The sequence below is a fragment of the Photorhabdus aegyptia genome (genome assembly GCF_000612035.1).
Taxonomy (GTDB): Bacteria; Pseudomonadota; Gammaproteobacteria; order Enterobacterales; family Enterobacteriaceae; genus Photorhabdus; species Photorhabdus akhurstii.
Genome location: NZ_JFGV01000032.1, coordinates 1 through 57,361 on the forward strand (window position 1 = coordinate 1; position 57,361 = coordinate 57,361).

The following is a 57,361-nucleotide window of genomic DNA, read 5'->3' on the forward strand; positions in this document are numbered from 1 at the left end:
GTACCATTTGATTTCAGCAGATTTCAGGGTCTGGCCGGTGGTGACCGCTTTATACAAATAGGGACTTGATGCATCCACCTCTTTGGTGAATACCAATGGGGCATGCACATGGGTCCCTATCAGGCCAATATTGTTGTTTGTCTGGATGTACAACGCATGTTCCTGCACCACAATTTCAGTACTGCCTTCCCTACCCTGCATATCTACAGAGCCTCTAATTGCAACATGCACTCACCGCCCTAACCCCGAAAACAACGTTGACAAATACTGGCCCAGCCCCCACCAGACGCCAGCCAATCCTACTATCATCATACACAGCCGAACTCCAGTGGAGCGCAGCCAAGGGCCACCAAGTCTTGACATGACTAACACAGGTGATGACTGAGCATCGACTAAATGAACAATCTGTTGACTTAAGCGTATGATTAGTTGTTCACGTATATCCTTCTGGCACCCGCCCTGGAATCCCAGTAGCAACACCCGGTGAAAACAGGTCAAGACTGCCTGATCGGGAGTCGATTCATCCAAAACCGTACGTATCCGCTCATACAACTGGCCACCTGCCTCAGCGGTATTAAAAAAATGCTCTTGCAATGATGCTACCCGCCATGCCGCATAACCTTCCTCTGGAGCCCATACCTGTATGATTTCATCCAACAGGGCACACTGAGCGTAGCTGATATGGTTAATCGCAGATTCATCAACACCTGCGTCACGCAGTACCTGTTGAGTCCGCTCTATCTCAGCAACACAGCGTTGCCATACCACCTTCCACTGCTTCTCCACCCGAACACCACGACACAGTTCTACTACCAGCAGATAGCTATCTTGCAACAAGGCATCGATGTCCAGTGGAGACTTTTTAGTTAATGAGTGTGATTGATTCATGTGCTATGCCCTCAATACCGCAAATAGTTCAAGCTGAATATCGCCCAGTACATCGGGCACGTAGAAAGCACAGGTCCCTGTCGCCAGCATGGGCTTAGCTGCCGGATGGGCTAGGTCAAGAGCAAAATACTGGTTTTCCGGTTGCAATGAGCGCGCGACCGGAACATGGCTCAAAGCCACCAAGGGGATACCTGCCAACTCCTGGTTAATCATTTTGATAATTTCATCCGCAGCTCCAGCTTTACACAACAATGGAAACTGAATCTGCAACTGATGCGCTAACATGGAAGAATGAACAGAAAGATAAAAATCCGCTGCCTCACACAAGTGGGCATCATGAAATACCCCAGTCCACTTTTGTTGTTGTGCTGATTTCTTCAATTCAATTGCCACTATTTGCGACGGCAAGCTGATTTCCAGTAATTCACTCAGCAAATCAAACAGCGGCGGAAGAACCGCTGTCAGGTTATCGTGCTGATAGAGAGGAATTTCCCCAGAGTCATGGTCTAGTGAAAAAATCAGCAAGCTGCTTGTCAGCTTGATTGCTTCACGGTAAAACAACTCTGGGTGTACATCTGCGTGCATCAGAAAATTACGGAATACCGGCTCATAACTATTCAGCACATTTAACAACCAGAATGGCAACATATCCGGGCTGGCAAAATCCGCCATCCTTTCGTTACTCTCACGGCGCATCCTCATTAACCTGGCCTGTTTGGCACGCAACTGCGTCAGCAACCGATCGAGCCGCTCTATCAGCCCCGCATTCTCCTTCAGCCGCAATAATGGCGGCACAAACTGCCCGTCGAAGGCCCAGTTTCCCTGAACATCGCGCAACAAACGAGCAACGGGACAAGTGAGATACTGTTCGTTTTCCATGCTGTCAAAACGCAGCGATACCGCATAACGAGCAACTGCCATAGACTCACTGCAATCGCTAAATTCATTCGGATTAAGACAGTTACTGGCATTAGCGTAAGTGTGCGGCAATGCCAGCAAGATCGTGGCCTGTTGCGCATCTGCTGGCAAAACGGTAGCCAATTCCAGCACTGGCGGTAATTGATCCTCCCGATCGGTGTCAATCAGCGATCCATTGATAAAACGCACACACAAATGATTGGCTTTCAATTGTCCCAGGGCCAAAGTATCTTTATCAAAGACTGCTGTTAGTACCCCCCAAAGATGCGCTAGCCCCAAGGGGGCAACGCATTCATGAGTATAGGCTTCCCAACATGCCTGTCGCTGAAACTGTTGGGAAGACAAGATGGCCCCCGTCCCCCATAGCGAACGCTCAATTTTCATGTTACTTATTACTCCTTAGTTTGCAGTCAAGGTATTACGGGGCTAAATTCAACCATCACGTTGTCAAAACTGTTTTTGTGAATAGAAACCTTTTCGCACTCGGTCAGTAGATAACTGTCTTGACTATGACTGTAATTTCTCATCACCAATAATTTCAAAGGAAGCTCGATTTTTTCTGCTCGCCACCAGTATGCAAATCCAATTTAATATTCACCCGATATTTGGTGATCTCGTTTTGAAAACTTCTGGGCCACAATCAGCTCCTCAACAATAGAAAACAATCCAAGGCATGAAATCCATACCATATGAGTTTCAGGAACAAAAAAATGGATTCAGATATTTCAGAGCAGGCAATTAACCGAGCAGTAAATAAGAGAATACCGATAAGCACTGTCGCAATAAATAAACACATTCACTGGACAGTTCATTTCCCAACCAAGGCGATTTTCTAAACAGATTTATATAAAATCAAGACATTTTTTGTTCAATAGCACTTTTTGCACAAGATAGTTCAGACGTAAAAACTGATTTATGACATAAAAAAACACAATATATAAACCTAATCTAAACGACTTTATGTTTTTTATAAAAAAGATTGCGATTTTTTTTGTAAAATGATAGCGAATTATCTTACCTGCTATAATTAAGGTAATTTGGCACGATGTAGCCCTGTTGTATTTCCTAATTTATACTATTTTTCAATTAACTAGATAATAAATAAACAACACTAAGATGTATTGGTAAAAAAGATAATAATTATCAATCAGGTTATGAGAATGAGAATAAATTTAGTTAAGGTAATTTGGCACGATGTAGCCCTGTTGTATTTCCTAATTTATACTATTTTTCAATTAACTAGATAATAAATAAACAACACTAAGATGTATTGGTAAAAAAGATAATAATTATCAATCAGGTTATGAGAATGAGAATAAATTTAGTTAAGTGCGTCATATCCATCATATTATGAGATAACTCTCAACCTTCTTAAGGTTAGTTTTTCTGTGATAATAGTGATAAGCATGAAGATAAAAATTCCTATCCTGTGAGACGAAATAGGGATACTTTTTTAGCTTTGTTTGATGATATTGAAAAAGGGTATTCGGATTTAACTGTTGAGCTGTGACAAGTGTATTTCAATCGGCAAACAGATTATAGTGTTGATGCTTAAGTCCAAGCCTATCATGCAAGAATCAATCTCAAACTATAGTATTAAGGAAAATGTTTGACACAGTAAGACGTTCACGATAGCTTCCAAAGCGAGCATAACAGCTGACAATGACTTCGAATATTAGATTGAGTACTATCTCTGGAATTCTAATCCAGCACATTAATCAACGTTAACTTTGATGGCAAGAGAGCTATAAAAGACAATCAGGATTTATCTAATTTTCGACCAGTGTTGTCTGATAACCGAGTGAGAATAACGCTGAACATAGATGCCCCTTGATACTGATCAGCAGGATACATTTGTCAAAATTATAGAGTGTACAACTGGAAGCGAAGCTGATATTACTGCCCGGAGATGAATTTCCCCAATTTTATAACACAGAGGGCGCTCTCCTCTCAACTTTTCGAACTGTTATATCAGATCTAAATAGCTGCACCAAATAGTAGATCAGTTGAGGGAACTCAATCTGGTTCAAGCAATGCTAACAGTTAAAAAATGAGAAAAAAATCTCCAGTTATAGTGATTGATTTCGTTATATCCATTCTAGGAGAAGTGACGAAGCAAATTACTTGATTACTTCTTTATTACTAAGAGATTGTTTTTTGAAAAAATGTAATTTCGATTGAGTATATATACTGATTTTAACTACAGGAAACATCTTAAATTTTACTTAAATAACTCGTAACATGCTGTAATTATGTGAAAAATCCTTTATTATAGAAATAATAACATGTATAATTTATACTTCTTAATCTAATTATTGTAGTCTGGGTGGGGATCCAGCGCGGAAGGGTGGTCTGGTAATAGAACCACCCTTCCCTATATTCGAATTGCTTCTTTCGGTTGATTTGTATCTTCCACTATCTTAGGCTGTATCTTTACGTTTTTTGGTTGTTTTTTGCCCACAAATAAATACCACCTTCCTTTAATGGTGCATTGACTAAATTTCTGTATATCCACATTTTTATCTACCACCTTATCCACAGAAAATGTGGACAAAACGCGGTCCTTTTTCATTTCGATACCAAACATCCCCACCACTGCCTCTACCTACAAAAACAAAATTGTCTGTATGATGTGATAGGTCCTTGATTTTGCACATACTTTAAAAATCTATATCGAGGGTTAATCATAACTAGAAAAGTTAACAGAATGGAATTTATCTACACCTGCTGGTACCAGTGAGCAGCCAGAATGACCATATTGATGTAATTCTACAATACAATTTTATTAAAGGCCGAAGGTGGTGGCCTCCAGCCTTAGTTACGTTTCCGTCAACTTCTTACGCGAAGAAGGTACGGATCAGTTCCAGAAGCGCGATTAACACTTTCAGAACGATGATTACTTTATCGATAAAAGCACCCATCCGTTTGCTCCATAAATGGAATGGAGCAGAACCCCGATACTTACTCTTACACTGCCTGTCATATCGGTTGTTCTTCATTGTTGGATGAAGTCCGTCCCGCTCCTGCTAGAGCACTGATAACAGCACCACCTGTTTTTTCAGCCAGGACTTTAAAAACTTCCACACCAGCGGCGTAGCAGAACGGTTCAAAGCCAACTCACGCATTATACCCATAACGTAGAGAAATTTGCATTGTTATTGACATAAGCATATTATGTCTACGTTGGATGAAGTCCGTTCTACTCGATGCCAGAGCACCAACTCTGTGCCAGAACGTAAAAAAAAGCCCGATCTCACCTGTCGGGCTTTTTTACGTCTATATATAATATCCTCAAATCAGACTTGCCGAAGGTTTAGCCCACGCATTTAAGCCACAGTCCGGACAAGTAAACTTAGTGTGGTTTCCAGTACCTTTGGTACCGCCAATCGAAAGAGGCGAAAACAGATATGCCGGACCTACAGTCACCGCGCCACATCTCGACTCTACCCTTTTTCTGAAACGCCCCCTATATACTCGCAGCTCAAGCGCTGTTCCTCGTCGGAAGCGGCCGCCATGATAGAAAGCGTTTTGCGCCACTGCACGGACATAGATATTGGCCGGCAGTATGTTGATAGCAAGGCCAAAGTGAGGTCGCTTTTGCTTTCTCTCACTTGCTTGGGTTCGATTTGTTACCACACCTCAAGGCGATAGCCAGCCAAAAACTCTATCATTTTATTACGCATGATGGACGCTCCCGTAAAATGAGTATTTTATTTCATTTTGGTACAATTAACACCATTTGGAACGTCTATCTCATCAGATTAGGTCTGAACTAATACACTTAATGTTACATGATACTGTCATGTACCCGCTTTTTTATCCCCCTTGTTTTGTCCCCTTTTTTACTCTGTCAGCCTCATCTGTATCACTATACTTCAGTAAGCCAGATGCGCTGATATCCTTAAAACCAACCGGAGATTACTATATGTTTGAGTTCGATCAGATCGATCTCGTCCTTATCGTGGCTGGAGTGCTGGTATTTGTTGCGCACTATGTATGGAAGAACTTCTTCAACAATGAAGATAGCCAGCATAAGGAACCACCACCGATCATGTCTCGGCAGTCAGACAAAACGTTCAGTAATGAAGAAAACAAAGAAAACTAATACAAGTAACCTCCACTTATGATAGCCCGGCAGCCAGACGAAGAGAAGAAGAAGCGGGCAAGTATCACCAGTAACAATAAGCCTTGGAGTATATATCCTGAACTTATTTTTTTGACCGCATTTTGTCATTGAAAAAAGCATAGAGAAAAGTGCCTTTGAGTATGATGAGCTCATTCTTACGAGTGGGGACTTATGTTTCGATTTATATTGATCATGATTCTTGCTGGACGTTTACGCCATAACCGGGTTCTCGTCCTCTGTATTGATGTAGTCACAGCTCTGGCTGTATGGGGTACAATTAGTGGCCTGAATAATTGGTATGTACCGGTATGTATTTTCGTAGCAAGTATATTCGTCTTTACCGTGATCGGGTATCGCAACTACTTTTTACCCATCAGACAGCATAAAGTTGAAAGCGTGAGAATATTTCGCGATTCTCCGTTCATCTACCTCACGCTCATGATCAACCAGCAAGGTGAGCAGCATGCCTATTCCCTTCCCGTAAAGACTCCGTTTGGCACGGTCTATCAGTTCTATGCCCTGTATGTCTATATGAAGCTTGCTGATTGTCTGAGCCAATATGCGCGTAACCTCAAACAAAGGAAAGCCCAATGACAAGTATTCCAATACTGTTAGGCCTTCTGGTGATTCTGCTAATCCGTGATAGTTTTAAACGTAGAAAACCTCAGTCGTGGTTAATACTTTCACTGGCCTTCTGTGTGTGTTTACTGGTGAGCAACAACTGGTTCGGTGCAATTTATAGAATTCCGACTGCTTCAATGGAACCTACGCTTCATCCCGGAGATTATATCTCTGGGGTGCGTCTTAATGGTTTGTTGGACGATGGAAAAATACATCGAGGTGACATTGTTGTATTTAAAGCGCCTGTTACCCCCCGCACGCTGTACATCAAACGCGTCATTGGGATTCCCGGTGATGTGATCGAATTTGACGAAAACAAAACTTACAGAGTGAATGGGAAACCGCTCGGTACATTGGTGAAAACAGTCCGGCAGTATTCCATCTATTCAGCTACTAATGATCGGTCAGACGACCCCTATCACTTCATTATTGACAACAAGACCACTTATGTACCGACTAAAGGTTTATGGCAAATACCAAAAGGCTATTACTTCATGGCCGGGGACAACCGTGATCATTCATGGGACTCCCGGTATTGGGAAAATCCACCGGGTACTCCGAAACATCTGAGAGGACTAGTACCTTATGAACGAATTGAAGCTCGTTTTATCACCAATCTCTTCAATTTCCAGCCTCTTATACACTACGACGCAATGGACGGTGCAATGCAAGTAATTCGAAAAAGTGTAGATGAGGTAATCAGTAATGATCATTGATGTTTTCTATCGAACCCAAAATCCTGAAGTTATCACGAAATACAAACAGGCGGTACAGCTTTATAACGACTGGTTTACCACAACACTTACCCTCTGCATGCAGGACGGTTTTGAGAGATTTGTTGGGAGCGACTTCTGTGTACCTCAGTATTTTCTGCGTTCATCGGCCGAGCACATTCAAAAGGTGGGTGGTTTTCGTCAGTTGAGAGATTCAACGCTGGTTATCCCGCCTCATTACATTCCTTTTGTTATACGTACCGACCATGTGCATGGTAATGAGGTTTACCGACAACTGGCTGGCATATCCGCAGAAGCTATTGCTGGATTGGGCATCTCTGGGGATGAATACGGAACTCCTCGGTTTAACGGTTTTGAAAAAGCAGCTTGTATGAATTTGGGTATTTACCAGGAAGTCCTGATTAATGGTGTGCTGGGTGTAAGTCAGATCTGGGCTATCGAAAATGAGCGCGAAAGCCTCTCGTTAATTTGCTCTCTTCCGGTCAGAGGGCGCGGCCCCTACCCGGTATACGACAAACCAGATATTCCCGCTTATTGGAAGCCGCTGAACTCTCTACAGGTTATTGAACAATTCAATATCCACAATGTGCGTCTAAAGAAGAAGCAGTCCTAATGAAATACCTGTTATTGATTACGTTTTTACTGGCAGGAGGATGTGCAGGCAATGATCCGGGAAAGATACAGACGAGTCCTGCATTACAACCGAAGTCAGTACCAACCACACAGCCAGTGCAGAAACAGCCGGATGCGTGGCAGACTTTGGTTGATGTAGGACTTGCTCAAGATTCAGATTACGAAGATGTTTCGTTCATAACCAATAGCAACAGGACCATGATCGTTGCCACAGTAAAAAGTGCTCCATGCAAAATGGTGTTTAAACACGTTTCTACCCACAACGAAGATTTCTGGATGCCACAACAAATCAGCTGTAAAAATCATGATGATATGACCGACTTTATATCAGAAGAAGAGCTATCGGATATTCGTCACCTGGAACGCTAGTGGTAGACTCACTTCAATGAGTTTTTACAACGATTATTTTGGGGGCGAAAAAATATGATTTTCAGACTATTTCTTTACGCTGTATTAGCGGTAACTGTAAGTGTTTATGCTGTTCTATACGAACACCCTTTGGAAGGTATTAGCCGTGTCAACAGTATCGGTTTCGCTAACATGTTAGCCTTGGGGATGACGGCAGGTATCCTTGTCCGTCCGATGTTTTTTTATATCTGGGCTACGTATCTGGCTTTAATTTCGATTTACTTTGCTGCATTGCATCCGCATTCCCCATTCGTAAAAGAGTGCATAGTTTACGGCTTTGCGGCGTTTATAGTTTTAACCATGATTTACGACATTATCTTTAAAAATTGCAAGGGTGTCATTCATCGATCATACCTACGGGCAAACGCAGATTAGTAATCAAACAGGAAATATCTTGTCAAAAAACAGAAACCAAGCTAATGCAAAAAAGACAATACGAATGCGTTTTTTTGTGATTCAGGGATCCGTTCCGATAAGAGGAGAAATGCTTCCTTAAGATTTCTTCCCACAAGACCACAAATATTCCCCTGTTAATAATATATGCTATGCGCCCATCACAGAGGGGATATATGTAGCAACAGCTCCGGTGTACATAAAAACCTTCTAACTTCGCGTTCTTCTAAGGTGCGTTTCAGAAGTTCCGCCGAAGCCCCCCAAAAGTGACAACTCTGAGGACCACTACGCGGCGTTTGATGGCCAACGGAATCGGATAAGTAGTAACCGTTATTGACCACTACCCTCCTAAGAACCATATATGCGAGTTTTCCAGCACACGGCTCAAGCCTTTTTAAGGCATGAATGACCCGACAACTCCTGCTAATGTCCACCGAACAATTCTGAGGAACTCTGGTGGCAAGCACTTAACTGGCTGATTAATCCAAGGGAAAAAAGGTCATAGCCATTTTTTGGGTTGGGTAAAGCTTGAAAGTCCCACTGTAGAAAGCGCGATCCTGAGTTCTAGAGAATGGGCATCCCTTTGTAATTTCTGTCACATTTTGTCCCAATAAATATCCTTTGCATGTCTTAGAATAAATGACATGTTAAATAACAAATCTTGACACCAAACGCCTTGCAATTCACTTTGTCACTTAATCGAGTATATCTAGCTACATGCGGGTGTCGAAAGCAGACAGCTCCCAAGCGACTGTTACAGCGCGATGCACTAACCACTGCCGGCGTAGACTCGGCCTATCTTTATCAAAACTAGGCATCCGGCAGGCATGAGATGGCATTACGATCAGGCGATACGCTGGTCGTTGGAAGCTCGGGCGCAATTTGCGTCACCTGATCAACACCGTACGCGACCTAACCGGGCGAAGCATTGATTTGAAAGTACTGACGGGGCACGGTACCACCATCGACACTAAAACTGATGTTGGCAAGCTGGTCTTAGGCATCTTCACGGCTCTGGCCGAGCTTGATCGCTGAGCGCACAGTGACAAGTCTGGTGTCAGCGCGAATGCGTGGTCGGAAATGCGGTCGACCATTTAAGATAACCGCTGTACACCCATGACGACAGAATTTTCCTCTCTTCTCGAAACTCCACCTATTGATGTATAACTTCAGCAATCGAGAGCAGCCGAAATGATAGAATGTGCAGTCGTCTTCTGAATGACAAAAACTCCCCTCAGAATAGACTGCTATCGAATAATGATACGATCGCATGAAAGTTCTCATATGGAGACAATTGAACCATTCAGAACTTTTGTGATTTTTTATAACGAAATCACTCTATCTACTGACGCAATAGTTGTTTCCCTGTGTGCGATAATAATACGAGTTATATTTAATTCTTTTATCGCCTGATTTACGTAATGTTCGCTTTCTTTATCTAATGCACTAGTAGCTTCATCCATAAATAATATGCCAGGTTTTCTATAAAGTGCTCGTGCGATAAAAATACGTTGTTTTTGCCCACCAGATAACCCTCCACCCAATTCACCTATCAGTGTCTCGTAGCCCATCGGTAAAGTCATAATTGTATCGTGAATGTAACTGGCTTGAGCACATTCTATCATCCATGTTTCATCAACATTCTCCGAAAACCCGCAAATATTTTCACGTATTGAACCTGAAAACAGCTTATCATCTTGCATCACACAACCAATGATTTTACGATAGTTATTAATGCCTAATTGTTGGATATCATTCCCGTCAACAATGACTTTACCTGAGCTAGGTTCGAAAAGACCACACAACACCTTCATTAAAGTAGTTTTTCCTGCTCCTGAAGAACCGATAATTGCTACGCTTTCGCCTGGTGCAATAACCACATTTAGGTTACTGAAAATTGCTTTAGATTGATCATCGTAACGAAAATTAAGGTTTTGCGTCTCCAGTGATATAGAATGTGTAATAGTTTCATAATTATTATCAGGTTTTCTGGGTTCCTGCTCATTGAGGGCGATATCTGCAACTCGCTCGTTGTGCAGACTTATCATACGTAACTGAAGCAAAGAACCAGTCAATGAAGAGACCCTATCAGAAAACTGTCCCCTAAACAAACCGAATGCCACAAACATCCCGGTGGTCATTTGATTGTCAATTACCAAGCTGACCCCTAACCAGAGTATGGCTATTTGATCCAAGGTGGCAATAAACTTATTGGCTCCACCAAAAAAAAGATTCATTTTGGTGACTTTTATCTCTGTATTAATGGCATCAACTTTCAGGTTAAGCCAGTGGCTTTGGCGGCGTTTACTCATTTCCTGTATTTTTACGGTTGGTATTCCGTATAATGTTTCCATGAAGTAGGAGCTTGCTCGTGCGTCACGGATCAATGATTCCTCTGATAACTGGCGATAGTAATCATAAGTAAACAATCGAATGAAGACATAGAGAGCGGTAAACCCCAACACGACCCAAGTTAAATAACCACCGTATAGTAACAGCATAGTAAATAAGCCTATAACCATAATACTGTCCATGATGACACCAACAATACTGGTCGTGAACGTATTTTGGAGTGCATCCAATGAAACAAACCTTGATTGAATGTCCCCGAATTTTCGCCTTTCAAAGTAACTGAGAGGCAATTTTAACAAGTGATTGAACAGACTTGATTGCCATTGCACATTGATTAATGTTGCCATTACTAATGATGACCAGGCACTGATCATACTCACTACAGTACTTAACAGGATAAATAGTATGAGACCTATACAAATAGTCATTAGCAGTCCTTTGTCAGCTGCTGGAATAGCATGATCCATGACTAATTGTGTTCCTATAGGTAGGATAAGATTTATAAACTCAACAATCACTGACAAGAAAAAAATTTTTGTCAAAGTGCCTTTAATACCCTGAACGCTCTGAAGTAAAGTTTTTAATTTAAGCCGATTTTTTATTGTTTCTGCGGAAAACTTACTGTTTGGGTAAACCTCAAGTGCAATACCGGTAAATGACTGAGACATCTCAGTTAGTCCGACAACTCTCCGCCCCTGAGCTGGATCATGAAGTATAAAACGATTCTTTCTTACATTAACTAATACAACAAAATGGTTAAAGTTCCAATGAAGAATACAAGGTGTTTTCAGAGCACTAAGTTCATCTAAATCCAATGATAATGCACGACTCGTCATATCTAATTGTGTAGCTATTTCTGTTATACCTGCTAGTGTGGTGCCGCGTGAAGAAAAGTTAAATTGTTGTCGAAGTGTCATCAAATCGATATTTTTACCATAATACCCCGCTACCATAGCCAAACTGGCTATTCCGCACTCTGATGATTCTGTTTGATGAATAATTGGTACTCTATGGTATAAACCGATATCCAACTTTTTCAAAAGGGATTTCAATGTCATTTTATTCACCCTCGGGTCCCTGTATACTATGTTTCATGTCATAAAAAGGTGATACCATCCATTGGTAAATTTTTCTTTTTTCGAGAAACAAGGTAACCTGTGCTTTCATACCGTTTCTCAGTGGCACGGATTTACCATTATAATAAATTTTCTGTTTTTCAGGTCTTACAACGACTTTATAATAAGGTATAGAAAGTCCTTGCGTATTTTTCGGTGCTCCCTGATAAGTCAACATCTCCTGAGGAGACGCGGGAATTTTAGATATCAACTCAACAGAAGCTGCAAATTGACCAAATTTTTCAGGCGGAAACGCTTCATAACGAACATTAACGTTATCACCAGTGGAAAGATAAGGAATAGCATCGTTAGGTACCCAAATAACCAAATAATAAGCAATTATTTCTTCTGGAATAATCTGCAACAGGCTATCTCCAGCATTTACCATCTGTCCGACTGTAACACTTAAAGAATCTATTCTCCCATCAGATAAAGCCCGAATAATAATTTCCCCACTAACATCAGTATTCAGCAACTCTTTTTGCAAATCATACCGTTGAAGCTCCATCTGATAAATACGATTATCAAATTCAGTGGATTGAGTTTTAATTTCGCTTTCTAATATAGCTATCTGCAATAAATTCTGTTCATTTTGACCACTTAAGCTTAGTAAGCCGTTTTGTTGCTGGTAATAAAGTGATACCTGATTTGTTAGTTGATCTTTATTGACCAGTCCACGAGCCTGATAGCTTCGATAACTTTCCATATTCTCCTTCGCTATTTTTATTCCTTCCTCAGCATGTTTAATAATTTGAGAAGAGCGCTCAAGTGCTCCAATGTATTGTTGTCTTTGTTTTTCTAAGGTTTCTAATGTTGTTTTTTTGTTTTCTTTAATCCTCATAATGATTTTATCAATACGTGCCAACTGGTTTTCAATACTTTTTTTCTGGTTATCGCTAACAATACCACTTGGCGTACTTTTGCTAACATCAATCTGATAAATTGGCTGATTTTTCTTGACTATCATTCCTTCTGTAACAAATTGTTTAACGACAAATCCCTGTACATTAGAGTAGACATTAACCGCTCTGGGTGAGGTGATAACCTCTCCGGTTACATTGACCCTTCGTATATATGAACCAAAGGCAATGAATGCTATAAATGCGATGAGAAAAAAAAGGCTTATCATACTGATTAAACGGGGAGATAACCCTGGAATCAGAATTGCCTTTCCATGCCATTTTGTTTTTCTGCTTTCGATTGCTTGTTGACGAAACAATTATTCCCTCCAGATTACAGTGATTAGGGTGAGATATTGAGAACGTTTTTTGATCTTAAGTTGTGTACAACACAATCTACACATGGATTAAAATTGCTCAATTTAGTCTTATTAAAGTATCAATCAATGATTTATTAAATAGTTCCAAAAGAAGCCTTTCATACTCTCGCCCTGTTAAAGTGATGATTTCCAATTATCTACATTATATTATTGTTCGTTGATTTTAGTAATATATTATCTTTATTTTGTACCACTTTTTTGACCACTTGGCAGGTATATGAAAGTTAATCAACTACTTTTTTCCGATTGTATTTGTATACAACGTAAAAATAACGCGCAAAACGATGTAGCAAAGTTGTGTTGGCAGATAAAGGTTATTCACCAATGTTATCAAATGTTACTTTCGTTTTCTTAAATATTATCAGCGCATTGCAACATATTACGAAAAAACAGCACAAAACTATCTGTTGATGGTGAAATTAGGCTACATTAGTCTCTTTTACAGACTACTAAATAATTAATCCAAGATAATCCCTATTGGTTATATTGGCTGCTTGCTCACTTTTGGATATTATGGTTTATAATCTGAGTGGTTGACAATTATAACAAAACAATGTTAGATATAAAGAATGGAAAAATTAAACAGAGCAGCCATTTAAAATGCAGTTAGCTTATTCTTTTCAATATTTAAAATAAAACATCGGTTGATGTTTTTAATGTAATAATAACTATAGTTATTATTTCCTGGTTATATTAACCACGTTATTTTTTTTGGATTTAAATATATCTTTGAAAAATTAATTTATTATGTAAATCCAAGTAAAAAATAATATTCAATTTCGTGTGTGATTATAATGATTGTTTATTAGACTCTACCTTTCTTGATTTTTTATTTGTCGATATATTTTTTTCGTATACTTTTTTGGCGAAGAATTTAACTTTAATAAAACGATGCTGTTTTCTGGTGTTATGGCTTCAATTTTTATGAAAATTAGGAAGCGATGTGAATAATTATAGGGAGGATGTAACCGTTTTCCGATCTTAAATTACATACAACAAAACCTATGTGCAGATGAAAATCACTCAATTTGGCCTTGTTAATGTATTTATTATATAAATCTTTTGAAAAGAAGTCTTCATGTTCTCGCCCTGAGTGAGTAATAAATCAAAATAATCAAAAAAGAGGTTACTATGAAAGAATTAAATAATGCGGAGTTGCTCGAAGTGTCTGGTGGCGCTGATTTTAGTTATAGTTATAAAGAATTAGCTGAGGCAATGACTACCGGAGGAGTGGGCGGTGGCCTAGCAGGCTCTGTTGCAGGCGGTGTTGGCGCAATTCCTGGCGCTATAGGTGGGGCCGCTATAGGAGGCATGGGCTATCTCGCAGGTCGATTTGTGAATGGGCTATTCAAATAATTGGCCACATTAATTGGTCGTTAACTTGAGTCGGCGCGTTTAACGCGCTGATTTAACTATACAGACCAAACCATCCAACTAAAAAAGTAGGCGGTTGTCAGGGCGAAAGCATGAAGACTTCTTTTCAAAAGATTTGTATAAATAAAGCGCTGATCAATACACTAATATGTGTTGGCCGTCACTTAATCTGACATTGAGCCTTAAAAGGTTGAGAGTTACCGGTTTTGATATGGGTGTCTGATCACACTAGGTAACTCTCATGCTTTATACTAGTCCTAGGTGAGTAAACTTACCCAGTCATCTAGAACCCATTATGGACATTCAGCCCTCCAAAATGACGTTCAATTTATCGGCCTCTATGCGCTCGCAGGGGACTGGTAATGAAATGGATACCTCCCAATATGTCGAATGTATATAAATGACCGCAAAGAGATAGCTTAATGCAAGCACCGGGAAATCTATGGCATTGTTCAGACTGAAAATTACCACCAAGGATTTATTATCACATACAGTTTGTTTATTGAAAAAACGTGGAATTCCGCCAAACATGAAGGCATCAAAGGAAAGATGAGCCTCCTTGATGGCTCTACATTATTAAGGACGCGGAAGTTATACCCGAACCAAATAGTAAACAAAGGATACTGTTCAGATGATATCTGAAGTCAAACCCGATTACCCAATTTGCGACACACCAACAAAAATTGCCCACTCTTTTCAGACTGTCAGGGAACGCAAGAGTTATAACCTTCCTTAAATGTCAGCACAACGGCTGACATTTTTCTTTATATCCCTCAGCCAGAAAATGCCCGCAAAATGCGGCCTTTTTCGGCCTTCAAAATTTCGGTGCCGCTTTAGCAGACGCTATAATCAGCATGTGATTTTGGAAGTGATGGGGGTCATAACACACTGCTGGAGGCTTGAGGCAGTGTTATCACTTCAAAAGTGGTTTTAGTAGTGATCTCTACGGTTCGTCATAAGCCGTGGGTGGGGGCTTCGGCCAAATGATTTTTCAATCAATGAGGTTTTAAATGACGACTGAAAAACGCGAAACGGGTACCGAATACGGGCAGGAAAAATTACGTGAGCGTTCGGCACAGTCAGAAGTAAATACTGACGAAAATAGTGGCAATAAAAAAGTTGCCACAAAAAAAATGCCAGGCATTATTATTGCTGCCATTCTCGCGGGGAGCGTGACTGGTACTATTATGCTGACCGGTGATAAAACACCGAACCAACAGGTAAATGATGCCGTTATTGAGCTCAATAAAGACGGTATCAACGTAGATGACGTACCAGATCTACATAACGAACAAGCAACTCCACTGTCTATTGCAGATGACCTCAATGCATCAGTTAGTACCGATCAAGGCAAAGGAGTACCTGTTGACGAACCTAATTCTGCAAGTGCCAATGAGAATGAGAAAACCGAGGGTAACTTTGAATCTCAACTGGTGGAGCCGGAAGAAAAAACTAACAATGCTAACGTTGATGAAAACTGGCAAATTAAACCTTCTGACACGCCGGTTTCGGCAGATGACGCTAACACAGTTAAACCTGGTTACACCGATGGCAGTGAAGAAGCTATCACTATTAACACGCCTACGCCGGTAACCGATGTAGTACCGTCTAATGAAGTAGTCAAGTCTACAACTCAATCCAAGTCTGAATCTACAGTTTCTACTGGCAGTATAAGACCTTCTGATAACAGCAAAACTGAATCTGGTACCGTGGCCTCCAATAAACCTGCTGGGAGGCTCAACTACGATCTTGCTAAGTTTGGCATTACCGAAGATTCTCAAGCCACAATAAAACTGGATATAAAACCAGCCAATCAGACACCAGAATTGCCATTCCGACGTACCGAATTTCTTCATAAACCACTTTATGGTCAGATGCAGGATATGCTCACTGGCGCAGACCTCAACTACACAGGGAAATCCGTTAAAGTCGAATATAATCAGCAGCAACAAAACACAGTGTATGTTTATTCAACTTTTGCGGCCAAGATCTTCCTACTACCTCTAGGTAGAAACGACAACGTCAATGCCTACCTTTCCGATGAAAACGGCTGGAAACTCTCAATGCTGCCGAACAATATCATTCGTGTTCATCGTGCTGAAAACAAAGGGTCGTGGAGTCAGGCTACTGATCTCTTCATTGTGGCCGGTGACCGCACCTACTCGCTTATTCTTCAAGCCGTAGGCGATCCGGAAAAACGTACTGACATCCTTCGCTTCTTCACTCCGGAAACTGTAATTAAGAAAAAAGACTGATATCTGACGCTGAAAATGGTGTATCCAGTGATACGCCTTTTTTATCGGAGTTACTATGAATAAATCTATCATTGAAGGATTACGACTTATTTCAACGAGTCACTACATAGGTATCCCTTATACAGAATGGTCTGCCCAAAATTCCTATCTGGTTTGTCGAGCTTTAGTTGATGAATGTGTTATCTCCAAGGGTGTACCCCTGATAGGGACACGTCGTGAACTCAAAAAAGAGGCATCTAAGGATGGAGATTATGGCGTATATACGTTAGGTAACACGCAATACGGATGGATTAGTTTGCCCAACGGCACCGTTATTGATCCTTGTGAATTCACACGATGCATTGTTGAGGAAGATGAACCTTACTTTAGTATCCGAGAGAACCAGGGATGTTATATGTGGGGAATTGATCCAACACATTGTTCCCGCAGTGAATTGCCTGAACATCATATTGCTGATGAAATTTTCAATGTGAAACGCGGAGTGATGCGTGAACTGTGCTCCCGTATTCTGGGATATCCCCTTCATGTTGAAGGACTGACGATGGCTGAAGCAGCTTATATTGCATCCCAGCCACTCAGCGTATTTGATAAGCACTCACGACTTATTTATGAACATTTTATGATGCTTGGCCTGAATAAACTTCTTCCCCTGACTCAGGTCAGCAAAGTGCATCCCCTTATTGCCCGGAAGTCATGGCGTTCATTTTTATGTGACACAGACTCTGATGGACTAAAACTCATACTTCAGGGATAAATGAAAAGGCTGCAAGGTTAGCATGGCTTTTAATTTTAGTAGGAAGATTCAATCTCCATTCCCTAGCCTAGCGTGACACCCAGTGTTCCAGATAAACATCTGCAAATTGTGGCATGCTATAAAGCATAATTACGGTTTCACTTGTTGCTCTTGTTCGCCGCTGAACTGTAGTTGAATGACTTGGTTTCCGATCTACCACAATGAATTTATTGTAATGAATTGCGTATTGACCACTCACCCAGAGAAATTTTCGTATTAACGAGAATATCCATCGCAGCATTAGCCACCTTATCGGTGATATCTACCACATTAAGAGTTTTGACAGATACAGTACCAAATCAAGACCGATAGTGACAATATGGCATAAAGCAGTTTTTTCTCAGTTTCATTCAGACCTCTAACTAATCATCGCAATCCTTTTTATTTAATTTATAGAAAAATGGTTAAAATCTGTTATTTTGTTACGATTTTCATATGAAAAAATATTTCAAAAACAAAAAGTTAAATTAAAAAATTACCTTTTTTAAAACACACGGATAAATGTCACCTTTTTAGTACTGTTACCCTCTGTTTTTGCAAGCATTTTCCCATGATTAAATGCCACCAAGTATATATATTTAACTATATCCCCTGATAAAGACAATTAATAGTCAGGCGAAAATAAGAATTAAATTTATATAATTTTACGCTGAAGGATGTTAAAGATGAAAACTCTCTCTCTGCGAAATGTAAAATCTGCAATGGCTGTCAATGCTATTCTGGCTCTGGGTGTGGCGGCTGTTTACGCAAACGGTACTACTCAGACTGGTTTCAGCGACGTTTGGCAGACCATCACTGAATACATGCAGGGTTCTCTGGGGCGTGTGCTGGTTGGCCTTATCGTTATAGTCGGTGTGGCCGCTGCGGTAGTACGTCAGTCTCTTATGGTGTTCGCTGTAGCTGTTGGTGCAGCAATCGGTCTGTATTACTCCCCGTCCATCATCGATGGCATGATGGCTTCCAGCGTTGCGATAACCACTTCTCTACCTGTTGGCATCTAAACCCTATGAGCAGAAAAAACCCGGCGATAGTCGGGTTGCACAGCATTACTCAAACGTTGTGGCCGTCGTGCTTTAACGAATAAAATAGCCTAGGCCATTGCAGATCAGTAAACGGTGTTCTGCAAACAAAACGTCCGTTAGCTACGTAAGTTAAGAAGTTACTTTCCGGTTTCGCAACAACTGATAATTGTTCACGCAAGTCCATCATAAATCAAAATCAGGGTTGCAAATGTAGGGTGTCATGAAAACAACATTACGGGAGTCGGCAATGAAACTTAAAGGCTCAATAAAAACTGGTAATGAATATTACGAATCACTTATTTCTATCGGCCGTTCGACAAATAACAAAAAAGTTTTCAAACTGTTACATATTAACCTCAACCTGCTGAATGTTAAAAAATAAAAAACCCTTTTTTACGGGACAAATAATATTTATTTAAAAATCAACAAGTTAAAATTTTCCGTTAAAAAAGGGTCAAAATTTTTCCCATCCAAGTAGAAAACAGCCTCTGCTTCTATTTCTAGCTATCAAGCGTATTTTTGTTCAGACATTACGCTGCTCTCACTATGTAGTTAAAGGCTATGTTGCGGGGGCGGTTCTCTGAGGCCACAGGAACAACCCTTGACGCGTCGAACCCAAAACCATATTCAGTGTATACAACATCCGGGGTAAAATGACCTACCGATTTTGGCTTGCCATCTGTAGCCACCCCAGACGTTGCACTAGCATAACAAGCCCCTTTTGTTGCCAAATGAAAGCCATTTGTTATAGCCCCAGGAAATGAACCCACAATATTTCTAATGGCATCCCCCTGATGAGTTAAAATTCCACGGTCGCTATCAATACCTCGACCATCATCCCACCCGCGAATAAATTCGCCTCTTAAATCAGGTAATCTGCCGTCAGGATAAGCTTCCGCTAACTTCGGATACTGTAATCTATTAAATGCTGAACCATTACAAGTGAAATAACCGAATGGTGGATGAGGTAACGGCCACGGAATAGGAGAACCAACCGGAATTTCATTGGCTGTTTTTATCCGGTTATCTATCTCTTCTCGGGTATATTCACGTAATGAATTTATTACTTCCTGAACAAGCTTTTGCGTAACCGCCAGTGTGTCGCTATTGCCAACCACATTTGTAAGCTGGACAACGCCTTTTTGAGTTAATGAGGCACTAGGAATGTCTGTTGTAATTTTTTGTTCTAACGCTTTATTTAATTGCGCGGTAAGTTTAGCTATATTTCCATCATCCAGAACATCATTGCCAGATTGTGCTGCAATAAAATCTGCCACGACCGATGATACCGTTGACGCTTGGCGTAATACCTTATTTAACAAATGAGTGGGAACATTATCTGGTGAAAATCCACTCTGTAGACTCTGATTTACCTCATATTTTTCCTGGCTGACTACATTCGCATTATCACTAATAGAAAAAGCCTTAAAATCATTCTTGTAACTCATATATTCCCCTAAATTTAAATAACATTATTTTACAAACCACTCATTAAAATTCAGCATTATATTTCGATAAAATACTCTTATAACTCAGAGAGCTGATTCTTTTTATATAATTTCAAGAGCAAACAACCTAATATTTTCAACCAAAACATACTAAATTCATTTATATTAAACAAACCAAAATCATTCCACTACTTTATTGCTTACTGAAATGTTTTTATACTTCATATCTCAGAATGACACTTTAGTGCTGTAATTACAGTGTCAACAAAATCACGGAATGAATGACCTGTTTATTCAGGTCATTTTTTCATTACCTCGGTTGTTCTGGCCATTCCATCTCGGGAGCCAGCGAAATATTTACTCTATTGAGCATTACCCTGTATTTTTTCCATTCCAACAGAGCGGCTTTCTCCGCTTCGGTAGCGATATCTAAATCAGCAGCATCTTGCAGTAATGCAATGGATTCATTCGCGTGTCGCAACAGAGTTACACGCCGCTGCTCCGCTTGTTCAACCTGATTTGCTTTTAGGGCTACATTATCAGTGATCCATTGTGTGCCATCCCATTTATCAAAATCGGTGGTAGGTTGCTTGAAAGTCAGAGTTTCAGGTAATTCACCCAGTTCAGTAATTCCCTGTTGAGTTAGAGTTAACGTGTCGTAAGCGATTTTTCCGCGATAATCAGGTACTCTTTCCCAACGCTTACCGTCTTCACTGCGACAAACAGCCACATCATCAGAATCGGGAAAGTCTGGTGCATCTAAATAAGAATGTGCTGACAAACTGACGCCCAACATGACATATTCGATATCAGAATTGGTAAATTCTCGTGTAATTTGATTTGTGTGATAAACTTTTATCCAGCCAGGTTGAATTGCTAATCCATTCTCACCTAATACGGCTGTTTCATGTTCTAAAAAGTTTTTTTGTTCTGTCATTATGCTGCATGCCGCTGCTCTCACTATGTAGTTAAATGCTATGTTACGGGGCCTTGATATCCCTATAAATGCGGAATTTGCGATCCAATCTGCCTGAGCTTTATAATATACGGCTTTTACCGAAATATTGTTATTTCGGGGAATATCCCACTGCAATTTTTTGAGCTCATTGCGTGAGGGAGTAATAAGAAAATTACCAGCCTGATCAACATTCTGTACCAAATAAGCCCCTTCCTGCCAAGACAATATTGAACGAGATGGATCCACATTCCGACCACTATCCCAACCACGGATAAATTCGCCCCTTAAATCAGGCAATCTGCCGTCAGGATAAGCTTCTGCTAACTTTGGGTACTGCAATTTATTAAAAAATGCACCGTTACAAACGAGGTAGTTGATAGGTGGATAGGGTAACGGCCACGGAATGGGGGAACCCACAGGTACATTAATTTCTTCACGTAATGAATTTATTATTTCCTGAGCAAGCTTTTGTGTAACCGCCAATGTATCGCTATTACCAATTACATTTGTGAGCTGAACAATACCTTTCTGTGTTAATGAGGCATCTGGAACCTTTGTTGTCATTTTTTGTTCCAACGCGCTATTTAATTGGGCGGTGAGTTTCTCTATATTCCCATCATCCAGAACATCATTACCAGATTGTGTGGCGATAAAATTAGCGACGACAGAAGATATCGTGGACGACTGACGCAATGCCTTATTTAGCATATCTGTGGTAATACCATCTTGTGGAAACCCCGTCTGCAAATTCTGATTTTCTTCATATTTTTCTTGGCTAATTACATTAGCATTATTGCCAATAGAAAAAGCTTTAAAATCATTTTTTTGACTCATGTATTTACTCCTTAAGTAAAATAATGTTTTTTATAATCAACATATTTAATTACTGTAAAAACAATCCGACTGTAATTTATTAAAATTAAAGTCTAGTTCAGAAAGAAGAGCAATACATCATTCCTATTTATTAGGAGACTGACCGTTTTTATATAATTGTAATCAATAAGCAATTAAATATCTTAGAGTCAAAAATATAGCCAAACCATTTATATTTAATATCTAGAAACTATTCTTCACTTATTCCCTCTATCTCCTTCTTCAACTCCTTCTGGTTTAAATTCCAAACTGAATCTTCCGGCATTTGGACACAAACATCTAAACGACAGTGCTCTGAAATGTCACAGGCTCTCTATATTCATAAAACACACATGCATTGTTCTCATCGATACACTTGAGCCTCCAGTTCTGAAAATGGATTAGTAAGTGAGAATGTTGTTTTTTAATCTACCTGTACGGTAGTGCACTGTTATATGTTAACAATAATAAATTGAATATTGAAGAGTAATTATTATAAAAATAAAAACCCTTTCACGGAGTAAATAATATTTACTTAAAAATCCATAAATTGAAATTTACCGTTAAGAAAGGGTCAAAATTTTTTTCATCCAAATAGAAAACAGTCTCTCCTTCTATTTCTGGCTATAAAGAGTATCCTTGTTCAACCATTACGCTGCTTTCACTATGTAGTTAAAGGCTATGTTGCGGGGGCGGTTCTCTGGTGCGACAGGAGCAACCCTTGCCGCGTCGAACCCGAAACCATATGCAGTGTATACAACATCCTGGGTAAAATGGCCCACTGATTTAGGATTACCGTCTGTACCCACGCCCAAAGTTGCACCACCATAAAAAGCCCCTTTTGTTGCCAGATTAAAGTAACCTGTTATTGCCCCAGGAAATGAACCTACAATATTTCTAATGGCATCTCCCTGATAAGTTAAAATTCCACGGCCGCTATCAATACCTCGACCATCATCCCATCCACGAATAAATTCGCCTCTTAAATCAGGTAATCTACCGTCAGGGTAAACTTCCGCTAACTTCGGATACTGTGATTTATTAAAAGCTGAACCATTACAAGTGAAATAACCGAACGGCGGGTGAAATAACGGCCACGGAATAGGAGAACCAACCGGAATTTCATTGACTGTTTTCATCCTGTTATCTATCTCTTCACGGGTATATTCACGTAATGAATTTATTACTTCCTGAACAAGCTTTTGTGTAACCGCCAATGTATCGCTATTACCAACCACATTTGTAAGCTGGACAACACCTTTTTGAGTTAATGAAGCACTGGGAATGCCTGTTGTAATTTTTTGTTCTAACGCTTTATTTAATTGCGCGGTAAGTTTAGCTATATTTCCATCATCCAAAACATCATTGCCAGATTGTGCTGCAATAAAATCCGCTACGACAGATGATACCGTTGACGCTTGACGTAATACCTTATTTAACAAGTGGGTGGGAACATTATCTGGTGAAAACCCAATCTGCAAACTTTGATTTACCTCATATTTTTCTTGGCTGACTACATTCGCATTATCACTAATAGAAAAAGCCTTAAAATCATTCTTGTAACTCATATGCTTTCCTTAAATTAAATAATATTATTTCATAAAAAACATACTGAACTATTGTAAAGATGATTTCTCTCAATTCACGCAAATATCAGTCTAGTTCAGAAAAATAACAATAGAATGCTATTATTACTTATAAGGTTAACTATTTTTATATAATCGGCAGCAATAAGTAGTTCAACATTCTATTTGATGTTCTCCATGCGGAATATTTTTATCTAAAAACAAATAGTTAAACGGTAATGTCCAGAGTTAAAAACCGTATCCAGAAATTTATCCATTAACACTAATTCAGTACCACTATTGACATTTTTAACCACTGATAATTTAAAAATATTTCCAATTTTAATTAAATTACCCAGATATATGTCTCACGACCAAGCCAATAATTCCCCTATCCTTTCTCTTTTTTCTGCGAGATGGTTTGACTGTATTTACATCGTTTGCACCTGACAGTGACTTTTCCCTAGAATTCTCTTCAAAGAGGTTGCGTGGCGAAAACCTGGCAGAAATAGTGTTAAGCATCGAAATTTTATGATGATTTGCCTGCATTTTGACAGCACATATCTACATTTCCCAAATTAATCTATTTGGCTGAATCTGACACTTTTAATATAATCCATATCTGAAAAATGATAAAACTAATCAGTGCAAAATATTAACGGAAAAATAAAATATCACCATACAAAGAAGAGCTAAACCATTTAAAAGCACGCTTACTCAGCGAAATTATCTATTCACACACATCGTTTTCATGGTTCAAAGCAATCCATTGTGCCCTTAAATGTCCAGACCGCAGGTTCTATTTCAGGTGGAGAATTGCCAATTATTTATACAGAAAAAAATAAAGCCAAGAAAATCTCAACTCATATAAATAAAAATCTAAGAAACAAATATTGGCGTGATTTAGGATTAGGGTCCTATATAGGGAAAATTTGCGTATATCTCATTATGTTGGCTTTGTTATTTCTCGCACATGCATTATTGTCGATAACTTTCATGCTTTACAAAATACAACCATTGGCGTTCTTAATGAAGATATTGAAGGAAAAATAAGGATAAGCAATAATGTAAAAATAAGTGTAAATACTTACATTATTTTTCAATCTTATCAATTGACAGAAATTCCTTGCTTTTATAACTTTAAACCACAACTAGAACTTTAAAAATTTAAGCTCCCTGTACGACAGCGCACTCTCAACTAACGAGTAATCTCAGTAGTTAATTTTCTAAGTTGTCTGTGCCGTGAGCATCTTTATTCTCAGGTTATGAGACACTTGAAGAGGATTTTTAGTAGTACATTAACGGTAAAATTTCTTTCAAACCAAGTCAATAAAGATTCCCTCAAATTTCCCCATTATACTCGCCCAATTCGCAGCAAAACGTGGACGAACAGCAAAACACTGTAAACGAACTGTCGACGGCAAAGAGGCACGTTCACGCCTGAGCATCATCAACCATTCTTTAGCTATACCACTTTCAACGGCGCATACTTCAAAAACTAGAACGAGGTGAGTTCACACCTGCCACAATCGCAATATTACGTAACACCAAGGCATCAAGATAATTAAAATAGGGTTAAGAAAAAGACTGCCGTTCGAAGGAGAGAAGAGATCAGACGAACGGGACACATTCCCGTCGCCTGAAGGTCTCAGCCGGTATGCAAGCCGCTAATCCCACAGCGATTGTCAACCAAACACTGACAAAAAGCAAGGGATACGCGTGTTCTGACAAACCACGATTTTCGTTGAATTAATAAAGGTAAAATGAGAATCACTGAGAGAAAGAGAAGTTGAGCGATGATGTTTAAGAAAACCATTACTCAATGAGCCGTTGATGCCAATGGGGATAAATTGTTGGCAAAAATCGGAAATTTCATACCGGTACAATTTCCTTAATTCTTTGACAACAGCTGTATTATCAGTTCCACCTTATTGCGGCATCGCAGTCACTTCAATTACATCATCATGTCCCGATAAAATTTAATATCAGTGATTGCTCAAAAGCCCATCCTATTTAAGCACTCTGTGATTTGTAAGGTATTCACAAGAAAAGGACCGCAAACCGTGGTCTTTTTTACCCCTACAGAGTTGCCTGTGAGGGTATCATTTATCCCTTCCGTTCAAAAAAGGTACTCCCATGCCTGCTACTGATGAACAACAGATTATTATTGACTATAAGGCTATCCCAGGCAGCATGGCTTGCGTACAAGCTTATGCCGGTTCCGGTAAAACCTATACGTTGAAATCCTATGCTGAAGCTCACCCAGAAATGAAAATACTATATCTTGTGTTCAACAAATCTGTCAGGGAAGAAGCTCAGAAAAAATTCCCTAAGAATGTTGACTGCAAAACTTCACACGCACTGGCCGCAGCTAGATTCAAGCATTACAGCCACAAGTCAAAGCTCAACATAGCTGTGAAAGAATATAAGGATCTAATGGGTGAGGAGGATTGGCGAGTCGTGAAGCTGGCAATTAATGGCCTCACCCACTTCATGAACTCCGCAGACAATGAAATTACCATCACCCACGTTATGAAGGATATCAGTGATCCTGATAAAATCCCTTCTTCCCGGATTGATGCCGCATTGCGGGCCGCTCGTCAGGTATGGAAACAGCAAATCGACCCTAAATCCGATGTACCCTGTACCAGCAATACCCTATTAAAGCTCTTTCAGATGTCAAACCCGTCTTTGGATCAAGTCTATGACACGATATTGTTTGACGAAGCTCAGGATGCAAATCCTGTAACACTCGATATTGTCCTGAATAATAAATGCAGCAAAATCTTTGGCGGTGATGTGCACCAGATGATTAACCGCTGGCGTGGGGCAGAAAACGCTTTAGGTATCGTTGAAGAGAAAGGTGCCACAGTAATGCGCCTGACAAAATCGTTCCGATTCGGGCCAATGGTTGCAGCACTGGCGAATATTGTGCTTTCAATGAAAGGTGAGATCTATCCTCTCGTCGGTCTTGGCCCTTTGGATGAAGTGGCGCAGCCCGAGGAAATCGCACAAAATGGATTCCATGCAGTCATATCCCGAACGTACATGGGTGTTATCCAGTCAGCCTATGAAGCAATAATTAGGGGTAAACGGGTCATGTGGAACGGTGGTATTAGCAAATACTACCTTGATGAATTGCTTGACCTTCATGCCATGAAAACCAGTAACTACCAGGCTATTAAAAACCCTCGTGTACTCAGTGATTATGGAAACTGGGTCAACTATCAGAAAATAGCTGAGACGACCAAAGATATCAACATGATGCGGGCCATACGGCTAATAGAAAACTATGCCGATATTCCTAGCATGGTTGACACGATGCGTACAAACGAAGCCCGAACAGAGAAGGATGCGGATCTTATTGTCACCACAGCTCATACATCTAAAGGCATGGAATGGAATAATGTTATTCTGAACAATGACTACCCCAGCATTCTGGAAGCCTTAATAATGAAAAAGCCTAAACAGGCCATTATTGATGAAATGAACCTGCTGTATGTTGCAATAACCCGAACTCAGGAATTAATCAATATTAACGATGTCCTCATGGAGCTATTAGAAGAATACAAGCAACGGAAAGAGCGAAATATTTCAATAGTCTTACTTTAAAAATAAGCCCGGCAATTAGCTGTAATGCCTGTTAGTTAAGCTGACTAGCCTTTCTTTTTATCGGGTATTTTTGTAGTTTACGCCTCACTACTCTAGGATATTTTCTGTCAGGAAGCTTTGCTGGTAATTCAAACATGCTTAATCTTTCCAATAAGTGAGCATAGTGCTTTTTACTACAGAAAGCCTAAATAGCCACTTCAAAAAACGCACCAACCGAAGTCAGTGCGTCACATTGAAGCTCAATCAGGATAGAACTCCTGTGAAAGGATCTGACTTATATTCCAAGCACACTCATCCGGGAACATATCCAGCCATGTTTCGTCGACAGCGGAAGAAACTGCATCAGCCCAAACTTTGGCAAACCAGTCTTTGTCAGCAATTGTGCTTTTCAGGCTAGGTGTATCTTTTATATGCCATACCAGTGCTTTTCTCTGTTCTTTGATAATTCGTTGCCAACTTGGACTACGACACTCAGGCTGGAATTGCCATCTTAGAAGGCGAGATAATAAAATTGCCATACGACTTGCTAGTTCACGTTTTTCACTCCTGCCTACATCCTCAATTTCCTCAGCAATATTAACTACATCGATCTCAGAGAATTTACCTGCACGCAATAATGCTGCTTGTTCATTTGCCCAAGCGACCACATCAGTTTCGTAACGGGTATGACCCATGTTGCCTCCTTTAATAAAAACCAGTTTGTACGGCAATACACATGTGGTTAATTATATAAGATTGCAAGTACAAAAAGCAGGTTATTGCACATCAACTCCGGGTTGAAAAGCTGATATTGGACTTTGGGGGACCATAGATTTTATGCGCATTGCTCCGGCTCTTAACCTTATTTCCTGTTACGGTGCCACACGTAATACATTGACTTTTTATGATAGGGCATCTCCATTGGGGCATTATCCCAGCAATTGCCACGGCGGCTCATACTTTGCGTCATGCGATAACGCCACAGCCTTTGCCGGAATGAATGGCTGGCATATTGGCTACCCTGGTCTGAATGGAACATCACGTTTTGCGGTCTGCCGCGTTGCTCGTATGCCATGTCCAGTGCTTTAACCACTAAATCCGCATCCGGCTTTGCCGATAATGCCCAGCCAACCACTCGACGACAGTATAAATCCAGTACCACAGCCAGATAATGCCAGCCGCCTTCTGCCCAAATATAGGTAATATCACCGCACCAGACACTATCTGGCGCGCTAACGTCAAATTCCCGATTGAGATGATTCGGGATATCTAACCTTTCAGTCCGGGCCGTTTGATAACGGTGTGGGCCAGGCTGCTTACTGATTATCCCGGCTTCTTTCATCAGGCTTCTGACCTTGAAACACCCTATCTGATACCCCAGAGCACGCATCATGCCCAGTAACGTTCTGCTGCCCACTGAGTAGCGGCTTGCTTTAAATAACGCGGTGATTTTACTGCGCTGCTCTAACCGTTCAACATTAATCAGCCTGCTGCAATGCTTGTGTTCGTAATAACTGCTGGCGGCAACATCAAACACATCACAGACTAATTCCACTGCTTCATGCTCTCTTAACGAGTCTATCAACGTGTACGTTCGAGTTCGTCCGACATCAAGAGAGCGGTAGCCTTTTTTAATATCGCTTTCTCCCGCTCTAACCGATTGACTCTGGCCTCCAGCTCTTGAATGCGCTGCTGCTCTGGCGTCAGGGCTTTAGCCTTCGGTGTCACACCGCCTCGTTCTTGCTCAAGTTGCTCAACCCAGCGCCGCAGCACCGATTCCCCCACACCAAGTGACTTAACGGCTTCTGCAAGGCGGTAGCCTTGGTCAAGTACCAGACTGACAGCATCACGCTTAAACTCTGTAGAAAACGTACGACGTTGTCTTGTCATTGAACACCTCTTTTAACTAACGTGGTAATCTTACCATCTAAATGGGTGTCCGGTTTTATTATAAAATTACACGCAATGAAGATAAACATCTAAATCCGGATACCCTTATGATATTTCCTTAATCCGGAACTTATTGCCGCTGTTTCTCTGAATCCGGCACGGTGACATTACGCAAGCGCCGCCTGTCGCTGAAAATGATGGTCTGGTGTATTGTCGGCATGGCGCTGGATCGCAAAAGCTTATTCATCAAATCGTCAACAGTCGGAATCTGTTGCCCAGCAACCATCCGTTCGTTGCACCCAGAACTGTTATATAGGGTCATGCTTATGGGTGCACTAATTTTGCTACTAGCCGATTTGCTGGCAAGGACCATAGCTCCACCAAACTAAGAAATATTAATTAAGTATTGTTATCTTTTTCACTTTCTTTGTTTTTATCTCTTATGCTTTCTACAGTCCATAATCCTCGCTTCTCCCTTTCCTTCTTAATGGTTGATGGAAAGAGAGAATTCAGTTTCCCACGAATATTAATTAAATGTTCTTTATCTTCCGTAATATTTCCAAATCGTTCTTTGATAATTACACAATCATCGATTTCAGAACCAATCCATTTACGATTTTTAATCTCCGCCATTACATAAGTTGTGCCAGAGCCACCAAATGGATCAAAAATCAAGTCCCCTTCTTTGGTCGCCATCTCAATAACTCTATCAAGAACCTTAATACTTAACTCGTTAGCTCCATTTCTTTTCTTGTATTTTTTATGTCGAACTAGAGGAATGTCATACCATACGTCAGTAAGATTAATACCAAGAGGATTCATTTTGCTTTTATATCCCCCATAATCTTTAAGATCACCAAAGCATTTAGGACAAGTTTGGGCAGCTAATCTATCAGGCTCGAATGTATTAGCTTTCTCTCCTTTAATAAAGTATAAAAGAGAATAATGTGAAGGGTATAGGCGTCCTTGGATAGGCATATTGTTTTTCATATCAACAGCTATCCAGTGCTTAAAATTAAGCCTACCATGCAAGAAATTTGCCATCTTGCTATTCCATATAGGTAAGTTCCATAAAAACAGCGATCCCCCAGGTTTTAACATGCGAACACATTCATCCAACCATTGATGGGTCCACTTGATATACTCTTCTTCTTTTAAGTTATCATCCATTTTAGAAGGATAAAGTTTATCAAGATTAAATGGAGGATCAGCAAATATCATATCTACTGTATCATTTTGAATTTCCTTACTAACATCCAAACAATTCCCATGATATAACCTTCCATTATCTGTCTGTAGAGCTAATGTGGTTTTTTTAGCAATACTACTACGCTCTTTGTTTTCTTTAAATGAAAGGCTAAGTTTATCATATAATAATGATGCGTTTCTCTGAATTAATTCAAGAGTATCCATATCCATATCCATATGCCCCATGTTCAACTGAAAATGAAGTTGGGTAATATTATAAACATCGCAAAGAATCATCAAATCATTACCGCTAGGCATAATGTTTCTCTGATTGTAATATTTAAGTCTTTCAACAGGAATAGACGTTTTCTTACTTATTTCATTATAAGTTTTAAAATTAGAATCACCTTTCCCTAAAGTTTTAATAAATTGATCAGAATAACTCATTACGTAACTACTCATTATTAAACCCATACGGTACAAGGAAAATCCATATAAGTACAAAAAAGCGCAGAAATACAGCCAGGCAATTAGCTGGGCTGTAATAGGTACCACTTGTCGTCGTTTGTAATATCTGCTTATTTAGCTGGTGGTGTTTCATTGCTTTCAGAATTGGCTTGACCTTCATTAACCATACCCCGAATGACTCCAACAAACTTGGCAAACGGCTGGGCACCAACGACAGCTACTTCTTTGCCAGTCAAGTTGTCTCGGACAATTGTGGTCGGCGTACCAGTCACATCACTTTCTGCCCCCAAATCCATATCTGCCTTGATACGCTTAATGATCACCTTATCAGTCAGACAGGCATCATATTTGGCTTTATCGACCTGAAACAGGGCGACCATCTGCTCAGCACCAACGAACCCTTTACCGTTGGTTTCAGTATTCGTAAACCAGTAGTTGGTTGCAGCCCAGAAGCCCTGTGCCCCTTTCTGCTGGCCGATACATTCAGCAATAAGTGCCCCTTTAGTTGACATCGGCTCATGGAACGACAGCGGGAAATGACGCCATTCCCAGTTAATAGCGCCGTTATTTGCTGTATCAACCAGGTATTTCGGTGTCTGGTGGAAACGCTGGCAGAAAGGACACTCCAGATCTTCATAGTTGATCAGCGTGAAACGTGCCTTTGGATTACCGTAGATATAACGACCTTTTTCGTCCACACTGGTATTCTCCCAACCTTTAAAAAGATCTTTACGCTGTTGTGCCAACTTATCTTCTTCCAGACCCACCAACGCCTGCTGTACTGCCGACTTAAAATCCCCTCCGTCAGTGACCATCCCAGCCTGCATTGATGTCAGTTTTGCGGATACATCAGACAATTGCCTCTGAACAGCTTTGATTTTGCTATCGAGAGTAGACGTTTTGACTGCCGTATAGACGGAAAATCCGGCCGCAACCAATACCAAACCACCAATAATTATCGGCCCCAATACCACAACTTTGTTTACCTTAGTTTCACTTTGCATTATTCCTCCCAAAATGCATTAGTTAGTTAAATTTGGTTGTCTGGTTATCGACATGCATCTTAATGCGATACTGTCTCAATTCTTCAGGCTCCCCCTTCGTCAGAACATCAATTTCATGCTGGGAAAGCCGGTACCCCGGTGTAGAGCAATAACGTTCTTTGATCTGCAAATACTCAGTTCGGGAAGCGTTCTGCTTGTTGTTGGGAAGCAGGAAAGAGTTTTCATCACAAAAACGTGGAGCCTGAATGAAGGTACCGCGAGGACCATTTGCATATTGAGTTCTGGAAACGCTGGTGAGCAAAACCTGAGTATAGGCATCACGAGCTACATATCGAGTACCACTCAGATCATGAACCGCATACGGACTGACAAGAGAGTGCTCATAAGCCGGATGACGCAGCGCTGCACCACCCCACTCAGTACCATGCCAACTTTCGGAAAACTGATAGCCCTGTGGGTACTCTGCTTTAGCCACAGTCACCCAAGTTTCATCAACATAAGCACGTTTCTGTTTTTCAATACCGGAACAACCTGCGAGAGCCATTCCGACAATTGCTACCAGAAGAGACCGTGCATAACGTTTGGTATCTTTCATCGCTAAGTCTCTGGTTAGAAAGTAAAACCATTATCTGAATTTTTCACACTGGACGTTATGGTTAATAGGGACAAAACGTGGCCCTTTTCCTTACACACAGCCAAACCTTTTCAGTTAACGTATTTACATCTAACTGGAGAACCCTCTGATGCTTAAATTCATTAAAAACCTGTTATCTGGCAATACAGGCAAACACAATGAAGCTAACATGCTGCATACAGACGTCGAAGAAATTGACTCTCTGTTAGATGACACGATGCGAAAATTAGTGTTGCCTCCGGATGTATTGCGTTATCCACCAGCGGAAATCGGTTTTCCGGCTCTGGTACCGGGTGAATCCATTCTGAAACGTTATCAGGATGATATGATCATGGCGATCAAACGTGAGTTGAATATTCGTGACAGCGAATTCAACCAGCTGATGATGCCCATGCTTATCAATTTCGCAAACTTTGTTCAGTTTTTCCCTGCTTCTGAGCACCATCATCATCGTGCAGCCAGTGGGCTGCTACGCCACTCTCTCGAAGTTTGTTTCCAATGTATTCGTCGAGCAAAGAACTTTGAGTTCGATTCAATGGAAGTGCCGGTTGTGAAATCAAACCGTATCTTAGCATGGCGTTTAGCTATTGCTGCCGGCGGATTGCTTCACGACATTGGTAAGCCTTTCACTGACTTTGAAGTGTGGGATAAAACTGGCAAACATCACTGGCCCCCAGGTCATGTGCCAATACATGAGTGGGCAAAGAAAAACAAAATCGACCGTTTCTTTTTAGTCTGGAAATCTGGGCGCCACCAACAACATCATTCCAGCACTAACGCAATGCTAATGATGATCATGACTCAGGAGTTGCATAACTTCTTACTCAAAGAAAGTAATGATATTTACAACGAGTTGACGCGTGCTTTAGCCGTGAACTCTGTCCGTGCAGAAGGGATCGAAGAGAATGCGCCGGATAAGAAAAACAAGATCTTGAGAATCATCCAAAAGGCTGATTCACTTTCAGTACGTCATGATATGCAACGCTATGGCGGTGATGCTATCCGTGCAACACAATCTGGTGTACCTGCGGTTCAACGTGTAGTAGATGCAATGCGTTACCTGCTTAAAAAAGGTACTTGGCAACCGAACAAACCGGGGAGTCCAGTTTGGGTAACCTCTCATGGTATATTCATCGTTTGGGGTACCGCCGTAAAAGATATTACTTTCACAGTAAAAAAATCGGGCGCTATCATCCCTCAGTCTGCTGGTAGTTTGGCGGACCTCATGATGAGTTATAAATTGTGCATCCCGAACGTAAACAGCAAAGAGAATACTGCTTACTGGCGTGTAGCCCCTCATATCATGAACGACAAAGACTCCCGTAACAGCAAAGAACCGAAAGTTGTTTTGAGCTGTTTGAGGTTGATCTCGCTTGAAGTTTTGTTCGTGGACACAATGGAGCCCCTGCCGATCTCTTGCCGCATCCGTATTGAAGGTGAATGGCGTGAGTTTCTTTCCAACAAAGGCCGCAATGTTCCAGTTCTTAAGGAAAGCGTCCCCTATGTTGGTATCAATCTACCTGCTGAAAACAGTATTCCACCAAATGTTAACCTTGAGATCCTTAAAGAAAACACACTAATTCCTGACATTGATGAATTACCGTTAGATAAGATGTTCGGTCCGCATAACCCGGTTACGCCTGAGAATGCTCACCAGCTTCTTCGCAAGCTGAACCTGCTATCTGAAGACGACTACCAGCGCGTTAACGCTCGCCGTGAAGCAAAGATGCAAATCGCAATTACAGAAGCCAACAAAAAGCCCGAGGAAACTTCTGAACCTGTTATTCAGGCAAAAGAAGATGCCATCTCCAAACCAGATGCCAGCAAACAAAGCGAAAGCAATGCTAACGAAAAGAAATTGAGTCTTACTGAGATTTTGAACTCAGCTCAAGCCGAAATTGAGTTTGATGAAGGGGATCAGACGTCAGAGGTAACTCACACTGGCAGCGAAGGCTCTCTTCGCCTTAAAGAAACACTCACCCATTCTAACATTAATGACCAATATGAAGAGGATAAAAAACATCTATCCTCTACACCTGTCGCACCGGTTGCCCTAACAAAAGAAACTCGTAAAACCATCCAGAAAGGCGAGGATGAAGTAGATCGTGGAGATTTTGAGGATAACTACAATGATATCACTCATTATCAGGGAGAGAATGACTTTGGATACAGTGAATACGCTACGCAAATTGCTGTACCGGCAGATGACGTGGCATTTCATGCCGCACCAAGCTCGCTATTCCGGAACGGTACTAATGAAGCAAAAAAAATGTTGGTGGAATACGTAGCTGCGAACGTAGATAAACTTTTTCATGAATCCGGCCATTGCTGCATCATCATGGAAAAAGGGCTGGAAAACAACTATTTCATACCAATGCAAAATTCCGATTGGATCTGGCGCCCTTTTATGGAGTCACCTTCAGATTTCTATACACATCGTTCACAAATGTGTTTCTATCTGCGCCGCGAACTTAACGAAGACATCGCACAGCTGTCCAACGGACGCTATCGCAAGATCATCAGCCCCATTGACCTATCTGAGGTATCAGTCAGTATGACTGATCTTTACCGGGCTATTACACTGAAAGGAACTCAGAAGCAGGCTTACAACGGCGATCCAGTAATTGCATTATCCGCAGTGATGAAACGCCGTGTCGCAACGGAGCTGAATATTAACTTCAATCAGCTTCAGCAAATCATGATTGATCAATTCGATTTCTCTACCCGATCCGGCGTTGATTACATCCTCGCTACTGATGAACACATTCAGAATTTTATGGTGAATAAAGATGAGTGAATGGAATTATAACATGCGCTGGCGACCTAATTTCGAAGCAATGGAAGTCGCGGGATGGACAACTGGCATTGTTGCTGCTTTAGGCGTTAATACTTACTTAAACATGCCTTCTATACCCTGCTATCTGGCCGTAGCGGTTCAGGCTGCATATGGTATCCGTACATTGCCCAGCGCATGGGATATCTATACCCATAAGCGCAGACTAAAACGCAAGCCTAGTGTACTGAAGCTGAGTATAGATAGCTTCATTGATGCCATGATCAAACACCCAGACAGTTATCTACTCGGTTATGGATTTGAATGGGGCCAGAATGAAGGACAGCTGACCTTCGAACTAATTAAAAGGGATATCAAAAAATTCGTAGGCAAAACTCCAGAAAACTTTATGGGCCTCGGTTGGATCCATGCACTGGGTAAAACACAAGACTGGATCAGAGTTTCCGAAGACCTCCTTTCTCTGCACACGTTGATCACGGGAACCACTGGTTCGGGGAAAACAACCTATTTCAAACTCATGATCCTGCAAGCAGCTCTGAAAAAACAACCACTCATTCTCATCGACCCGAAAAACGATGAAGAATTGGCCGACTGGATGCACTTTTGCCTGAAGCTAGTGGAACGTAGCGAGAAATTTAACTATATGTCGCTGGCTCACCCTGAGAAATCAGCGCGTATCTCACCAATTACCAACTACACCCGTGCCGGAGAAGTGGCAAACCGTATTACTTCTGTTATCCAACGTTCCGATGGTACTAGTGACCCATTCGTGTCATTCGGTATCATGTCACTAACAACAGTAGTTGAGCTGATGAAGATCTGCGAAATCAAACCTACGCTCAAAAATGTAAAAAGCCAGCTTAGTTCCGATATTTCTTCTCTCGCTGAGCTGCTGGTCAAGGCCATTACCAAAGAAGGCCGAAAAGTGCTAGGCGAAGATGACTTTGACCTCCTGTTTACGTTGCGAATGGAACGTTACGCCAACAAGGTTAAAGGCCCAAAAGGAGTCGCTGAAATTTGCGCTGAAATCTATCGCAATGATATTAAGCCAAACCGCAGTAATCCTTCATTGGAAGCAGGTCTAGATATGCTGAACCATCAACGTGAGCACTTCCAGAAAATGATTCTGAACGTGATGCCAATTCTGAGCCAGATGACTCAAGGCTTCATGGCAGAATTGCTATCTCCTGATAGCGAAGATGAGGATCAGCTGAATGACATACGCCCTATTTCTAACGTACGTGACATTATCACTACGGGCGGTATGTTATATCTCGGCCTCGACTCACTGGCCGATGCTGAAACAGGTTCAGCTATCGGGTCAATTTTCCTGTCAGATATCACGTCTGTGTCTGCTGATGTATATAACTTCATGAAGCCGCGTGGAGATGACCTATCTTCTGTGATGGTGCTTATTGATGAGGCCGCTGAAGTCATTAATGATCAGGTTATCAAAATGCTGAACAAAACCCGTGGCGCAGGATTCCGCCTCTTCATTTCGTCTCAGTCAACGTCTGACTTTGAAGCCCGTCTGGGTTCTGAGGCCAAAATGAAACAGGTTATTACCAACACTAACCATTTCACCGCCCTTCGCACCCCTGATCCTGACGCACAAGAAGCCGTGATGAAACGTGTACCACCTACGAAATTCCGTTACCTGATGCGTGGACATGGCTCAAATGCCGGTGCTGACCCAGAGATGATTTCCGGTAGTGTAGATGAACGCCTTATGGAAGAAGAAGGCGAGCTGTTCCAGTCTCAGCTTTTAGGCTGGTTACCCAATCTGGAATTCATGGCAATCAATCAAGCAAATAAGATTGTCAAAGGTAAGGTACCGATCATTATTCCGCCCAAATCCAACTCGAAACTCAATCAGGCATCCAAAAAGGCCAAAAAATATCTGGCCCTCTACGAAAAGAAAGTTCGGGGAGAAAAATCCCGTATCGCTCCTGGGGGGTAATCCATGCAGAAAACCAAGTCCTTATTCATGCGCAAGGAAGAATATGCCGCTTATGATGGCCTGACTCTCATCTGGCCATGTATTGAGAACATCACACTCAGCATGATTACTCTATTACCAGAGCCAACACCTAGCGGGCGAATTGCAGATGCTATTCAACGGGCGGTTGCTGCATATCATCGCCACACTTCAGAGCCGTTCAGTGACTGGGAACGTCTCGCTATGTACTGCCTTGAGCTAGCCAGTTTTACCGCTAGTGAGCTTAATTGTCGTCTGTCACCGCAAGATATCACTGAACAATGCAGGAGACCGAGGCGTTTGACGATAGAGCTGCTGGCGGATACCAGCAAGAAACTAAGGGGAAGTAATGCTTGATAAACTGACTGAAGAAAAGTGGCCCCAGACAATAAAGATGATCATCATCTGGAGTACCGCAATTCTTTTCGTTATCTCCATGTTTTTTCCAGCTGAGTATTTCTACAGCAACATGAAAAAAGAAATTGGCTGGGGTCATCAAATGATAGGAAATGAGGATTTCAATATCGTCATAGACCATGCAACTGAGAACTACCGTTCCACATTCGTTGAAACGGGTATCGATAGTGGTCTACGTGAATTCTACCGGTTGTCTACTCAGGATATCGCTAGTCAGGGTGGTCCTCTAAATATGATCGCGGCCATATTCCTCAATATGGCCGAAAATCTGAACTACTGGTTTTATATGATCGTGTACCGAATCACGCTGAATTTGTACTGGTTGCCGTATATGACCGTGGTGATTTTCCCATCCATTTTTGCTGGAGCCATGAGGTGGTTATCGAAACGCTATAACTTTGGTTATGCCTCTCCGTTCCTTAACCGTCGCAGTATGATCCTGATTGGCTGGGGTATTTACAGTATTCTTCTGTCCCTATTTGTACCGCTGCCTGTGCCACCAATGATAGGCGCAGTCATCATGATAGTGATGATCCCGATAGGCACTTCTCTGCTTATCGCTAACCTTCCAAAGCGAATTTAAAACTACTCGAAAAGCGCCGCATTTTGCGGTGCTTTTCCTTATAGGTCCCTTGTTTTTGTTTGATAAATTAGCCCGCGAGGTGAGGCATGGCTAAGAAAACGTTATTCACGCTGTCTGCTGTGTTCAGCCTGACAGCCACAGCAACATTAATCTCCGTCTTTTTATTATTTGATAAATCGACTCAAATTAATGCGATGCAGAAAAAAACTTCCGGCAATTCATACCTCAGTAGCCGAGACGTTATGGATAAGGAAATGGCAGAAGTATTACTACCATATCTTCAAAAACAGAAAGCAAAAGAGAAATTGCGAGGCACAGTGAAAAAACCGGACACAGTTTATGTACCGGAGCAATTACAACAATCGCGAGGGTATTGATGAAAAACACAACGTCTTTGAAATGGGTATTGTTTGGCCTCCCGTTTGCCGCGCTGGCGGGTGCAGCATCCTTCATAGCCTACACGCTGCATAATCAGGATCGTTTGTTAAATGACCTTGCAGTAATAGTTGACACTCACAAAACGGTTGTTAACAACCGTACCGAGCTAGAGCAAGCTTTCAGCCAGTACATCAATGCGTCCGGTTTAAAAGTGTCTGGGCTGGATACGAGTGGTAACGCTGGTGGTTCGATGGGATACAGAACCGGACATCAATCAGAAACTGCCTATACACCTTCAACTGACAATGAGCGTATCTATGGCAATCCAGATGCACAGTTTTTCGTACTCGAATATTCCGACTACGAATGTCCGTATTGCAAAGAACATTTCCCACAGGTATTGGATCTCGTCGATTCCTCTTCCGGGAATATCGCTCTGGTTTTCAAACATATTCCTGTTCACGGTCAGGCTTCACGAACTGAGGCATTAGCCGCTGAATGCGCTGCTGAGCAAGGTGGCAATCCTGCATTCTTCAACATGTCCCGTGCAATTTTCCGTTATACCCAATCTGATGGGCGTGGCATGAGTGTACCGCTTGATCAGGTTGCTCGCGAAACTGGGCTGAATGATAAGCGCCTGCTGGGATGCGTCAACGCTGCGAGACCTTCGGCCAAAATAGCCGAGGATGTTCAAGAAGCTGGTCGACTGAATATTCAGAAAACACCAACCAACATCGTCACTTATGGGGATAAATCCGCGATGGTTCAGGGTGCAGTAAGCGGTACTGGACTTATGCAAATGATGGCCCAGCTAGCTGAGGGGGACAGTAAATAGCTTTCGTTGATAAACATCAGCGATAAAGGCTCCCTTGTGAAAGGGGGGATGGTTAATTTTGGGGTTATTAAATCATGAGTGAACCAATTTACATATCGCATTCCGTAGATGATCCACTGAAGTTCTTCTTCTGGTCAGTTGACGAAGCAATGCCTTTTTTCATCATGCTGGGTATCGGGGTTTTTACCGGGCGCATTTTTACGATGGCACTTCTCGGTATCGTAATCACCCGATTCTATGGCGGGTTTCTGCAAAAGGCATCAGAAAAGTATTTTCTACACCTTTGCTACTGGAAATTCGGTGTGTCATTTGGGAAGAGCACTATTGTACCTAACGCATTCGACCGGGAGTTTATCGTCTGAACAGCCAGAATTTTAAAAAAGGGCTTTTAAGTCTCAAGAGTGAAAACAAAACCCTTAAGTTTGCTCTTCTCATCGCGATGTTCACTGCTGGCATTCTTGCCACAACCATTATGAAACGTTCGCAAGTTGTGACTATTGTTCCTCCGAATTTGACGCAAACTGCTTGGTTGGACAAGAACGCAGCCAGCGCTCCGTACATGCTAGCGTGGGCAGTTTACATTGCTCAGTCTCTCGGTAATGCAACTCCGGAATCGGTTGATATGCTGAAAGAAGCGATCGGTCCTTTTTTAGACGCAAACATTTACACACAAGTAATGAAACGTATCGACGATCAGATTGACCAGCTCAAACGTGACCGTATCAGTCTGTCTTTTACACCGATTCGCGTGATCACTGATCCTACCGCCCCAGGTACCTTCTATGTCGAAGGTAATCAGGGACTGGAAGGTATTACCGGTAAGCCTGTTATTAAGTTGGTCAACTTCCAAATCTCTGTCGATATTCAAGGTTACCGCCCTATCGTTACTTACATCAATATCAAGCAGGGCCGTTCAGAACTCCCTAGTGATGCAGCAAAAAGAAAAGACAAAAAATCAACCGGTTAAACAAGGTAACAAAGGTTAACCATGACGAAAACAACGGTGGGAAATTTCGTTAGTTGTTACAGCTCAGTTACAACCGTTCTCATTCCCACGCTTGCGGTAAACAAAGTGAACGATGGGGTTAACTACTCATTTTTGTGGCCACAGCGCTTTAAATATAAATCCAGTGTCTTTTAATTAGGCACTCTAAATCCAGTAATGCGTCTGCCACTATTCGGGGGCTAAATGTTGAATAGAAAACGCTTAAGTATTTTGACGTTGGCGGTGGTGTCTATAGTTGCAAATCCACTGTACGCGAATAGCAACACATTGACTGTTGATCAGGGCGTTGTTCTTAAGCGTTCCAGCAACGGCCAATCTTCTGATCTTTTTATGTTAAAAGGCTATAGCCAGACTTCCAGCCAGTCACAGGCTGCGAAATTTTCAGAGCGAGGTAACTTCACTACAATTGCCGATGAATCTGATAACGCACAGGCAAGTGATAACCTAGACGTTGACGGGCGCAATATCCAGCCAGTTCCTGATTCTATCATTAAACCAATTCCGTTGACTAATGATATAATCCCTTCTCGTCAGGACATCATTATTGAGCCTGGCGTTAACACGCTGATCCCAATTTCTATTAATCAGATCAACCGTATCGTTACGCCTTTTGAGCACCCGACTGTTCAACGTTTGAAGCTCAACAATGTGATAGTGAACGTACAGGGGAGCGTGGTCTATGTATCCACCTCCAGTACTAATCCGGTTGCGCTGTATATCAGCGAAAAAGGTGACGAAAGTGTAGCTATCTCACTATCTCTGGTACCTCAGAAAATTGCACCTATCCAAGCAACGTTGATGCTTTCTCGTAAGCTAAACAATGCGGGTACAACTATTGGTGTCAGCCCGGCAGGTTCTTTTTTCTATGGAGGAAGCGAAGTAAAAGCACGTCGCTGGGAACAGAAAGACAACTACGTTGAAACCATCCGCAACATTATGCGCACTATTGCGCTGGGAGATATTCCTCCCGGATACTCGATGGGAAATCTCTCTCGTGGTATTAGCGTGCCAAACTGTAATTTCCATACCGGCACTGTTCAGGACGATATTAAATATATCTTCAGCGGCGGTCAGTACATGCAAGGAAGTCTGTTTAGCGTGATTGTCGGGGTGGCCCAAAATACAGGCTCATCAACTGTAACTATTGATGAATCCCTGTGCACTCATCCGAATCTGGCTGCACGGGCTTTGTGGAGTCGAAACACACTTCAACCCGGACAAAAAACTGAAGCCTTTTTTGTGATTCGTAACACTCAGCCTAGTGAGCAAACTACCGAATCAATGCGTCCGAAGCTCGCGGAGTAATATTCATGATTAATGTATCAGAAGAATGGGCATCCATGTCGGCCAAGAAAAAAAGATTATTGGTCTGGGGTGGCGGACTAGCTGTACTGATCCCGATCCTGTTATTACTAATGCCAGATGTGCCAGCCCCACGCTCCCGCGTCAATGATGATAAGGTCATTTCCAGTATTCTGACTGACTCCGATACCACCGGAGTCAGCCAAAACGCTATCGCAGCTCGTTTACGTGCTCTGGATGAATCCATGACGAAAAATAACCGGCAGATCGAAATACTGGTTAAAAACAGCAATATGGATGAAATCAAAAAGCGACTTACTACACTAGAAACCCAGCAACGCAATGCTTCCCAAGAACAAGCGGCTCTGAAAAAACGTTTGGAAAACAGCACAAATGCGATTCCATACCCGGTCTCTTCCACATCACAAACCAAGCGCCGTGCAGATTATAACGTTCCTAAGTCCAACGATGTTGGAGTGGCTATTAAATCAATACGGCCAAATGACTATAACACCCTCCAACGCGTTTATCAGGCTGTAGAACAGCCTGAACCAGCGGATTTTGGCGCTGATACTGTCCGTAACAAAGGTAAAACAGGGAAACCTGTTGAACCAGTTGTTCCAGACATTGTTACTGTCCAGGAAGATACAAAAGAAGAAGCCGAGACCAATCCGGGAAAGAACCCTGAATTCCAAACTTACCTTCCTGCGACCTCAATTATCAGCACAGTACTAATCTCAGGTATGGATGCCCCGACCGAACGCAATGCTCGCAAAGACCCTTATCCGGCACTCGCTCGCGTGAAGAAAGACGCTATTTTGCCAAACCGTTTTCGCGCAGATATCCGTGAATGCGGTCTGCTCGCTGCGGGCTTTGGTGATCTTTCTTCTGAACGTGCCTATTTCCGTACTGAAGTTATCACCTGTATCCGCAATGATGGCACCGTATTTGAAGCACCAATCGACGCCTATGCGGTAGGTGAAGATGGTAAATCTGGCGTGCGTGGTCGTCTGGTGACTAAACAAGGGCAGTATCTTGCTAAGGCATTGACCGCAGGCTTCCTGCAAGCGGCATCACAACTCTTTAGCGTGCAAAACATCCCCACTATAAACGTGCGTCGTGATGGTGATGACAAAAATGGCTCCCCTTACCAACAGGTTATGAGCAACACCGCATTTCAAGGTGCCGCAATTGCTGGCGTAGGTGGTGCATTGGATCGTCTGGCTGACTTCTACATGCAGATGGCCGGTGACCTGTTCCCCGTCATCGAAATCGACCCAGGCCGTAGCGTGGATTTTATCGTTCAGAAGGGCGTGACACTCAACTTTACCCGTATCGCACCAAAATCTATCAATTCCACTGAGAATAACAAATGATGTTGAAACACCTTGCTTCATTATTAATCGTATCTGCCGGGACGCTGGGCACAACTGGTTGTACTCTGGTTGAAGGTAAATCTGAGTATGGGTGTAAAGGTATGCCAAATTCAGTGGCCTGTATAAGCGTTCGTGATGTTTACGATCTCACTGATGGAGATGACTACCAAGAACAAATCGATGACGCATCGGAAAAGCAACTTTCGGGAAAGCCTGTGGAGCTTAAACGCCGTAGTAACGTAAGCGCTTCCGGATACAACGAAGTTGCGGTTGGTAGTCGCTACGTTCCCGTCCCTGCTTCTGCTGCAAATCCTCAGCCCATTCGCACTCCTTCTGTCATCATGCGCGTATTGATCGACCCATATGAAAGTACAGACGGCGACTTAAATGTACCAGGATATGTGTACACCGAAATTGAACCCCGCCGCTGGGAAGTAGGAGCGCGTAACACCGCAACATCAACCGCAGTTATCCGCCCTATGACTTCATTCTCTGCTAATACTACGTCTGCCGAGGCAATTGAGCAAAACAATAGCAACACGATACGAAAGTAACTTTCACAGGACGTCACCTATTACCCGGTTACTGAATTAAGTAGCCGTGTATATCTAAAACTTTAACCAAGATACATGACCATATTACGGGCACAGGCTTCTTATGCTCTAAATACATAAAATTTATATAGGATTAGATAAATGAAATTGACTCTGAATAAATTAAGCACAGCAATCTATTTTACACTACTGCCCTCTTTCGCGTTTGCAGCAAACACGATTGCGCACAATATTATCAATCTTGATATTATTGCGAGAGATGAAAATAAAATTTCCTATGATATTAATTACGGTGGAAATAATACCTGAACAGATAAAGAATGAAGCCAGATTATCGGCTCGCAAAATAATATTCACAATTCATCCAACCTCATTTTAAAGAGTAGTGAAAATACACTAATAAGCAGGAACAGACCATTAACTCCGTACAGACAAGCTAATTAGCGATTCCAGGGCTAAACAAATTACCGTTAATAACCGTACTAACTGCCAAGATTAACTATAAACACGATGTACGTATCGAAGAAGATCGCTAAACGTCGGTTCTGGCCAACAATTGTACCAGCAAACTGTTTAGCGAACTGAAAGGCCGCGTTGACCGCAATGAGAAGCGTGCAAATGCAGGTACGGACTCTGCAATTGTTAGTATCCCGTATCTAAACGCCTAGTCTGGTTTCAGTATGGTGCTCGGCGTTTACCATAATCAATCCGCTATTGCAGTTAGCACAAATTACTCAATTAACAGCAATACTAATGTTCACCTGAACACTTCATGGAATTTTTCTGATAATTTAAGAGCTGGTACCAGTATTGCTCTCAGACTCCGATAACAGTAATTGTAAATATAATAAGCAAAGGAGGATTTGGCCTCCTTTTTAATTACTTAAAAAATGTGATTTTATATATTTTTTACCATTTGGAATAATTCACTGGTTTTAACCAAACAAGACGCTATCAAATTCAAAATGTTATATAAAATCACAGTATTTCGTCTTTCAATATCATTGAATAGAGTAGTTTGTTAATCATATCCTAGTGTGTGATCATAACCGCTGATTGAATCCTAGGATTTTTCATACTAATATTGCTTTGCGTGAACGCCATACCAAAAAGTCTATTGTGCAAAGTCGCTCAGTATCACATCCCCCGTGAGCTGAATCCCCACCCGGCTTATGCATAGACAGGAGTTTATGTAACAGGCCCACTCCCCAAGTGGGCCTGACTCTATCTAATTTCTACCAACACTCAAAACGTCTCTTTTGGAGACGCTTTGCAATCATTTTTCCTGCTAAACGACTTTCCCACGTGTGAAAATGCAATTTCCTACAACTGGAGTGCATTCTATGAAGCTAAGCAAGAAAGTCCTCTCTATCATCCTTTTCTCGGCGCTTTCAGCGGCTACTTTTGCTGCAAACGAAGCAGGTAATGTCGATACCATTTTCAATGATAAGGCATTCCAAAACGTCCCGAAAAACGGCCAAGACGTGAAGCGTTTCGTTGTTCCGACAAACGGCATTATCGCATTGGAAGTAGATGGCAAAGTCAATCTGCTTTCTTCCAATGGCCGTTTTGTCTTTCAAGGCACGATGTATGACACATGGGCCAAGAAAAATCTGGCAACGATGGAAGATATCAGCAAATATGCAAGCATCATTCCAATCAAAGAGTTAAAACTCAATGTCGCTGATCTGCACCCAGCCGTTTGGGGTAATGGCCCGAAAAAAGTGCTGATGTTCACCGATCCGAACTGTGCGTACTGCGCCAACTCACTTAATCAACTCGCTGATCTAGACCCTAAAGAGTACACGGTAAACGTGCTTTCTCTTGGGGCACTCGGCCAGAAAAGCCAAGAGCGTAACAAAGAACTTTTCTGTGCTTCTGATCGTTACCGTGCTGACCGAGCCATTATCGGCCATGACACTAAGCAAAAATTTGAACAGATAAAAGACTGCAACCTTCAGCCTCTGGTACGTCGTCAAGTCACCGCTCAAGTACTCGGTGTCAGTATGATCCCATTCATCATTCGTGATGATGGTACATACAGCATTGGCGCACCCAAACAGGGACTCAAAAGTTTTCTAGAAGGCAAATAGCCACCTGCATGGGACAGGTGTTTTTCGGGGATTATAATGAGTGAATCTATCATCATGCAGAGATTGAAATCGCTGCGTCGATTCTCTGATGTTTGCCCTGTCAGGGCATATGACGAACAATATCAGTTCTTCCTGTGTGATAATAAATACATAGGTTTCGGTTTTGTGTGCCGTCCACTCAGCGGCACAACGGGCAAAGAAATACAGCAATTTCAGACCTTGCTATCGTCAAACTTTCCGGCAAAAACCATCGTTCAATTTGACCTGATTGCCAGCCCGAACATCGTCAGCAAAATTAACTACATGGATTATTTGCGAATGGATTGCCAGGATCCGATACTTCGCAATGCAATCTACAATCGTTCTAAATTCCTGTTGCACAGTACCGACTACCCGATGAAAGGTACTGGTACCCGAGTTCGCAACTGCCTATTGCTTATCACTATTAAAATCCCGATTAAATCGGAGTATGAAGTTCGTGACGATGAACTGAACCTCATCAATGAATTCCGCAACACGTTCGATACAACGCTGAATATTACCGGCTTATGCCCAATGCCTCTAACACGTGAAAAATACGTAGAAATTCTCACGTCCATTGTCAATCAGGGTGAAAATGCATCATGGCGTGATCGTAGCCCGGTTCAAGTTCAGGAAGATCTGATGATCTCCGAACAGCTGGTGGATCCTGATCGAATGTTCTTTGTTCGTAATAAATACTGCGGATTCGGTGACCCGACTGACGCAAAGCATCGCGGCGAAAAACCAACCAACACAACGTTTGTTAGCACCCTGAGTGCAAGAAAGCTGCCTAAGCGTTTCTTTCCAGGCCAGGCTCAGTATTTCCTCGGTGACATGATGAGTGGTGCAACGGGTATTAAATCGTCCTGCATCATTTCCATGAGCCTGATCTTCTTTGACCAGCAGAACAGCAAGACTAAGTTCACGCAAAAACGAAACTGGGTTGTGCAGCAAACTGACGGTCCGATTGTTAAGTGGATCCCGTCCCTGAAGCAAATCCGCGAAGGATATGACCTGCTTAGCGATAAGCTGGATAACGGTGAACCTATCTGTAAGGCCAAGTTCACCGTAACCATCTTTTCTAACTCTAAAGATGGTGTTTTCCGTGCCACTCAAGAAGCGGCGAGTTACCTTAATACCTATCAGTTCAAAATGATCCCTGATAGCTATTTCGTGGCTCCAGTCTTCCTGTCCGCTCTGCCCCTATTCAATGAAGCCGGGGCTGAAAAATTAATGGGCCGCTATCGTACTCTGGCGCTCAGTGAAGCGCTGGTACTCTCTCCTCTATATGCAGACTGGCAGGGCACACAAAAACCTGCGCTTATGCTGACGTCCCGTTCCGGGCAAATCCAGTCGTTAGATTTTTTCGACTCAGACACGAATTACAACGCTTGTATTGCAGCAGAATCAGGTGCCGGTAAATCGTTCCTGACGAACTACATCATTACCGCTTACCGTAGTTTGGGCTCGAAGGTCTGGTGTATTGACGTGGGTGATTCGTACAAAAACATCTGCGAAACCTACGGCGGTGATTATCTCGACTTCCATCCAGATAAAAAGCCATGCCTCAACTTCTTCGAACTCATTGAAGATTATTTCGGTGAGAAAGCTGATAACGAAGACGGAGGGGAAGAAGACCTAATTATTGGTCTCCTCTCTGTGATGGCTGCGCCTAAAGCGGGGTTAACGGACTACGAAGAAGCTCGCATGAAAGAACACGTGGCTACTCTCATCCGAGTGCATGGCAAGCAGACAACCGTTGATATGGTCTCGGAGTCACTGCTAAAAGATGAGGATCAGGATATTTGCCGTTTGGGCCACCAGCTCTATCCGTTCACCAGCCGAGGGCAGTACGGGAAGTATTTCGTTGGTAAAAACAACATTGATTTCCGAAACCCGTTCACTGTGCTAGAACTCTCCCGCCTTGAGAGATCCGAACACTTAAAACAGGTTGTGTTGCTTCAACTGATCTACCAGATCCAGCAAGACATGTTCCTCGGTGACCGTAGTCAGATGAAAATCGTAATTATTGATGAAGCATGGGCATTGCTCAAAGGTAACATTGGAGCATTCATTGAGAAAGGCTACCGTCGATTTCGTAAATACCACGGTGCGGCTATCACGATTACCCAGTCTATTAACGATATTTACAAAGACTCTGTTGGTAAATCCATCGCTGATAACTCGGCGTTCATGCTGCTTCTAGGTCAGAGTGAATCTGCTGTTAACGAAGCTGAGCATCACAAACGCCTTGCCTTAGATGATGCCGGATATCGATTCCTAAAAACAGTTCGCTCCAGTAAAGGGGTGTACTCGGAAATCTACGTCATTTCCAAATCCGGTCAGGGTATTAGCCGCTTGATTGTGGATCCGTTCTCAATGCTTCTCTATTCCACTGCGCCAAAAGACGTCGCAGAAATCCGCGAGAAGAAAGCGCAAGGGCTTAAGACTGAACAAGCTATTAATCAAATCCTACATGAGAGAGGTATTGCCGCATGATCAAGATCGGAGCCGTCGCTTTGGCTTGTGGATTCCTCGGAGCCGCCCTTCATGGGCGGCTATTTCCACCCGCATCGCCATACGATTACATCGCTGTAGCGAACTATATGGATATGAACGCATCCGGCAATTCTTTGTCATCAGCTCAGATAAAGCTAGTCCAGCACCGAGCCTCTGAAATGGCTAAGGCCGGATACATCATCTTCAACGCTTCATCTCTGTACAGCTATCCACAATCTCTTCAGATCCCTCAAACGGTATCTGTATCGGAAAAATAACGGGGGTTATGTGTTTTCTGTGACATTACAGTCCGTTTGGAAGAATATATACCGACAAAAACGTCCGTGGAAAAGACATATTTTTTTACTGTTTCTGGTGGGGGCTGTATCAGCCCCTATTAGCTATTACCTACTCCACCGTTTTGCAATCGGTATTGACCCACAAAATAACCAGTGCCTCCCTCCCTATCGCATATATCTCGTCGATAAATACGACAAGGTGCCTGTAAAAGGCAAGCCCTTTGCGTTCGAGTCCGAATACATTCGCCCCTACGGCAAAGGAATTAAAATGATAGACGGCGTGGCGGGTGACACGATCACTGTAACGCCTGAAGAAACCACCGTTAACGGTTTCATGGTAGGTGAAGGGCTGGAACTCACCAGAGAGTCCGGTCATACGAAAGAGGAACTAACGCGTACTGGAGTTATTCCTGAAGGCAGGATCTGGCTTATGGGAAGAACGAAAATTAGTTTTGATTCAAGGTACTGGGGAACTATACCTGAATCTCAAATTCTCGGAAGGGCGTATCCAATATGGTAATTTATAAAAAAATCAGCGCTTTACAACTCACTACCATCGCATTAGTCGTGCTTACCAGCACGGCTGCTTGTTCTGCCGTGGAGCGAAATATCGACCCTAAAATTACGGAATCACTGCCTACGCGTCCGGTCACCCCTTACACTGACTCCTCTCTTCCCTCTCGCCCGGCCGAATTGAGCGAAGCTGAGCGCAATGACATTGACCATCTGATCAAAGCTGCATTTAAGAGTCAGAAAAAAGAAGAAACTGAAGCAAAAGAAGCTCATCGTTTAAATCGTGAAAAAATGAGCATAATGCCGGTTGCAAAAACGGCTGACGAACTGATTAGCGATACGGTCACCGGCTCAATTGCCAACTCCGATATTGCCGACACCAATCAGAATAAAGTGGCCGGTGATTTTTACTATGTGCTGGTATCGTCTACATTAGGCGATGACGAGCTAAAAGACATGATGCATGACTATGACGGGCATAATAATGTGGCACTTGTCATCCGTGGTGTCAAAGAGAAGAAAAACTTGCTTCAGGAGCTGACCCGCTGGCAACAATTAGTATTGGATTCCGGCACTAAGGTTACCGTATACCTTGATCCGGTGATCTTTAAAAATTACAACATCATATCCATTCCAACTATTATCCATGAAAAAGATGGTGAATTTGTTGCCCGGGTTACAGGTACCACCAACATTGATTACCTGAAAGGTAAGAAAGGTAACTTAGGTACCGCAGGACCGACTAAAGACGTCGCTGAAAAAAGTCTGATGGATATGATCGAAAAAGGGATTAAAAACCTAGATTTCGAGAAAATGAAACAACATGCCATAGATAATTACTGGCCCCGACAAAAGTTTCAAGAGTTTCCTGAGGCAAAATCCCGAGCAACTCATTACATCGATCCTACGGTTATCATTCCACAAAATATCACCGCACCCAATGGTAACGTTATTACCAAAAAAGGGAAAATGAATCCGCTTGATATCATGCCATTCTACCACAAACTCATTTTCTTTGATGCTCGTGTTGAATGGCAGCGTAAGTTTGCCAGGGCGCAATTTGAGAATACTGAGCCGGGTATTATCCCGATACTCATTACTACCAACGTCTACGGCAATGGATGGCAAACTTTCAAAGATACTGAGCTCTATTACGGTAAAAGGGCTCGCCTTTACATGATTCAACCAGATATGGCTGATAGATTCGGTATTGTGACCGTACCTAGTGTTGTTACCTCTGATAAAAAGGCTTTCATCGTTGATGAATACTCAAAAACTGATTTCAAAGAGGAAGTGCAAAAGTGAAAAAATCTTTCTCATGGGTAACCCAAACTCTACTGCCGATCTTATCAATCAGCTTGTTCCCATCCAGTGCAGCTATCGCTGCTGACATATCTGCGCCTGCAATAAACAAAGTGTGCAGGGATAACAAACTACTTTCGTCAAAACTCTTCTCTGACGTCTGCTGGTCATGCATCTTTCCAATTAAAGTGGCAGGAATAACACTGGGACCGTCCGGTAAAGTGCCGGACAATGCTGCATCGGGTACCGCATGTGCCTGTAAAGACGGGCTTGATGTTTACCACCCAGGTGTACTAACAGCAATGTGGGAACCCCGACGTATCATTGAGCTCACTCGCACCCCAGGCTGTATGTCATCACTGGGTGGCGTGACAATGAACCTGGGAAACCAGTTGCAATACGGTACACAAACAGATGGTGCGGCAGAAGAACAACGAAAGCTCTTTTCAATCAGTTTCTACAATGCCCATATGTATGCGCTGCCATTGCTGAGGATGCTGAACCTGTATCTGCCCGGGCAATGTAACGCCGACCCGTATAGTGATTTCGATATCATCAATTTCACAGAGATAGATCCAACATGGAATAACTCGGCGTTAGCTTTCTTCCAGAATCCAGAGTCAGCTGCCGTCGCGAACGTGGTAGCCCAGCAAGCCTGTGCGCTGGAAGCCGTGGCCCAGTTTGCAGGAAAACAGCCAATGGATTCACTTTGGTGGTGTGCAGGATCATGGGGAGGCCAATACCCTCTTACCGGCTCCGTTCGCAGTATGGATGCCTCACGCACAACAAGTCTGGCCGGTATCCGTCAGTTGGCTGCGGAACATCGCCGTGGACTTGCGTATCGCTCGATGGGTAATGATGTAGTCTGTCGTTCTAAGATTTACCCGACATTGCCAAAACAGCAATACAAATTGAACATGTTCAGTCCTACTCCGGAAACGAAAAAAGGTCATGAAATCGGTCAGTCACCGTATCAGTGGCAAGGTGGTATGTTCCGCTATCCTACAGGTATGGGGCAGGATTCCACGTACATGATTTACCAGTGGATGGATTGCTGCCGAACGCTATAATTTCCCCCTGAATAGAGTGCCTATATTCTTTCTGTCTACCCCTAGTGCAATCAAAAAACAAAAAACCCTATGTAGAGCACAGGGTTTTATTGTGAGGGAGACTTAATGCAGTCAAATATTACATATTGGCCACAGCTTCCTGCTGATTATCGCCTGAATGAGGAGATTTCGGGATGGCCTTCTTCTCTTGCTCTTCCGCAGCCTGACCGTTATTTTCATTTAGCTCATCAGCGGTAGATGATGCATGACGCTCCAGTAAAGATGCCATATTACGGATCGTGTCGCGCAAACGAGTTTTGTAATCGTCAACTTCGTCCTGATTGAATTTGTTATTCAACCATAAACGGTCAATCAACATATGCAGGAGGTCAAAGTTTTTAAAGATTCCGACCAGACGCATTGCTTCCGGCGTTCTGACCTTAATATTGTAAGCTCGGGGAGCCGTATATGACACTTCAGAGATGTTGCCGTTTTTAGATGCATCATCAAGCGTCCGCTGAAGCGCATTAATACCTGAACGGATTTCTTTCTCCGGGCCCGCTAGTACGTCGTTGATAGCCTTTTTGGTACGTTCAATTGAACCTTTAAATTTCCCTCCAAGACGCTCAAGGTGCGTACTATTAATAGCCAGAGTAAACAAAGAACGAGACGTATTATTATAGTGACGCTGCTGAAGGCGAATTGCCTCCTGAGAATGCAGTGTATAGTTCACTTCAATTTCCGGGTTAGAAAACTCAACACGCTCGTGGGGCGTTGACGCCTGCTCATTACCAGTTTGACGATTACGACGGCTCTGACGCCCCTTAGAATTTTGCTCAATGGAAGTTACATTTTTTTGCTGCTCAGTTACCATATTTAATCCTCACATTTAAGCGATAAGGCCATGTTATTAAGTCATACAGCAACAGGTATGTCATGAGAAAAGGGCCTCGTATTGCCCTCAAAAACGACGCTTGCAAAAATGCCCTCATATGATTTAAGCTACTTCAAACCGAGCTGACGGAGCTTCAGCATAACTTCCTTTCACCCATAACTTCGCGTGGCCATACCGCCCGATCTTTTTCTCATGGATTCTCTTCGCCTTGAATCAGGCCCGAGCATTTCTGATGTGTTATTGGCTTCGCCTTAACATGTCACTTTGTAGCCCTTTACAGGGTATTTTTGGATCTCAATCCAAGCTAAAAAATTGTTAACTTTCCTCTTTTTTAACTTCCAGCGTTTCCGCCACTGTGGTTTAAAGTCAATTTTTATCATTTTGTTTACTCACATCACTTTCGGTTGTGTGCAGGCCCGTGGCCGGACTCCGCTATATAAAATATAAATTTATAGGTGATTATTATGTCCGAACCAATCTACATCATCATTGGTATTCCCATGTTCATTTCCCTGTTTTATCGGGCTGAATATGTACGCTTTTTAGCTCCTTTGTGGCTTACTATTTATATCATTGAGCAAGGCTTCCTCTGGACTGCACACGGTTTCATTATCGCTGTTACCTGTTTGGTAGTTGCTGCCCTTATATTTTATAAGTATCACGCAAAACGGTTCTTTAAGCAGGAAACTAAAAATTCAGACGAAGCAACCTCTTCTGAGGGACCTTCTGACAACATTTCCGAAGCCGTTTCCCTTCCTAGTAACATCAAACGTTATGAAGGACAGTTGCTTGCTTTTGGTATTGCCAATTGGAAACACAACCCGGATAACGATTTATCGTTTTACGTTAACGTTAATGGGAAGGAAGTGTGGGCTATCGGTCTGAAAGATGCCCTTGAAGCATGTGGCGCTAATGTTGGTGACCGTATCGCTTTCTGGAAAGAATCAGCAGTTCGCACCAACAATGCTCACGTGTTGGATCAGAACGGTACAGTTATAGATTATCGTAAATTAGATTCCGAAGTACTCAGGGGCATCTGGCACATGGTAATTATCGACTAATAATCAATCTAAATTTTTAAACCTTAGCCCAACTTTTGTTGGGCTTTTAACTTTCTTAACCCTTCTAACTTTATATAAAAGGTGAAGCATGTGTACTAACAATTACAGTAAAGAGAAGTGTCCTTCCTGTTGTGTTGAATCCCTTATTTCTCAGGAAGATGAATATGGAATTAGTATGGTGATGAACTGTAACCATTGTGGTTGGCATTCTTGCTGTGAAGACAACTGTTCTCTATGTAAAAAAAATGCCGATGATATCGCTTATAGAAATCTCGGGATCAAGAATAGAACTGACGCTTTCTATAAGATTGCAGCTCTTAGGAAAGAGTTAGCTTCTATGTCTAAATTCACTCCTTGCGTAATTACTCGTAGATTTCGAATTAAGCAACTTGATCGCATTTTTATGGATTACATTCAATTAATCGGAACATCCTATTCCAGTGGAGCGACGTACCAAATGATGCTTGAATATATTAATTCTCAGTATCTTGAGCTTAGTTTTCGATTTAATCCATGCGATTTTATAAGACCTCCTCTTCACTGATATCTTTATGTTTCACTAGAAAAGAAAACCCAGCCTCTAGCTGAAGCCAGTCCGCTGACAAACCTCGTTGAAAATAACGGGGTTTGTTCCTCTTTCGACTTGAGTAGTACATTGATAAATAATAACGTCAAAAAGATTTTTACGATGGCATATTGATTACCTTCATTCAGATCTAAGCATATTGTTTTACTGATATTAAAGGTCAGTAAAGTTTAATTTAAATTATCCATAAGCTACATAAAAGAACTCACTCTGTAAACAAATATGAAAATTAAATAGGCCATAAAATATTTCTTGCTATAATAATCACTATATTTCCCCATGAAACCAGAAAAAATATATTTCTCTCTATAATATTTTAAAAGATTACAGATTCTGTCGATAGTCAAATAACCTTGCTGGGGCAAATAAAACATATAAATCCAAATTTACACTAATAAAAAAACAAAAAATCCCTGATAAATTCGATAACATCAGAGATTTTTCCTACAAATATAATTAGATTATAAAATTACAATAAGAAATAACCCTCAGATTGAAAATATCTTGGTGGAATATATGTATCATAACCATTCTCTTTGCAAAGCCGCCTAAGCTCAATAACTGAACCAATTCCTAATTTCTCATAAATAATTTTAAAATAATTTTCCACAGTACGGACTGAACATTTCATTTCATCAGCAATGGATTTATTGTTAACTCCTCGGCAAAATAAAAAAATCACTGCCAATTCTCTCTCTGTCAGTATATTATTAGACAATCTAAAACTGGATGATATATATTTATTATTTTTAATATAATGATCCACTTTAAAATCGTCTATTTCTCTAACATGGGAAATTATACCGACAAATTGATTATATTCATCCATGAATGGAAATTTACTACAATAATAATATTTTAATCGTTGGCCTTTTCCAGATGAAGAAATACCTATGGCTGATATCCGTTTCATGCATTGTAGAACTTTACGGTCATGTTCTTCAAAAAGATGAGTAAGGTGATTAACTGATGTAGGTAACTCCCTATCTGTACAACCAATGACATCAAAATTTCTAGGTAATTTATTAACCTTAAAAAATTTTCTGTTAGCATAAATGAAACGCAATTTTTTATCTTTTACAAACCATACTTCAGAACTTATGTTCCACATATTTGTTAGCTGAGGGGTAATCAAAGGAAAATTTTTACATATTGCTTGATTCATATCAAACCTTTAAAAAATTATTAAATTTTAAACTGCATATCCCTGCAAGTGGCTCCAATTCAACAAATAAAAAAACGCAATAAATAAAATTATACGACATTTCAACATGATAAATATAATATCTCGACAATAAGTTTACAAGACAATAAAAAAGTAACTATTAAAATGTTTTTTCGATAATATTCTTCCAACTGTGTGACAGAGTTAATTCCTATTTTTGACATATTCTTATCATATGAGTCTCAATTGTGCTATAGAAAACATTCAATATTAACCAATCTGTTTTCTAATATAAAAAATAAAATTGTATTTCATTCATACAGGTAAAAATATCAGCTAGTGATTTAAAATAATGGATTCCAGTAACTTTCTTATAGTCTTTATGCAGACTAGACTTCTGCTTTCCAACAATGAAATATAACATCAATACATCTTACATCTTACATCTTACATCTTACATCTTAATGATAAAAAGGTAATTGTTCATTAAAGTAGGATAACAGATTTTTTCTTCTCCAAACAAATGCATTTCAAAAAATATATTTTTTCGCCATCATTTTTGATAAATTCCTGTAAAAATTTAGCACAATTCCAAGGTAATAATCATTCATAATAGAATGATTTCTGAAAATCATTAAGATATTTCAATACCGAACTACTGAGAATAAAATATGAAGAACTATCTTTTACTTATTATAGCTCATTACTTAGTTGATAATCTGAGGTGATACCGTATAGTTCTTCATGAAAAATTCGAGATAATTTAAAATTCAAATAAACATCCTGCTTTCTGATTTCACAAATTTTTCTGGTACGTAGAGATCAAAATCATTAAAGCGGCAATATTCCTCCAACTGATGACCATACCTAATACCAACCTTACGATATATGTTTGTCATATAACTTTCAACTGTGCGGTAGGAAATATTTAATATTCTGCCAATCTGTTTACTGGTATACTTCTGCAAGAAGAGGAAAATAACATCCCATTCCCGCTTAGTAAACAAATCAGATGGCGGTTGGAATATAATAGATGCAGGAAGTTTACCATGAAATAGACGAGTTAGGGATGAATCCTGAACTTCCCAACCGTGAAAAATAACGCCTATGCATTCCTTTCGATCATTATATATTGGATATTTTTCGCAAAAATAAGATGACAAAAAATTTTTATTATTAAACTTATGCGTTTCAAGTGAACATACCCTTTTTCCTTTCATCATTACGCTTGTATCATGTTCAACAAATTCTTTTGCAAACTCAGCGCCATCCCAAGGAAGTTCGTAGTCAAAACGTCCTTCATAATCAAATGAATCTGGAAGATTTTCAAGATGTTTAAGTGCCTGATTACCATAAATGAAACATGAGTTTTTATCTTTTATCCCCCAAGGATCATTATTTACACTCATAGTATTAATTACTTGTGGTGAAATCATTAACTGATTAGATTCTTTCATAAAAAACCCCATGATTGGTTGATGATTTATAATTCCTTACTATTAGTAGTGAAAAATCTTTCAGGAACGTAACAATCAAACTTATTTTCTCTACAAAAATCCATTAATTTTATATATGTCGCAGAATCAAATAGTTAGACTGATAATCTTTAACTCCCCATGATCCATGACTCTTTTTCTACAAATTAATTTCGAATCAATATTATTTTATTGGTTTATTTTTTCACTATTAAAGTATTATTTCAGATAATTTTTTGAGTCGATTTCAACTTAACCATATAATAAATAATAGGGCACTATGATCCATTCGTCAAAAATATGAATATATCATTCCAAAACTATAATTATTTAATATAGTTACTAATAATATAGTGATATTTTCATATGGAAAGTAATTTTCACTTACTCAACGCGTACATAAATAAAACGATCACGATTTTGACTAATCAATCTTATCCAGATCACATAAGTCTGGCCGGACAACATTCAAAACAACCTGAACATGCGCTATCAATATCAACGCACACCTCTTCATTATGCAAATTTATGCGAGCCCAACTTGCCTACTCGACTGTATTATGTGATCCTAATATACTTATTTGTTTCAGTAAAACCTATAGATAACCTTATTTATAATTACCACAATATTGAATAAAAAAGCAGATGTAAAGCCAAAATCTATTTTTTTT

49 protein-coding genes and 5 pseudogenes are annotated in these 57,361 nt (G+C 41.3%); 32 read left to right on the top strand and 22 right to left on the bottom strand.

What is annotated here, in order from left to right:
• From BA1DRAFT_RS11335 to dinQ, 6 genes and pseudogenes are all read right to left on the bottom strand, one after another.
• The coding region (locus tag BA1DRAFT_RS11335; protein ID WP_235201051.1) for a type VI secretion system tube protein Hcp at positions 1-231 on the bottom strand (231 nt) is incomplete at its 3' end.
• Complete coding sequence (gene tssL / locus BA1DRAFT_RS11340; RefSeq protein ID WP_036779046.1) at positions 232-888, bottom strand: type VI secretion system protein TssL, short form; 657 nt, start codon at positions 886-888, stop codon at positions 232-234. It abuts the gene before it with no gap.
• A 3-nt stretch (positions 889-891) separates the two neighbouring features.
• Positions 892-2,190 carry a type VI secretion system baseplate subunit TssK gene (gene tssK, locus BA1DRAFT_RS11345; protein ID WP_036779049.1) on the bottom strand — a complete coding sequence of 433 codons (1,299 nt, stop codon included), beginning with the start codon at positions 2,188-2,190 and terminating at the stop codon, positions 892-894.
• A gap of 38 nt (positions 2,191-2,228) precedes the next feature.
• Positions 2,229-2,446 (bottom strand): annotated as a pseudogene (locus BA1DRAFT_RS22610) (type VI secretion system contractile sheath small subunit); the annotation flags it as partial.
• A gap of 1,734 nt (positions 2,447-4,180) precedes the next feature.
• Positions 4,181-4,393: a hypothetical protein gene (locus BA1DRAFT_RS11350; RefSeq protein ID WP_152544309.1), complete on the bottom strand. Its 213-nt coding sequence runs from the start codon at positions 4,391-4,393 to the stop codon at positions 4,181-4,183.
• Positions 4,394-4,643: 250 nt separating this feature from the next.
• Positions 4,644-4,805 (bottom strand): damage-inducible type I toxin DinQ, encoded by a 162-nt coding sequence (gene dinQ, locus BA1DRAFT_RS23535; protein WP_160170000.1) that lies wholly within the window; start codon positions 4,803-4,805, stop codon positions 4,644-4,646.
• A 469-nt stretch (positions 4,806-5,274) separates the two neighbouring features.
• Between dinQ and BA1DRAFT_RS24050 the strand changes: the two are divergent.
• From BA1DRAFT_RS24050 to BA1DRAFT_RS11375, 6 genes and pseudogenes are all read left to right on the top strand, one after another.
• A pseudogene (locus BA1DRAFT_RS24050) lies at positions 5,275-5,582 on the top strand (Tn3 family transposase); the annotation flags it as partial.
• Positions 5,583-5,731: 149 nt separating this feature from the next.
• Entirely contained in the window at positions 5,732-5,911 is a 180-nt protein-coding gene (locus tag BA1DRAFT_RS11355) for a hypothetical protein (protein WP_036779054.1), read from the top strand.
• Between the two features lie 192 nt (positions 5,912-6,103).
• A complete protein-coding gene (locus BA1DRAFT_RS11360; RefSeq protein WP_036779057.1) occupies positions 6,104-6,526 on the top strand; it encodes a hypothetical protein in 423 nt (140 codons plus the stop codon).
• A gap of 29 nt (positions 6,527-6,555) precedes the next feature.
• Positions 6,556-7,269: a signal peptidase I gene (lepB, locus tag BA1DRAFT_RS11365; RefSeq protein WP_160170001.1), complete on the top strand. Its 714-nt coding sequence runs from the start codon at positions 6,556-6,558 to the stop codon at positions 7,267-7,269.
• Positions 7,259-7,900 carry a hypothetical protein gene (locus BA1DRAFT_RS11370; RefSeq protein WP_036779062.1) on the top strand — a complete coding sequence of 214 codons (642 nt, stop codon included), beginning with the start codon at positions 7,259-7,261 and terminating at the stop codon, positions 7,898-7,900. The genes lepB and BA1DRAFT_RS11370 overlap by 11 nt, the downstream gene beginning before the upstream one ends.
• Complete coding sequence (locus tag BA1DRAFT_RS11375; protein WP_036779063.1) at positions 7,900-8,289, top strand: hypothetical protein; 390 nt, start codon at positions 7,900-7,902, stop codon at positions 8,287-8,289. The genes BA1DRAFT_RS11370 and BA1DRAFT_RS11375 overlap by 1 nt, the downstream gene beginning before the upstream one ends.
• A 1,145-nt stretch (positions 8,290-9,434) precedes the next feature.
• Here BA1DRAFT_RS11375 and BA1DRAFT_RS24805 read toward each other — a convergent pair.
• Positions 9,435-9,602 (bottom strand): hypothetical protein, encoded by a 168-nt coding sequence (locus BA1DRAFT_RS24805; protein WP_477707060.1) that lies wholly within the window; start codon positions 9,600-9,602, stop codon positions 9,435-9,437.
• A gap of 1 nt (position 9,603) precedes the next feature.
• Here BA1DRAFT_RS24805 and BA1DRAFT_RS24810 point away from each other — a divergent pair, with 1 nt between their 5' ends.
• Positions 9,604-9,756, top strand: a complete 153-nt coding sequence (locus BA1DRAFT_RS24810) for a recombinase family protein (protein ID WP_477707061.1) — start codon at positions 9,604-9,606, stop codon at positions 9,754-9,756.
• A 287-nt stretch (positions 9,757-10,043) separates the two neighbouring features.
• Here BA1DRAFT_RS24810 and BA1DRAFT_RS11390 read toward each other — a convergent pair whose 3' ends face one another.
• Positions 10,044-12,131 carry a peptidase domain-containing ABC transporter gene (locus BA1DRAFT_RS11390; RefSeq protein ID WP_152544312.1) on the bottom strand — a complete coding sequence of 696 codons (2,088 nt, stop codon included), beginning with the start codon at positions 12,129-12,131 and terminating at the stop codon, positions 10,044-10,046.
• A gap of 1 nt (position 12,132) precedes the next feature.
• Positions 12,133-13,407: an HlyD family secretion protein gene (locus BA1DRAFT_RS11395; protein WP_036779070.1), complete on the bottom strand. Its 1,275-nt coding sequence runs from the start codon at positions 13,405-13,407 to the stop codon at positions 12,133-12,135.
• Positions 13,408-14,598: 1,191 nt separating this feature from the next.
• On the opposite strand from BA1DRAFT_RS11395, the gene BA1DRAFT_RS11400 reads away from it, so the two are divergent.
• The 4 genes from BA1DRAFT_RS11400 (at position 14,599) to traA (ending at position 18,890) form a co-directional block, all read left to right on the top strand.
• Positions 14,599-14,823: a hypothetical protein gene (locus tag BA1DRAFT_RS11400; RefSeq protein WP_036779072.1), complete on the top strand. Its 225-nt coding sequence runs from the start codon at positions 14,599-14,601 to the stop codon at positions 14,821-14,823.
• Between the two features lie 1,190 nt (positions 14,824-16,013).
• Complete coding sequence (locus BA1DRAFT_RS11410) at positions 16,014-17,096, top strand: hypothetical protein (RefSeq protein ID WP_160170002.1); 1,083 nt, start codon at positions 16,014-16,016, stop codon at positions 17,094-17,096.
• Positions 17,097-17,151: 55 nt separating this feature from the next.
• The gene (locus tag BA1DRAFT_RS22620; RefSeq protein ID WP_051560751.1) at positions 17,152-17,850 is read left to right on the top strand and encodes a hypothetical protein; all 699 of its coding nucleotides are present in this window, start codon (positions 17,152-17,154) and stop codon (positions 17,848-17,850) included.
• A 704-nt stretch (positions 17,851-18,554) separates the two neighbouring features.
• Complete coding sequence (gene traA / locus BA1DRAFT_RS11420; RefSeq protein WP_036779079.1) at positions 18,555-18,890, top strand: TraA family conjugative transfer protein; 336 nt, start codon at positions 18,555-18,557, stop codon at positions 18,888-18,890.
• A gap of 551 nt (positions 18,891-19,441) precedes the next feature.
• On the opposite strand, the gene BA1DRAFT_RS11425 is transcribed toward traA, so the two are convergent.
• From BA1DRAFT_RS11425 to BA1DRAFT_RS24375, 5 genes and pseudogenes are all read right to left on the bottom strand, one after another.
• Positions 19,442-20,359 (bottom strand): tail fiber protein, encoded by a 918-nt coding sequence (locus tag BA1DRAFT_RS11425; RefSeq protein WP_036779080.1) that lies wholly within the window; start codon positions 20,357-20,359, stop codon positions 19,442-19,444.
• Positions 20,360-20,669: 310 nt separating this feature from the next.
• A complete protein-coding gene (locus BA1DRAFT_RS11430) occupies positions 20,670-21,296 on the bottom strand; it encodes a tail fiber assembly protein (RefSeq protein WP_036779146.1) in 627 nt (208 codons plus the stop codon).
• Between the two features lie 225 nt (positions 21,297-21,521).
• Positions 21,522-22,151: pseudogene (locus BA1DRAFT_RS11435) on the bottom strand (tail fiber protein); the annotation flags it as partial.
• Positions 22,152-22,819: 668 nt separating this feature from the next.
• Positions 22,820-23,737, bottom strand: a complete 918-nt coding sequence (locus BA1DRAFT_RS11440; RefSeq protein WP_036779083.1) for a phage tail protein — start codon at positions 23,735-23,737, stop codon at positions 22,820-22,822.
• A gap of 1,313 nt (positions 23,738-25,050) precedes the next feature.
• Positions 25,051-25,185, bottom strand: coding sequence for a hypothetical protein (locus BA1DRAFT_RS24375; protein ID WP_268747232.1), 135 nt, complete (start codon positions 25,183-25,185; stop codon positions 25,051-25,053).
• Between the two features lie 685 nt (positions 25,186-25,870).
• On the opposite strand from BA1DRAFT_RS24375, the gene BA1DRAFT_RS11450 reads away from it, so the two are divergent.
• Positions 25,871-27,346, top strand: coding sequence for a 3'-5' exonuclease (locus tag BA1DRAFT_RS11450; protein ID WP_036779087.1), 1,476 nt, complete (start codon positions 25,871-25,873; stop codon positions 27,344-27,346).
• A gap of 239 nt (positions 27,347-27,585) precedes the next feature.
• On the opposite strand, the gene BA1DRAFT_RS11455 is transcribed toward BA1DRAFT_RS11450, so the two are convergent.
• On the bottom strand, positions 27,586-28,020 hold the full coding sequence (locus tag BA1DRAFT_RS11455) for a DUF29 domain-containing protein (RefSeq protein ID WP_036779090.1): 435 nt from the start codon (positions 28,018-28,020) through the stop codon (positions 27,586-27,588).
• A gap of 221 nt (positions 28,021-28,241) precedes the next feature.
• Positions 28,242-29,215: pseudogene (locus BA1DRAFT_RS11460) on the bottom strand (IS3 family transposase); the annotation flags it as partial.
• A 114-nt stretch (positions 29,216-29,329) separates the two neighbouring features.
• On the opposite strand from BA1DRAFT_RS11460, the pseudogene BA1DRAFT_RS22000 reads away from it, so the two are divergent.
• A pseudogene (locus BA1DRAFT_RS22000) lies at positions 29,330-29,528 on the top strand (transposase domain-containing protein); the annotation flags it as partial.
• 86 nt (positions 29,529-29,614) lie between these two features.
• Here BA1DRAFT_RS22000 and BA1DRAFT_RS11475 read toward each other — a convergent pair.
• The 3 genes from BA1DRAFT_RS11475 to BA1DRAFT_RS11485 all read right to left on the bottom strand — a co-directional run bounded on the left by BA1DRAFT_RS11475 (position 29,615) and on the right by BA1DRAFT_RS11485 (position 32,470).
• Positions 29,615-30,865 (bottom strand): DNA-methyltransferase, encoded by a 1,251-nt coding sequence (locus tag BA1DRAFT_RS11475; protein WP_235201053.1) that lies wholly within the window; start codon positions 30,863-30,865, stop codon positions 29,615-29,617.
• Positions 30,866-30,981: 116 nt separating this feature from the next.
• Positions 30,982-31,875: a DsbA family protein gene (locus BA1DRAFT_RS11480; protein ID WP_051560753.1), complete on the bottom strand. Its 894-nt coding sequence runs from the start codon at positions 31,873-31,875 to the stop codon at positions 30,982-30,984.
• Between the two features lie 22 nt (positions 31,876-31,897).
• Positions 31,898-32,470: a hypothetical protein gene (locus tag BA1DRAFT_RS11485; RefSeq protein WP_036779101.1), complete on the bottom strand. Its 573-nt coding sequence runs from the start codon at positions 32,468-32,470 to the stop codon at positions 31,898-31,900.
• Positions 32,471-32,618: 148 nt separating this feature from the next.
• On the opposite strand from BA1DRAFT_RS11485, the gene mobH reads away from it, so the two are divergent.
• The 18 genes from mobH (at position 32,619) to BA1DRAFT_RS11570 (ending at position 51,529) form a co-directional block, all read left to right on the top strand.
• Positions 32,619-35,306 (top strand): MobH family relaxase, encoded by a 2,688-nt coding sequence (mobH, locus tag BA1DRAFT_RS11490; protein WP_036779104.1) that lies wholly within the window; start codon positions 32,619-32,621, stop codon positions 35,304-35,306.
• 13 nt (positions 35,307-35,319) lie between these two features.
• Positions 35,320-37,263, top strand: a complete 1,944-nt coding sequence (traD, locus tag BA1DRAFT_RS11495) for a conjugative transfer system coupling protein TraD (RefSeq protein WP_268747233.1) — start codon at positions 35,320-35,322, stop codon at positions 37,261-37,263.
• A 3-nt stretch (positions 37,264-37,266) separates the two neighbouring features.
• Positions 37,267-37,638 carry a hypothetical protein gene (locus BA1DRAFT_RS11500; protein WP_036779107.1) on the top strand — a complete coding sequence of 124 codons (372 nt, stop codon included), beginning with the start codon at positions 37,267-37,269 and terminating at the stop codon, positions 37,636-37,638.
• Positions 37,631-38,281, top strand: coding sequence for an IncC plasmid conjugative DNA transfer DtrJ family protein (locus BA1DRAFT_RS11505; protein WP_036779109.1), 651 nt, complete (start codon positions 37,631-37,633; stop codon positions 38,279-38,281). The genes BA1DRAFT_RS11500 and BA1DRAFT_RS11505 overlap by 8 nt, the downstream gene beginning before the upstream one ends.
• An 86-nt stretch (positions 38,282-38,367) precedes the next feature.
• Entirely contained in the window at positions 38,368-38,658 is a 291-nt protein-coding gene (locus BA1DRAFT_RS11510) for a hypothetical protein (protein ID WP_036779111.1), read from the top strand.
• Positions 38,658-39,494: a DsbA family protein gene (locus BA1DRAFT_RS11515; RefSeq protein ID WP_152544314.1), complete on the top strand. Its 837-nt coding sequence runs from the start codon at positions 38,658-38,660 to the stop codon at positions 39,492-39,494. Before BA1DRAFT_RS11510 ends, BA1DRAFT_RS11515 begins: the two co-directional genes overlap by 1 nt.
• A gap of 74 nt (positions 39,495-39,568) precedes the next feature.
• A complete protein-coding gene (gene traL, locus BA1DRAFT_RS11520; protein WP_036779117.1) occupies positions 39,569-39,856 on the top strand; it encodes a type IV conjugative transfer system protein TraL in 288 nt (95 codons plus the stop codon).
• Positions 39,853-40,461, top strand: coding sequence for a TraE/TraK family type IV conjugative transfer system protein (locus BA1DRAFT_RS11525; RefSeq protein ID WP_036779119.1), 609 nt, complete (start codon positions 39,853-39,855; stop codon positions 40,459-40,461). The genes traL and BA1DRAFT_RS11525 overlap by 4 nt, the downstream gene beginning before the upstream one ends.
• A gap of 222 nt (positions 40,462-40,683) precedes the next feature.
• The gene (locus BA1DRAFT_RS11530; RefSeq protein ID WP_235201054.1) at positions 40,684-41,805 is read left to right on the top strand and encodes a TraK domain-containing protein; all 1,122 of its coding nucleotides are present in this window, start codon (positions 40,684-40,686) and stop codon (positions 41,803-41,805) included.
• Positions 41,806-41,810: 5 nt separating this feature from the next.
• Positions 41,811-43,178 (top strand): TraB/VirB10 family protein, encoded by a 1,368-nt coding sequence (locus BA1DRAFT_RS11535; RefSeq protein WP_036779120.1) that lies wholly within the window; start codon positions 41,811-41,813, stop codon positions 43,176-43,178.
• Entirely contained in the window at positions 43,175-43,732 is a 558-nt protein-coding gene (traV, locus tag BA1DRAFT_RS11540) for a type IV conjugative transfer system lipoprotein TraV (RefSeq protein ID WP_036779122.1), read from the top strand. The genes BA1DRAFT_RS11535 and traV overlap by 4 nt, the downstream gene beginning before the upstream one ends.
• A gap of 141 nt (positions 43,733-43,873) precedes the next feature.
• A complete protein-coding gene (locus tag BA1DRAFT_RS23540; protein ID WP_160170003.1) occupies positions 43,874-44,041 on the top strand; it encodes a hypothetical protein in 168 nt (55 codons plus the stop codon).
• 1,034 nt (positions 44,042-45,075) lie between these two features.
• A complete protein-coding gene (locus BA1DRAFT_RS11545; RefSeq protein ID WP_082303674.1) occupies positions 45,076-45,825 on the top strand; it encodes a DsbC family protein in 750 nt (249 codons plus the stop codon).
• A gap of 36 nt (positions 45,826-45,861) precedes the next feature.
• The gene (traC, locus tag BA1DRAFT_RS11550) at positions 45,862-48,345 is read left to right on the top strand and encodes a type IV secretion system protein TraC (protein WP_036779124.1); all 2,484 of its coding nucleotides are present in this window, start codon (positions 45,862-45,864) and stop codon (positions 48,343-48,345) included.
• Entirely contained in the window at positions 48,342-48,623 is a 282-nt protein-coding gene (locus BA1DRAFT_RS11555; RefSeq protein WP_036779126.1) for a hypothetical protein, read from the top strand. The genes traC and BA1DRAFT_RS11555 overlap by 4 nt, the downstream gene beginning before the upstream one ends.
• A gap of 10 nt (positions 48,624-48,633) precedes the next feature.
• A complete protein-coding gene (locus BA1DRAFT_RS11560) occupies positions 48,634-49,164 on the top strand; it encodes a S26 family signal peptidase (protein ID WP_235201056.1) in 531 nt (176 codons plus the stop codon).
• Complete coding sequence (locus BA1DRAFT_RS11565) at positions 49,158-50,462, top strand: TrbC family F-type conjugative pilus assembly protein (protein WP_082303675.1); 1,305 nt, start codon at positions 49,158-49,160, stop codon at positions 50,460-50,462. The genes BA1DRAFT_RS11560 and BA1DRAFT_RS11565 overlap by 7 nt, the downstream gene beginning before the upstream one ends.
• Entirely contained in the window at positions 50,459-51,529 is a 1,071-nt protein-coding gene (locus BA1DRAFT_RS11570; RefSeq protein ID WP_036779129.1) for a TraU family protein, read from the top strand. The genes BA1DRAFT_RS11565 and BA1DRAFT_RS11570 overlap by 4 nt, the downstream gene beginning before the upstream one ends.
• Before the next feature lie 118 nt (positions 51,530-51,647).
• Here BA1DRAFT_RS11570 and BA1DRAFT_RS11575 read toward each other — a convergent pair whose 3' ends face one another.
• Entirely contained in the window at positions 51,648-52,382 is a 735-nt protein-coding gene (locus BA1DRAFT_RS11575) for an AcaB family transcriptional regulator (protein ID WP_051560754.1), read from the bottom strand.
• A gap of 485 nt (positions 52,383-52,867) precedes the next feature.
• Here BA1DRAFT_RS11575 and BA1DRAFT_RS11580 point away from each other — a divergent pair, with 485 nt between their 5' ends.
• A complete protein-coding gene (locus BA1DRAFT_RS11580) occupies positions 52,868-53,464 on the top strand; it encodes a hypothetical protein (RefSeq protein ID WP_036779131.1) in 597 nt (198 codons plus the stop codon).
• A gap of 1,055 nt (positions 53,465-54,519) precedes the next feature.
• Here the strand turns inward: BA1DRAFT_RS11580 and BA1DRAFT_RS11590 are convergent.
• Positions 54,520-55,215, bottom strand: a complete 696-nt coding sequence (locus tag BA1DRAFT_RS11590) for a helix-turn-helix transcriptional regulator (RefSeq protein ID WP_036779136.1) — start codon at positions 55,213-55,215, stop codon at positions 54,520-54,522.
• A gap of 770 nt (positions 55,216-55,985) precedes the next feature.
• Positions 55,986-56,672, bottom strand: coding sequence for a helix-turn-helix transcriptional regulator (locus tag BA1DRAFT_RS11595; RefSeq protein ID WP_036779139.1), 687 nt, complete (start codon positions 56,670-56,672; stop codon positions 55,986-55,988).
• Positions 56,673-57,361: the final 689 nt, after the last annotated feature.

Excerpts from the sequence above, each read along its gene's own strand:
- BA1DRAFT_RS11485 (WP_036779101.1), bottom strand. The coding sequence starts at position 32,470 with ATGAAAGATACCAAACGTTATGCACGGTCTCTTCTGGTAGCAATTGTC.
- BA1DRAFT_RS11505 (WP_036779109.1), top strand. The coding sequence starts at position 37,631 with ATGCTTGATAAACTGACTGAAGAAAAGTGGCCCCAGACAATAAAGATG.
- BA1DRAFT_RS11515 (WP_152544314.1), top strand. The coding sequence starts at position 38,658 with ATGAAAAACACAACGTCTTTGAAATGGGTATTGTTTGGCCTCCCGTTT.
- BA1DRAFT_RS24375 (WP_268747232.1), bottom strand. The coding sequence starts at position 25,185 with ATGATGCTCAGGCGTGAACGTGCCTCTTTGCCGTCGACAGTTCGTTTA.
- BA1DRAFT_RS11535 (WP_036779120.1), top strand. The coding sequence starts at position 41,811 with ATGATTAATGTATCAGAAGAATGGGCATCCATGTCGGCCAAGAAAAAA.
- BA1DRAFT_RS11455 (WP_036779090.1), bottom strand. The coding sequence starts at position 28,020 with ATGGGTCATACCCGTTACGAAACTGATGTGGTCGCTTGGGCAAATGAA.
- BA1DRAFT_RS11425 (WP_036779080.1), bottom strand. The coding sequence starts at position 20,359 with ATGAGTTACAAGAATGATTTTAAGGCTTTTTCTATTAGTGATAATGCG.
- BA1DRAFT_RS11480 (WP_051560753.1), bottom strand. The coding sequence starts at position 31,875 with ATGCAAAGTGAAACTAAGGTAAACAAAGTTGTGGTATTGGGGCCGATA.
- BA1DRAFT_RS11475 (WP_235201053.1), bottom strand. The coding sequence starts at position 30,865 with ATGAGTAGTTACGTAATGAGTTATTCTGATCAATTTATTAAAACTTTA.
- BA1DRAFT_RS11595 (WP_036779139.1), bottom strand. The coding sequence starts at position 56,672 with ATGAAAGAATCTAATCAGTTAATGATTTCACCACAAGTAATTAATACT.
- dinQ (WP_160170000.1), bottom strand. The coding sequence starts at position 4,805 with ATGAAGAACAACCGATATGACAGGCAGTGTAAGAGTAAGTATCGGGGT.
- tssK (WP_036779049.1), bottom strand. The coding sequence starts at position 2,190 with ATGAAAATTGAGCGTTCGCTATGGGGGACGGGGGCCATCTTGTCTTCC.
- traA (WP_036779079.1), top strand. The coding sequence starts at position 18,555 with ATGAAAACTCTCTCTCTGCGAAATGTAAAATCTGCAATGGCTGTCAAT.
- traC (WP_036779124.1), top strand. The coding sequence starts at position 45,862 with ATGAGTGAATCTATCATCATGCAGAGATTGAAATCGCTGCGTCGATTC.
- traV (WP_036779122.1), top strand. The coding sequence starts at position 43,175 with ATGATGTTGAAACACCTTGCTTCATTATTAATCGTATCTGCCGGGACG.
- BA1DRAFT_RS23540 (WP_160170003.1), top strand. The coding sequence starts at position 43,874 with ATGAAATTGACTCTGAATAAATTAAGCACAGCAATCTATTTTACACTA.
- mobH (WP_036779104.1), top strand. The coding sequence starts at position 32,619 with ATGCTTAAATTCATTAAAAACCTGTTATCTGGCAATACAGGCAAACAC.
- traL (WP_036779117.1), top strand. The coding sequence starts at position 39,569 with ATGAGTGAACCAATTTACATATCGCATTCCGTAGATGATCCACTGAAG.
- BA1DRAFT_RS11370 (WP_036779062.1), top strand. The coding sequence starts at position 7,259 with ATGATCATTGATGTTTTCTATCGAACCCAAAATCCTGAAGTTATCACG.
- BA1DRAFT_RS22620 (WP_051560751.1), top strand. The coding sequence starts at position 17,152 with ATGAATAAATCTATCATTGAAGGATTACGACTTATTTCAACGAGTCAC.
- BA1DRAFT_RS11565 (WP_082303675.1), top strand. The coding sequence starts at position 49,158 with ATGGTAATTTATAAAAAAATCAGCGCTTTACAACTCACTACCATCGCA.
- BA1DRAFT_RS11430 (WP_036779146.1), bottom strand. The coding sequence starts at position 21,296 with ATGACAGAACAAAAAAACTTTTTAGAACATGAAACAGCCGTATTAGGT.
- BA1DRAFT_RS11355 (WP_036779054.1), top strand. The coding sequence starts at position 5,732 with ATGTTTGAGTTCGATCAGATCGATCTCGTCCTTATCGTGGCTGGAGTG.
- BA1DRAFT_RS11580 (WP_036779131.1), top strand. The coding sequence starts at position 52,868 with ATGTCCGAACCAATCTACATCATCATTGGTATTCCCATGTTCATTTCC.
- traD (WP_268747233.1), top strand. The coding sequence starts at position 35,320 with ATGCGCTGGCGACCTAATTTCGAAGCAATGGAAGTCGCGGGATGGACA.
- BA1DRAFT_RS11530 (WP_235201054.1), top strand. The coding sequence starts at position 40,684 with ATGTTGAATAGAAAACGCTTAAGTATTTTGACGTTGGCGGTGGTGTCT.
- BA1DRAFT_RS11590 (WP_036779136.1), bottom strand. The coding sequence starts at position 55,215 with ATGAATCAAGCAATATGTAAAAATTTTCCTTTGATTACCCCTCAGCTA.
- BA1DRAFT_RS11440 (WP_036779083.1), bottom strand. The coding sequence starts at position 23,737 with ATGAGTTACAAGAATGATTTTAAGGCTTTTTCTATTAGTGATAATGCG.
- BA1DRAFT_RS11575 (WP_051560754.1), bottom strand. The coding sequence starts at position 52,382 with ATGGTAACTGAGCAGCAAAAAAATGTAACTTCCATTGAGCAAAATTCT.
- BA1DRAFT_RS11375 (WP_036779063.1), top strand. The coding sequence starts at position 7,900 with ATGAAATACCTGTTATTGATTACGTTTTTACTGGCAGGAGGATGTGCA.
- BA1DRAFT_RS11350 (WP_152544309.1), bottom strand. The coding sequence starts at position 4,393 with ATGTTTGGTATCGAAATGAAAAAGGACCGCGTTTTGTCCACATTTTCT.
- BA1DRAFT_RS11390 (WP_152544312.1), bottom strand. The coding sequence starts at position 12,131 with ATGACATTGAAATCCCTTTTGAAAAAGTTGGATATCGGTTTATACCAT.
- BA1DRAFT_RS11450 (WP_036779087.1), top strand. The coding sequence starts at position 25,871 with ATGCCTGCTACTGATGAACAACAGATTATTATTGACTATAAGGCTATC.
- tssL (WP_036779046.1), bottom strand. The coding sequence starts at position 888 with ATGAATCAATCACACTCATTAACTAAAAAGTCTCCACTGGACATCGAT.
- BA1DRAFT_RS11500 (WP_036779107.1), top strand. The coding sequence starts at position 37,267 with ATGCAGAAAACCAAGTCCTTATTCATGCGCAAGGAAGAATATGCCGCT.
- BA1DRAFT_RS11360 (WP_036779057.1), top strand. The coding sequence starts at position 6,104 with ATGTTTCGATTTATATTGATCATGATTCTTGCTGGACGTTTACGCCAT.
- BA1DRAFT_RS11510 (WP_036779111.1), top strand. The coding sequence starts at position 38,368 with ATGGCTAAGAAAACGTTATTCACGCTGTCTGCTGTGTTCAGCCTGACA.
- BA1DRAFT_RS11400 (WP_036779072.1), top strand. The coding sequence starts at position 14,599 with ATGAAAGAATTAAATAATGCGGAGTTGCTCGAAGTGTCTGGTGGCGCT.
- BA1DRAFT_RS11545 (WP_082303674.1), top strand. The coding sequence starts at position 45,076 with ATGAAGCTAAGCAAGAAAGTCCTCTCTATCATCCTTTTCTCGGCGCTT.
- BA1DRAFT_RS11555 (WP_036779126.1), top strand. The coding sequence starts at position 48,342 with ATGATCAAGATCGGAGCCGTCGCTTTGGCTTGTGGATTCCTCGGAGCC.